Genomic DNA, 54,509 nt, shown 5'->3' with positions numbered 1-54,509 from the left:
GAATAGGCGAGCACGACTTTCTTGACGTCTTTGGCCTTGGACATTTCTGCTCCGTGGGATGGCGGACGCCCTGAGCGGGCATCACGGATGGTCGGAGCGCCTTTTAGCAGGAACGGCAAAGCGAGCAAGCAGGCGCGGCGCCAGACTGCCGATCCAGCGTATAGCTGGGTGCTGAACACCGGCCAGGAAAACAACTTGCTGCAATCGAAGGCTGCATTTAGCTGTCGTATTTAATCAAGTTTTCATGCCCCGTCGCTAAAAGACCCGACGGAGCTGCGCCGGCCCACAGGACCGTGCCGGGGCAGCCTCGCTCGCTTCGTCGCGGGTATCCTCGGGCTTGGGCCATCCTTGATGCGCGTTATATCCTGTATCGTCACGGAGCATAATCTGTGGCTCGTTCTCCTGGCGGCGCTGATGTGCGTCACCGGGTGCTGGGTGACGATCGGTCTGCTGGACCGCGCCAGGAAAACCGTTGGTGTGCAGATGCGGGGCTGGCTGTTCCTGACCGCGGTCGCGGCCGGCTCCTCGGTCTGGTGCACGCATTTCATCGCCATGCTGGCCTACCAGCCCGGTGCGCCGATCACCTTCGATCCGGCGCTCACCATGATATCCCTGGTCATCGCCATGGTCGGAACCGGAACGGGCTTCGGCCTTGCTCTGGACAAAGGCCGCGGTCTGGCGCCGGAATGGGGCGGATGCCTTGTCGGATTGGCGATCTCGGCCATGCATTATACCGGCATGATGGCCTATCACGTGGCCGGCATCGTCGAGTGGGACGCCCGCTATGTCGTCGCGTCGCTGCTGATCTCGATAGTGTTTTCCGCCGCCGCGATCGGCCAGGCGGTGCGCCGGCCGTACCGCTGGTCGCACTATCTCGGCATCGGGCTGCTGGTGCTCGCGATTGTCGGCCTGCATTTCACGGCAATGGCCGCGGTGGCGGTGACGCCGCTCTCCTTCATCACCACGGGCACCAATCCCGATATCCTGGAAGCGATGGCCGTCGCGGTCGCCGTTGTCGGCCTGATCGTCGCCGCCACCGGCTTCGCCAGCTATCTGATCGACGAGCGCGGCCGGCTCGAGAGCTTCGAGCGGCTCCAGCATCTCGCCCTCAACGACGCGCTTACCGGTCTTGCCAACCGCGTCTCCTTCAACGACCGCCTCGACCATGAGATCAAGCGGGCGCGCGAGGACCAGGATGCGATGACCGCCGTCATCGTCATCGATCTCGATCGTTTCAAGGAAATCAACGACCTCAGGGGACACGCCGCCGGCGACCAGGCGCTCAAGATCATCGCCCGCAGGCTGGCGAAACTCGCCGGCGACGGCGAGTTCGTCGCCCGGCTCGGCGGCGACGAATTTGCCGCCATCAAGCGCTTCAAGGACCAGAAGGATCTTATCGGCCTGGTCTCGCGGTTGGAAAAATCGTTGTTCGAGCCCCTGCGGCTCGACGATTTCGAGATCGTCACCGGCGCCAGCATCGGCGTTGCCGTCTATCCGCGTGACGGCGCCGACCGGGAGAGGCTGGTCAGCAATGCGGACTTGGCCATGTACCGGGCCAAGAACGACGTGACGCGAGCCGTCTGCTTCTATGAATCGGCCATGGACGAGACGGAGCGGGCACGCCGCGCGCTGGCAAACGACCTTCGCCAGGCGATCGAACGCGGCGAGCTGTCGCTGCACTATCAGGTGCAGACTTCGGTCGCGACCGGCGCCACCTGCGGCTACGAGGCGCTGCTGCGCTGGACCCACCCCGTGTACGGCCTGATCCCGCCGGTCGAATTCATCCCGATCGCCGAGGAGAATGGCTCGATCCTGGCGATCGGCGAATGGGTGCTGCGCACCGCATGCCGTCAGGCAGCCTCCTGGGGCAATGGCCACAAGATCGCGGTCAACCTGTCGCCGGTGCAGTTCGCCCATACCGATCTCGCCACGCTCATCCACCAGATCCTGGTCGAGACCGGGCTGTCGCCGAAGCGCCTGGAACTCGAACTGACGGAATCGACGATCGTCGCCGACAAGATTCGCACGCTGCACGTGTTGCGCCAGATCAAGGCGCTGGGCGTGACGATCGCGATCGACGATTTCGGCACGGGCTATTCCTCGCTCGACACGCTGCGCTCGTTCCCTTTCGACAAGATCAAGCTCGATCGTTCGTTCATGGCCGATGTCGAGCGCAGCCCGCAGGCCAAGGCGATCATCCGCGCCGTGCTGACACTGGGGCGCAGCCTCGACATTCCAGTGCTCGCCGAAGGCGTCGAAACCCATGTCCAGCTCAGCATCCTGCAAGTCGAGGGTTGCAACGAGGCGCAGGGCTATTTCCTCGGCCGGCCCAAACCAATCGACCAGATCGTGCTGACCGGTGCGGCGGTCCCCACGCTTGCCGAGATCCATCGGCCGGCTGCCGCTTAGCCTCCGGTCCGGCACGGCTTGGCATCCTGCGCGTGGCGCGACGCAGCTCGCCCTTCCGTGTCTGGCGCCATCGCCGCGCATCCTGTATAGGCACACGCATTCCCGGAGCGGTCCATCGTTCACGAACGGCGAGCCGCTCTGTCTCCCTCTCCTTGTCTGACGCAATTCCGCCCGGAAAGCTGTTCGCCGGAATTGTTCTGGGGCCTTGCATGTCCTTCATTCCCGACACCACCACGCTGATCCAGTTCGCCATCGCCACGGTCATCCTGGCGATCACGCCCGGGCCGGACATGACCTTGTTCGTGTCGCGCACGCTGAGCCAGGGGCGGGCCACCGGCTTCGCCTCGATGGCGGGCGCGCTGTGCGGCACGCTGATCCACACCACGCTGGTGGTGGTCGGCGTCTCGGCGCTGATCGTCGCCTCGCCGATGGCGTTCTTCGCGCTGAAGATATTCGGCGCTGGCTATCTCGTCTTCCTCGCCTGGCAGGCGATCGCCAAGGGCTCGGCCTTTTCGCCGGAAAAGAAGACGGGGCCGCAAATCTCGCTGCTGCGCAGTTGGGCGGCGGGGCTCGGCGTCAACCTGCTCAACCCGAAGATCATCCTGTTCTTCATGACCTTCCTGCCGCAGTTCGTCTCCGCACATGACCCGAACGCGCCGGGAAAGCTGTTCTTCCTCGGCACCATGTTCATCGTGCTGTCGATCCCGGTGACGGCGCCGATGGTGCTGGCGGCGGAAAGGTTCTCGGCGGCGATGAAGGCCAGCCCGCGCGTCACGCGCGTGGTCGACTATCTCTTCGCAGGCGTCTTCTCGGCCTTCGCGCTCAAGATACTCACGGCGCAGGCGAAATAGAGGCCCTCGATCTCCAGCGAAAACCTTTTCGCTGTCGCGGTGCTTCGGTTCGGGATCATGGTCTGGCCTCGTCCCCCTGCCACCAGCTTCCGGCCCAGCGCCCGGCGCTGAGCCAGTAGAAGATGCCGCCGACCATGCCGCCGCCGATCACCGCCATGATCGGGTTGGTGCCGGTGACCGCGAAGGTGGTGTCACCGGCGTGGTCGACGAGGCCGAGGAAGACGGCCGCGACCACGGCGCCGGCCAGCGCATAATACAGCCAGTCGCGCCGGCCGAGGATTTCGGCAACCAGGATGACGATCACCGCCGGCATGAAGGCAAAGTAGGCGACGAACAGGGCGACGAAGGGAATTGAGAAATACAGCGAAGCCGTCGCTGTCGGGTGCGTGTGGTCCGGCGTATAGCCGTGCGACGCCAGGAACAGGATGTTGAGGAAGGCGCTCGCCGCCAGCGAGGCGACGGCGTAGCCGAACAGGATGATGGCAAAGCGGACGAGATAGGCGACGAGACGGTTCATCGCGGACCCCGCGGCATGAGGTGACCGGACTTGCGTCCGGCCACAAGCCAATAGACCGAACCGGCGGCAGTGCCGGCCGTGGCCAGGAAGCCGAGAAAGCCCGGATTGAAGACAAACCCACCGGCCGAGCCCGGGATAAAAACGCCAAACGCGATGGACGTGATGGCACCCGTGACCGCGAAATAAAACCATCCTCGCAGGCAGAGCCGCTCGGCGAGGAAGATCGCGGGCCCAACGATCAGCAGCGCGCAGACCGCCACGGTCAACACGGCGAGCGGGAAGGAACCCAGCCAGTCGAATGCGAAGACCATGGACCAGTTGTCGTCTTCGATCCCTGCCAGAAGGGCGATAAGCAGCACGGGCACCAGGATCGAGGTCAGCACGGCGGCGACATAACCGACCGCTATCATGGCGATACGCTTGAGCCCGGCGACGAGACGGCTCACGCCTCGCCGTGCCCCGCGATCATCATGGCTTCCAGCGCCAGCCGGTCGACCCTGCGCATGCGCTCGGATTCCGACTTGAGCTGGCCGCAGGCGGCCAGGATGTCGCGGCCGCGCGGCGTGCGGATCGGCGAGGCGTAGCCGGCATTGTTGATGTAGTCGGCGAACTTCTCGATCGTTTCCCAGTCCGAGCACTGGTAGTTGGTGCCAGGCCACGGATTGAACGGGATTAGGTTGATCTTCGCCGGGACGCCCTTGAGCAGCTTGATCAGCGCCTTGGCATCCTCGAGCGAATCGTTGACGTCCTTCAGCATCACATATTCGAAGGTGATGCGTTTGGCGTTCGACAGGCCGGGATAGGCGCGGCAGGCGGCAATCAGTTCCTTCAGCGGATACTTCTTGTTGATCGGCACCAGAAGGTCGCGCAGGTCGTCATTGGTGGCGTGCAGCGAGATCGCCAGCATGACGCCGATCTCCTCGCCGGTGCGGAAGATTTCCGGCACGACGCCGGAGGTCGACAGCGTGATGCGTCTTTTTGACAAGGAAAGCCCGTCGCCGTCGGAGGCGATCAACAGCGCCTTCTTCACCGCCTCGAAATTATAGAGCGGCTCGCCCATGCCCATCATGACGATGTTGGACACTTTGCGGCCCTCGGCCGGCACGATGGCGCCATCGGGCGTGTCGCGGTCGGGAAAATCGCCGAGCCGGTCGCGCGCGGTGAGCAACTGGGCGAGGATTTCTTCCGCCGTCAGGTTGCGCACCAGCTTCTGCGTGCCGGTGTGGCAGAACGAGCAGGTCAGCGTGCAGCCAACCTGCGAGGAGATGCAAAGCGTGCCGCGGCCTTCCTCGGGAATGTAGACGGTTTCGATCTCGACCGGCCGGCCGGCGCCGCGCGGCGGAAAGCGGAACAGCCACTTTCGCGTGCCATCGGAAGAGATCTGTTCCTCGACGATCTCCGGCCGGGCTACGGTGAAATGCTTGTCCAGTTCGGCGCGCAAATCCTTGGAGATGTTGAACATTCCGGCGAAGTCGGAAACGCCGCGCACATACATCCAGTGCCAGAGCTGCTGGGCGCGCATTCTTGCCTGGCGTTCTGGTACGGCGCCGGACGCGACGAGAGCCTCCGCCAGCTCGGCGCGCGTCAGGCCGATCAGCGACGGCTTTTCGGAGGGCACGGCGCGGGCGCGCAACGCGTCACGGGCACCGTCGGCGGTGAGGTCAAGCGAAAGGGTCATGGTTGCACTGATATAAGCGGTTTGCGGCCGATTTCATCCATCGTGCCGGACATCAAGCGCGGCGCATAGCACAGGTTGAGCGCGGAGTCATGCGCGGGCGAAGCGACCGGCTCGTCATGGGGAACCGCCAAGGTCTTCTCCACCGCGTCGTTGCCAGCGCTCCGGTCACATGTTCGTGTTGAGGTAACAGCAGGCCCCGCGGCCGCGAAGGCTGAAAGGGGCAACTGTGCTCCGGAAAAATGGGAGTTCGTGGAATGCACTCGATCAAGCTTGTTTTTATTGCCGGCCTTGTCGGCCTGTCCGCCTCGCAGGCTTTTGCCGAAGACGCCATGGGCACGATGACGATGATGAAGGCCGGACAAGTGACGGCGATCATGCCGGACGGCCATATGGGCACCATGACGCCGGACGCAAAGATGAGCGGCGAAATGATGAAGATGGCGAAGCCTATCAAGCATTGCATGATGATGATGACCGACGCCAAAGGCAAAGCCTACATGATCGATACGTCGACCAAGAAGGCACAGGCCGAATGTGAGAAGATGGCCATGTAGTCGTAACCACCGCCCCGCCGGCGAGAGCTGGCGGGGTCCGACGCCAGCCTCTCGTGGCTTTGGCTCGAGCAAACACGCGACAACCGCTCAGACGCGCGGTCGCGACCTCACCTCACAGCTTGACGGTGTCTGTGCCAGGAGACCATGGCTTCTTAGCCGAGTTGAACCCAGTCCGTGGCCTCCAGAACATAGGGAGCGAACAGGAAATCCCGGATGCCGATGATCCTGTTTTCCGACCAGTCGACCAGAACAAAATGCGCGGGTCTGTCCATCGGGCCGGTGCTGTCGAAGACCAGCATGGCCGGTTGTCCTTCGACCGCGCCAAGGGCGAACCGCCATTTCGTCACTTCCGCATAGCGCGTGAAATAGGGCGTAATCCTGCCGCGCCCTTCCAGGTGCAGCCGGTTCACCAGTTCGAGCTTCACATCGTCGGCGAGCATGGCGCGGATGGCGTCGAAATCGCCGCCGCGAAACAGATCGACGAAGGCGGCGATCTTGCGCCGGTCCGTGTCCGACATCAGCGGCAACCTGGTGTCCTCCGGCGTCTCGGCAAGTTGGCGCAGCGCGACGCGGCCGCGCTGAAGCGCCGATTTGGCGGCGGCTGGAGAACACTCGGCAATGCCAGCGATCTCCTCGACCGAATGCCCCAGCACATCCCTTAGGATCACCGCGCAGCGCTGAAGTTCAGGCAGCCGCAGGAAGGTCTGAAAGCTGATCGCGACGATATCCGCCTCGGGCATGGGCGCGGCCTCGATGTTTTCGGTAAGCGGAACCACGGTGTTGCGCGACCTGCCGCGCAAAAAATCCAGGCTCGCATTGTGGGCGATGCGAAACAGCCAGCCCTCGAGATTGTCCACCTCGGCGCCCTGGGCTCGCGCGTGCAGGGCCTTGACGAGGGCATCCTGAAGGACATCCTCGCCACTGATCGCCGATCCCGTCATGCGCGCGCAATAGCGATGAAGGCGTGGCCGCAGCGCTTTCAGCCGATCTTCGAATTCTTCCGTATTCATCGATCGAGACCTTCGGTGCTTCCGCGCTTTGTTCCGTTACGGACTGGATGCCGGTGTCGAGAATTTTCGACAAGGGCCGCCGGTTGGGAGAGGAATGGCGAGTGGCTGCTTTCCAATGTGGGTAGTTGTCTTGCCGCCGATGGCGCCGTCAACCGTCGCGATGTAGCGGACAGAAGACGGGTCAAACTTCCCTGGTGTCGAAAACGAACATTTGAACGCCTGATTCATCAGGCGCATAAAGCCGCCGATCCGCCCCAGCCGCTTGCCCCTCCGGGCTTGCGAAGCCTTTTTTCATCGCGTCAAGATCGTCAAAATACACCGTCGCGATCAGGTGAACATCGGGCGGTCCGGCTATTACCGTGACAGGTCCGCTGCTGATCTCATATTTCCTGAGGCCCGGGATTTTCTTGGCCAGAGGTATGTGCGTCTCGAAATAGTGCCTTTCGAACGCATCGACGTGAGCCGGCTTCCTGTAGACGACGACCACCTTGGCCATTGCGGTTCTCCTTTCGCCGATTTCGTGATGGTTGCTTGCTCGCCAGTCCGGCCGTCACCGAGTCTCGTTCAACACCGTCGATCCCACGATCGAGTCCAGGCTCGCCAGCTCGATGATCTTCGGAAAATAGGCTTTCATGCGCGGGTCGCCGCGCATCGCCTCTATGGCCGCGGGTGTCTCCCATTCGGAGTAGATGACGACGCCGGCACCATCCGCGGCCGCGATCAGCCGGGTCGCCTTCCAGCCGGGGAGAGTGCGGATCACCGCGTCGGTGCTCTGTTTCAGGAGCGCGATCAGCGCATCCTGCTTGCCGGGTTTGACCTTCAGCAGATTGACCAGAATAACGGATTTGTCGGACATGGCATGTCTCCTTCTGTTTCGGACGCAGCAAGGACGATGCGCAGGATGGAAACGGATCGCGAAACAAAAGATTTTTAAAAGATCGTCCCGAAGCGGGCGCTTGCCTGGTCTTGCGACGCCAGCTGCGGCGACCTGACGCAGCGCTTGTGCGGTCCGTCACCGACGACTCATCGCGAGGCCCTTTCTCACTGCGAAAGAAGGAAGAATCGCTCCCTATGCAGGTCTGGCCCCGCAGGTCGCGGCTGTGTTAGGTCGGAACCACCCTTCCAGAGGACAGACATGGCCGGCACATCGCGAAAATATCCCATGCTGCGGCGGTCGCGGGCGATGTTGGGCTCGCGGCGCGTGTGGCAGCCGCGCCTGGTGTTCTGGGCCGGCGCGGTGTCGATCGGCGTCATCAGCGTGCTGTTCGCGGTGCTGGCCGACAAGGCGCAGGAACTTTTCCATGTCATGACTGGCGCCGATGGTGGCTGGCGTTTCTACCTGCCGCTCGTGATTACCCCGCTGGGCTTCGTGCTGAGCGCGTGGCTCGCCTACGCTTTCTTCCCCGGATCGCAAGGCAGCGGCATTCCGCAAGCGATCGCCGCGCGCCATTTGCGCGACGAGGAGGATCGAGAGCATCTCCTGTCGCTTCGGCTGGCAGCGGGAAAGATCGCACTCACCATCGTCGGCCTGTTCTGTGGTGCCTCGATCGGCCGCGAGGGCCCGACCGTGCAGGTCGGGGCGTCGCTGATGCTGCAGGCGGCGCGCTGGGGCGGCATGGCGCAGGCGCGCGGCCTGATCCTGGCCGGCTCGGCCGCCGGCATCGCCGCCGCCTTCAACACGCCGCTGGCCGGCATCGTCTTCGCCATCGAGGAAATGGGACGGACTTATGAATCGCGCACCAACGGGCTGGTGCTGACTGCGGTCATCCTGGCCGGCATCGCCTCGCTCGGCCTGCTTGGCAACTACACCTATTTCGGTGTGTCAAAGGACACGATCTCGTTCGCCGCCGACTGGCCGCTGGTGCTTGGCTGCGGCGTCATTGGCGGCGGTTTTGGCGCGCTGTTTTCCTTGCTGGCGCTTAAGACAACACGGCGGATCCGGCGCTGGCACACGCAGCAGCCCTTGCGGCGCGCGCTGCTGGTGGCCGCCGCCTGCGGACTTGCCGTGGCGGCAATCGGCATTGCGTCGGGCGGGCTCACCTTCGGCACCGGCTACGCACAGGCGCGCGGCGCCGTCGAGGGGACGCCGCTGCCATGGCTCTTCTTTGCCGAAAAATTCCTGGCCGGGCTGCTGTCGATGGTTTCGGGCATTCCCGGCGGCATCTTCGCGCCTTCACTGGCGGTCGGCGCCGGCATTGGCAGTTCGCTCGGCCTGTTGTTCGGCGCCAGCACGGGCGCGGCGGCGCTGCTCGGCATGGCAGGCTATTTCGCCGGCGTCGTGCAGGCACCGATGACGGCCTTCGTCATCATCCTGGAGATGACCGGCAATCACGACAATGTCATCGCGCTGATGCTGGCCTCGATGCTGGGCTACGGCATGGCGCGCATGATCTCGCACGAGCCGCTCTATCACGCGCTGTCGCGGGTGTTCATTGCCGAGGCGATCCGGCGGCGGCGGGCGGAAGCCGCGCCGGCTTCCGAGGGCTGAGAGACATACACAAAAGCAAAAGGCCGAGCTTGCGGCCCGGCCATCGGTTTCAAATGCGGCTTGTGCTTACTTGCACTTGTTACTTGCACTTGGCGATCGACGATAGCGCAGCCGAAATGCCCTTCAGCGAGAAGACATAGGAGGTGGGGTTGCCGCGGCCGGACTTCGCCGTCACCTTCATGTCGGTGCCGGTCTTCATGGCGGCGATCAGCACCGGTTCCTCGGCGGCGTTCTCGACCCAGGCCGACTTGCCGCGCGTGAACATCGAGAAGGACTTCTTGTCGATGGTGACGGTAGCCTTGGAGCCTTCCTGGAAATTGTAGCCGGCAATGAACTGCGGTTCGTAGGACACCTGCTGGCCGGGCCGCTGACTGACGAAGAAGAACATGTCGCCATGGTCGAGCGTCGGCGGCTGCTTGTCGGTCGGCACGGTGAGCACGTAGCAGACCTTGCCGCCCGATGCCTGGTAGCTGTAGGTGCCCCAGGCATTGTGCTGGCCGATCTTGGTCGCTTGCTGTGCCAGTGCCGGCGCTGCGAAGGCCACCAGGACCAGGCTCGAAACTATAGCTGTCAATCCGCGCATCGTCTTTCCCGTATTCCAAATGGTGCGGAGGCGGGCCGCCTTGCGTCCTGCCGTCGCTTCATTTTGATTTAATCTGGGTTACCAAACGGTGAACTTCCTTTGAGAAAAGGACCCACACCCCCAGGAAACCGCCGCCATCTCCGCGCCGCCGCCTTGTCAGCGGCCGGCACGGCGTCCCTTTGGCGACTTGGAGGCCACGAAAGCGGCAAGAGTTTGACTTTTCAAGCCAGGTCCGGCAGCCACCCTGACTTCCGGGACACGTGACGAATTTCCCTCCAGCCGCTAAGATGCCCGCTTTCGTTTCTGAGGCGCTCCGAGGCGCTCGGCCTGGGCGCCCTCATTGGTAGCGTATGGGAGATTTCAGTCATGGCCATATCCGGGACGGTCCTGATCCTGGTGGGTGGCACTGTTGTCCTGTTGGTCGTGTTCGGCATTCGTGTTGCCATCCGGGCGGTGGCCCCGCGGCGGCGCCGCGATCGGGTGATCGGGAGGCTGCAGGCGGATCGGGCGCGCCCGACGTGGCGGGGGTCATCACGCTGCCACCTTTGATCTTTCTCGGCTTCCTGGCGGCGGCAGCGGTCCTCGAGGCTGTCATTCCCCTCCCGGTCCTGGCCGCGCCGTCGCCCACCCGCTATCTAGGCGGGGCCGTGCTCGCGGCGTGCGGCTTCGTCATCATCTTCATGGCGGCGGGGCGCTTTCGCGCCGCTGGCACCAATATTCCGCCGACACTGCCGACGACGGCGCTGGTCATCGACGGGATCTACCGGCGGACCAGGAACCCATTTTATCTGGGAGCGACCCTCGTCTATTTGGGCCTGGGCGTCGCGGCGGGAAGTTTTTGGGTCATCGGGCTGATCGTCCCGTTGCTGTGGGTGATAAATACCGGCGTCATAGCGCGGGAAGAGCGCTATCTAGAGCGGAAATTCGGCGATGCGTATCGTGCCTACAAGGCGCGGGTGCGGCGGTGGGTTTGACCGGCCGCGGAGCAGAGCCTCGTCCACGCCTTACACCGCACCGGCTCAGCTCCTATCGGCGATGGCATCCTTGGCGGCCTGGCGATGCGCCGGCGTGATATGGGCGCTGACGGCGGTGATCGCGGCGGTCAGCACGGCGATGTCGTCGGTGAAGCCGAGCCCGACGATGAAGTCCGGGATCAGGTCCACCGGCAGGACGAAATAGCCGAGCGCCGCCACCAATATGCCCTTGGCACGCAGCGGCGTGTTCTTGTCCATGGCGCAGTAATAGGCCGCGACGACGTCCTCCATGAACGGGATCTGCCGTGCGGCTTTCTTGGCGGTGCGCCAGAACTTCTCGCGCACTTCGCCTTCGCCGCCGAGCTTGTCGCCAAAGCCGAAGAAATCAAAACCGGATTCTTGCGCCATCAACATCTCCTTGCGGGCCGATGCGCTTCCTGGCGCATGTCCGCGCGGGAAGATGTGGTGAAAGCCCAACCCCCCTGCAAGATGCCGGCGCCAATTTGGCTGTCTCACCGGATCGCGGACAGGAAGCGAAGCTGTTCAGCCGCCGGCGAAGCGGTTCATCTTCTTTGCCAGATCGATGTCCAGCGCGGTCACGCCGCCGGCATCATGGGTGTTCAAGGTCACGTCGACCGTCTTGTAGACATTCGACCAGTCCGGATGATGATCCATCTTCTCGGCCGCCAGCGCGACGCGGGTCATGAAGGCGAAGGCTTCGGAGAAATTGCCGAAGACGAAGCTGCGCTTGATAGAAGCGCCGTCCGGGGCCAGCGTCCAGCCGGCGAGCCCGGCCAAGGCTTCGGTGATGGCATCCTTGGATAGTTTTTCTCTGGTCATGTTCGGTTCCCATGCTATTTGCAAAAACGACCCTCACCATACTGCATGTCGCCCAAAAGTGCGTTGCAGTTTTGGGAAAACGACCTGGATAGAACAGCCTGGGATCGATGAGCGCAAAGCCCATAAAATCCATTCTCTTCGTCTGCCTCGGCAATATCTGCCGCTCACCGTTGGCCGAAGGCGTCTTTCAGGCCGTGTGGGCGGAGCGCCGCGGACTGGCGCGGGACATGCTGCTCGATTCGGCCGCGACCAGTGGCTGGGAGGTCGGCTCTGCGCCCGATCCGCGCGCGATGGCGATCGCGGCGCATCACGGCATCGACATTTCCGGGCAGCGGGCGCGCAAGATCATGCCGCAGGATTTTCATTGCTTCGACCTGATCCTCGGCATGGACCATTCGAATGTCGCCGACCTCAGGGCACTGGCGCCCGCCGCCATGCGCGACCGGGTGCATCTGTTCCTCGAGTTTGCACAAGGCAAGGCGCGCAACGTGCCGGATCCCTACTATGACGGGCAGGAGGCCTTTGCCGAGGTCTACCGCATGATCCGCGAGGCATCGGAGGCATTGGCGACGCGGCTGGCGGCGCGGGCATCGCCGCCCGACAATGGCCAGGCCTCCTCGACGATGTAGGGGCCGCCACCGACCGAATCGCGCGACGACATCAGGACGAAGCGGCTGATGCGGAACGGCAGCGTCGAGAAATTGCCGCGCGCCGAGAGATATTGGGCGACATCCAGCGGGCTTGAATTGCGCAAGCGCGCCAAAGTCACATGCGGCATGAACTTGCGTGGATCGGCGGGAATGCCGAGCCGCTGACAGATGCGCTCGATCTCGCCCTGGAGCGCGTTGAGATCCGGCGAGGGGACGGCGCCGGCCCACACGGCATGCGGCTTCTTCTGGCCGAAGGCACCGACGCCGGACAAGGTCAGCGAGAAGGAGGGGCGATGGACCCGGTCCAGCGCATTGGCGATCTCGTCGGCGACATGGCCCTGGACATCGCCAATGAAGCGCAGCGTCAAATGGTAGTTTTCGACATCGATCCAGCGGGCCCCGGGCAAGCCGCCCCGGAGCAGGGACAGCGAAAGGGCAGCATCACGCGGAATTTCGAGGGCGGTGAAAAGACGCGGCATGAAGAGCCTCCCTTCCTCGAATCGAACTGTCACCCATAGCGAATCATCGATAGTCAAACGGAGCAAGAGGTATATTGGTCACAGGCTTTGCTAAAAGTTTCCCTAAGGGAAGGCAGTTTTCTCGGTTTTCATGCACCTCCCGGCGCCGCCGTGATGGCCTTCTCGACCGTCGGCAGGATGCGCTCGACCATCAGGTCGACCCCCTTTGCGTTCGGATGCAGGCCGTCCTCGAGCTGCAAAGCGGGCTGGCCGGCGACACCGTCGAGGAAGAACGGGTAGAGCGGGACATCGTATTTCTTCGCCAGGTCCGGAAAGACGGCGTCGAAGGCGCTTTGGTAATCCGCGCCGAGATTGGGCGCGGCGCGCATGCCGGCGAGCAGCACGGCAATCTTGCGCTGTTTCAGCTTGCCCAGCATCTCGTCCAGGTTCTTCCTGGTGATGTCGGGCGAGATGCCGCGCAGCATGTCGTTGGCGCCGAGTTCGAGGACCACCAGTTGCGTGCCGTCCGGCACCGACCAGTCGAGCCGCGCCAGCCCGCCGCTCGACGTATCGCCGGAGACACCGGCATTGGCAACGGAGACGTCATGGCCCTTGGCGCGTAGCGCTGTCTGCAGCTTGTCGGTAAATCCATCGCCGGGTCCGAGGCCGAAACCCGCCATCAGGCTGTCACCGAAGCCGACGATCTTGAATGGCTCGGCCCGCGCCGACGAAATGGCGCCGCAAATGGCAAGGAAAAGGATCAGGCCTGCGGCAAATCGGCGTTTGAAAGACATGCGTCAGGCCCCATATGACCAAGAGACTCTTTCGGGCGACGGCTTCCGGTAAGCAAAGCCCTCATCCTCCATATAGGACGCTTTCATTTTGACAGAAGCGGTCATCGCGCTGAAAGACGTATCGCTGACGCTCGGCGAAGGCGCTTCGTCGGTCCATGTACTGAAAGGCGTCAGCCTCGAGGTGGCGCATGGCGAGGCGACCGGCATCGTTGGCCCTTCGGGCTCCGGCAAGTCGACTCTCCTGATGGTGATGGCGGGTCTGGAAAGGGTCGATTCGGGCACGGTACGAATCGCTGGCGAGCTCCTCAACGGCAGGAGCGAGGATCAGGTCGCTTCGTTTCGTGGCCGAAACATTGGCATTGTGTTCCAGTCCTTCCATCTTATCCCTAACATGACGGCGTTGGAAAACGTCGCCGTGCCACTGGAGCTGGCTGGCCATGCCGATCCGTTTTCGGTGGCGGAACGGGAACTGGCGGCGGTGGGCCTGAGCGACCGCATCAGCCATTACCCCGGCGAACTGTCGGGCGGCGAACAGCAACGCGTGGCGATCGCCCGGGCGCTGGCGCCTTCCCCACGCATCCTCATCGCCGACGAGCCGACCGGCAATCTCGACCAGGCGACGGGGCGGCAGGTCGCCGACCTTCTATTCGCCAAGGCGGCCGAACGTGGCATGACGCTGGTGTTGGTCACCCATGATCCGGCGCTGGCGGCGCGCTGCTCGCGCCAGGTTTCGATGCGCTCCGGGCGGATCGAGGCGTCGGCGCCGTTGAAGGTCACCGCCTGATGCCATTGGCGCGGACATTGAAGCTTGCCGTCCGCTTCTCGCTGCGCGAGATGCGCGGCGGCCTGTCCGGCTTCCTGATCTTCCTCGCCTGCATCGCACTCGGCGTCGCGGCGATCGGCGGCGTCAATTCGGTGGCCCGCTCGATCACCGTCGGCGTCGCCAACCAGGGGCAGACGCTGCTTGGTGGGGATCTCCGTTTCCAGATCAACCAACGCGACGCCAGCCGGGCGGAGCGCGGTTTCCTCGACGGGCTGGGTGTGGTCTCGCGCACCGCAAGCACGCGCTCGATGGCGCGGCTGGCCGACGGAACCGACCAGGCGCTGGTCGAGGCCAAGGCGGTCGACGATGCCTATCCGCTCTATGGCGCGCTGGAAACCGAACCGAAGCTGACGAAGCAGGAACTTTTCGGCGAAGAATTCGGCGTCTTTGGCGCAGTCGCACCCGATCTGCTGTTCGAACGGCTGCATCTCAAGCCTGGTGACCGGCTGAAGCTTGGCACCGCCACGTTCGAACTGCGCGCCAGGCTGGTGACCGAGCCGGACGCCGTGTCCGACGGTTTCGGCTTCGCACCAAGGCTGATGATCTCGACCGAGGCCCTGGCGGCCACCGGGCTGGTCCAGCCGGGCAGCCTGGTCGAAAATGCCTACAAGGTCCGGCTGCCCGCCGATTCCGACGAGGCGCGGCTCAAGGCCATCCAGGACCAGGCCGCCAAGGATTTCCCCGAGGCCGGCTGGTCGATCCGCACCCGCAGCAACGCGGCACCCGCGCTGTCGTCGAACATCGAACGCTTTTCGCAATTCCTGACGCTGGTCGGGCTGACGGCGCTTGTTGTCGGCGGTGTCGGCGTCGCCAATGCGGTGCGCGCCTATCTCGACGGCAAGCGCGGCGTCATCGCCACCTTCAAGAGCCTGGGCGCTGCCGGCGGCTTCGTCTTTGCCGTCTATCTCGTGCAGATCCTGATCATCGCGGCACTCGGCATCGCCGCCGGCCTGGTGCTCGGGGCGCTGATGCCGTTCGTGGCAAGTGCCGCGCTGCAGTCCGTCATTCCGGTGCCGGCGCAAGGCGGCTTCTACCCCGGCGCGCTCGCCATGGCGGCGCTGTTCGGGCTGCTGGTGACGCTGGCCTTCGCGCTTTTGCCGCTCGGGCGCGCCCGCGACGTGCCGGCGACCGCGCTGTTCCGGGAGATGGGCCTGGAAGGCCGCGGCTTTCCGCGCCCGATCTATGTCGCGTCGGCGATCGGCATCGCGCTGCTGCTGGCGGTGCTCGCCATCCTGTTCTCCGGCGACCGGCGCATCGCCTCGATCTTCGTCGGCGCCACCATCTTTGCGTTCCTGGTGCTGCGCCTGGTCGGCGGGCTGGTGCAATGGGCCGCAAGGAAAAGCCCGCGGGTGCGCTTCGTGGCGCTCCGGCTCGCCGTCGGCAACATCCACAGGCCAGGTGCGCTGACGCCGTCGGTGGTGCTGTCGCTGGGGCTTGGGCTGACGCTGCTGGTGACGCTGGCGCTGATCGACGGCAATCTGCGGCAGCAGATCTCCGGCAGCCTGCCGGAGCGGGCGCCGAACTTTTTCTTCGTCGACATCCAGGGCAGTGACGTCGACGCGTTCTCCATGCTGATCGGCAAGGAGGCGCCTCAGGGGACGCTGGTCAAGGTGCCGATGCTGCGCGGCCGGGTGATGGCGCTCAACGGCGTCGATGTCGACAAGGTCAAGGTCCCGGCTGAAGGCGCGTGGGTGCTCAAAGGCGATCGTGGCCTGACCTATGACGCCAGGCAGCCGGAAAACGCGACGCTGACCGAGGGCAATTGGTGGCCGGACGATTATGCCGGCGAGCCGCTGGTCTCGTTTTCGGCGCGGGAGGGCAAGGAGATCGGGCTGAAACTCGGCGATACCGTCACCGTCAATGTCCTCGGCCGCAACGTCACGGCCAGGATCGCCAATTTCCGCCAGGTCGAATGGGAGACGATGGGCATCAATTTCGTCATGGTGTTCTCACCCAACACCTTCGCCGGCGCGCCGCATGGCTGGATGGCGACGCTGACCGAAAAGAACGCCACCACGGCCGACGATGCCCGCATCCTCAATGCTGTCACCCGGGCCTTCCCGGCGGTGACGACGGTGCGCGTCAAGGACGCTCTCGAAGTCGTCAACCGGCTGGTCGGCCAGCTCGGCGCCGCGATCCGGGCGGCGGCCGGCGTGGCGCTGATCGCCTCGGTGCTGGTGCTGGCCGGCGCGCTCGCCGCCGGCAACCGGGCGCGCATCCACGATGCGGTAGTGCTGAAGACGCTGGGCGCCACCAGGAGAACGCTGATCACGGCATTCTCCCTGGAGTACATGCTAATCGGATTGGCCACGGCGGTATTCGCGCTGGCGGCCGGCGGCATCGCGGCCTGGTACATCGTCGCCCGCATCATGACATTGCCATCGCATTTCATGCCCGAGGTGGCGGTGGCGACCATCCTGTTTTCGCTCTTCATCACCGTCGGCATCGGCCTCGCCGGCACCTGGCGTGTGCTCGGCCACAAGGCGGCACCCGTGCTGCGTAATCTCTGATTCGCCGGTCGGAGCGCCCTGTCTCGGGTTAAATCTTGGTAAGAATGCCGCCTGAAGGCACTGATGGAGCTGGATTTCGTCCTCTCACGAACCGTTACACGCCGTTACGGTCTTGTTCTCGACGCGAATAACCATCATATTTCGCCACAGGCATGCTGGAGCCCCGCCAGCGGCGCCTGGGTTCGGCGGATGTATATCCGGCAGGGCCCGACACCGGACGGGGCAGAAGCAATAGAGGACTACAATGGCTGATCCCATTCGCAATTATCAGACGCGCGCCGTGCCCGGCGCCGCTGTCGATATCGACCAGGGCCTGCGCGCCTACATGATCAAGGTCTACAATTTGATGGGGTTTGGTCTCCTCATCACCGGCCTTGCCGCCGTCGGCACGATCATGCTGGCGACCACGACCGATCCGGCCTCGGCTGTCGCCACGCTGCCGAGCGGCGAGATGCTGACCTCGTTCGGCTTCGCGATCTTCGGTTCGCCGCTGCGCTGGGTGGTGATACTGGCGCCACTTGCCGCCGTGTTTTTCCTGTCGTTCCGCGTCCAGTCGATGAGCGTTTCGGCGGCGCAGACCACATTCTGGGTCTATGCCGGCCTGGTCGGCCTGTCGCTGTCTTCGATCTTCCTGGTCTACACCACGGCAAGCATCTCGCAGACCTTCTTTGCCACCGCCGCGGCCTTCGGCGCGCTGTCGCTGTACGGCTACACGACCAAGCGCGACCTGACGGCGATGGGCTCGTTCCTGATCATGGGCGTGTTCGGCATCATCATCGCGTCGGTGATCAATATCTTCCTGCAGTCGTCGGCGCTGTCCTTCGCCGTTTCGGCGATCGGCGTGCTGGTTTTCGCCGGCCTCACCGCCTATGACACGCAGAACATCAAGGAGATGTATTTCGAGGGTGACGCTTCCGATGTCGCCGGCCGCAAGGCGATCATGGGCGCGTTGAGGCTCTACCTCGACTTCATCAACCTGTTCATGTTCCTGCTGCAGTTCATGGGCGACCGCCGCTAAGGCTTCGTCTGCGGGTCTCGCTGGACCATCGACTGGCGGAAGGGCGGCCCAACGGCCGCCCTTTCCTTTTGTGTCGGCCTTTGCTGTTATTGAAGGCAGATGAAAGGCTTGCATAATAAATGAGCATTATCGTGATTCGGCCGGCGATCTCGGCCGACCTCGACGCCGTCACCGAAATCTATGCCGACGCAGTAACCAACGGCACGGCGAGTTACGAGTTGGAGCCACCCGGCCGCGCCGAGATGGGTGCGCGATTCGAAACGCTCGCGGCCGGCGGCTTCCCCTATCTGGTGGCGGAAAAGGCTGGCCTCGTGCTCGGCTATGCCTATGCCGGTCCCTTCCGGCCGCGCCCAGCCTATCGCTTCATCGTCGAGGATTCGATCTATATCGCGCCCGCCGCCAAGGGCCAGGGCATCGGCCTCAAGCTGATGCAAAGCCTGATCGCGGCGGTCGAGGCAGCGGGCTTCCGCCAGATCGTCGCGGTGATCGGCGACGGCCATGCCGACAGCGCCTCGGTCAAGCTGCACGAAAAGCTCGGCTTCCGCCATTCAGGCCGCCTCGAAGGCTCCGGCTACAAGCACGGGCGTTGGCTGGACACGGTGTTCATGCAGTTGCCACTAAATGGTGGAGCGTCACTGCCGCCTGATCCGGACTCACTGCCGGAGCGGAAATTCCGCGAGGCTTGAGAGGGAACTTGAAGAATGGAAGAGCTGGGGAATTGAAGAGTTAAAGAAAGCCCTTAGCGCCTGATTTAACCGCCGGCTTCCTCAATTCCTCAGTTCAGGCCTCGACCAGCCTCAGCTTGCCATCGAAGACGCCGAGCACGCGGCCAAGCTCCTGGCCGCGTTTGAGGATGCGCCCGCCCGCCGCGATGACGGCGAAGGCACCCTGCTTGCGCGCCAGTTTCGGATCCTTGACGATCTGGAAAAGCGGCACTTCGCTGGCGCGGCGAAAGACGGAAAACACGGCTCGGTCGGTCAAATGATCGATGGCGTAGTCGCGCCATTCATTGGCGGCGACCATGCGCCCGTAGAGCCTGAGGATCTGGTCCAGTTCCCGCCGGTCGAAGCGCACCGGCTGGTCGAGGCGGTCACGTCGCGCCTCGTGCAGCGGGATCAATATTGCGGATGCGTCACCATCCCCCGTCCCGCCGCCATCGTCCGTCATGCCTCGATCCTTCAAAATGAATCTTTGCCAACCAAAGTTGGCCCCTTCGCGTTACAATTGCAAGAGCCGGCGAGGAGAGGCGGGGGTGCGCCTTTTTGGACACGTCCAGTCACTTTTGTAATGCGTCCTGTTGGAATTGGTGATGCTTCGCCACATTTCTGCCTTTTTTTATCCGCGCTCATGCCCCAATGTCCGACGAATTTACCGGCGTTGCCTGAGACGGTTCGGTCCGGCACCGACTCGTAAACCCCAAGCCCCCCGCCCACGGGTCTGCGTCGGATCGAACCAACCTCGGTTTTTCTCTTGGAGAAATCGGGTGCGACGATCCCAAATACCTGAATGACCGGCGTCAGAAGCAAGCTGACGTCGGTTTTTTCATGCCTGCGGTTTGGCGTGCCAGCCGGTCTCCCGGACAACTCAGACATCCTGTTGCAGTCAGCAAAGCAATTCCAGGAAATGTGAAACGGTCTTCCGTCCAGAATAGCGTTTGAAGAAGCGATAGGTTCAGCGTTTTCGTGAACCGATGAACCGCTCGCTACGGCCGTCAGGGCTTGTGAATGAAGGCGGCACCCAGGATAGGCCCCGGCATGCCGTCCTTGCCGACGGACTGCAGCAGCACGGCGCAACCGCCCTTCTTGGAAACCTCGCTCAGCGGCAATTCATAGCGTTGCGCCTTGCCGTGCCACATGCCCGCCGTCTGGATGTCGGTGACTGCGTTCCAATAGGTCATCTTGCGACCGGTGTTCTCGCCCTGGGCGATCTTGATCGTCTGCGGCGGCTCGAAATAGACGATGACGACATGGGCATCGCTGGGGCCGGCGCCGGCGTCGCCGGCGTCGATGATCACACGGTCGCTGGTCCGACTGACCTTGACAGGGACCCGAATGCCCTCGCCACCCCTGGCCATGCGGGCGAGCGCGCCATTGACCTCGCTGCGGTTGGCGCCGTTGACATGGATGCGGCCGTTGATGACCGCCTGTGGCGTATAAACGGACCGGCTGCCGAAGGCGCGCATGTAGTCATTCTGCCGCTCGGTGTTTTCCTTTTGGCTCAGCGTGTCCTTCCAGCCGAGATAGTCCCAATAGTCGACGTGATAGGCGAGCGCGACAATGTCTTCCTTGTTGGCAAGTTCGGCGAAGAAGGCGTCGGCTGGCGGACAGGAACTGCAGCCTTGGCTGGTGAACAGTTCGACCACGCCAAGCGGCTTGTCGGGCTGGGATTTTTCGGCCTGGACCCTCTCGGACTCGCCCGCGTGGCCCGAACCGGCAAACGCCGAGAAGGCCAGCGCAAAGGCTGCCAGCCACAGTGATCTTCGCCTGGCCATGACCATTCCAATTCCCGCCGGTGATGCCGGCTTTGTTCTGATTTGCGGAAATATGTGGCAGAAGCGCAAGTCAACGGGAAGTCACGTTGCGGTGAAATTTTTTGCTTCGCAGCCGCAGTCAGGGCCGCAATAGGAGCGGCACTGCATTTCACGACGCGGTTCGATTTGGGGGTGGCATCACCACCATGTGGCAAACTCTCCTGATCCCCGACGATCTCTATTGCGGGCGAACTGGTCAGGAACTTGGGCCGAGCCGCTAATGCTTTGAGCGGCCTGGCTTTTATTGCCGGGCAGTAGGGCAGTAGGGCAGTAGGGCAGTAGGGCAGTAGGGCAGTAGGGCAGTAGGGCAGTAGGGCAGTAGGTGTTGCTTCCCTACGGCCCTACTGCCTCATTCCCTTGCTGCCTCAGGCAGCGAGATCGCGCAGCACGTATTGCAGGATGCCGCCGTTCTTGAAGTAGTCGAGCTCATCCAGCGTATCGATGCGGCAAACGATCGGCACGTTCTTCACCGTGCCGTCGCCATAGGTGACCTTGGCGTTCATCGTCTGGCGCGGCTTGATCGCATTCAGGCCGTCGATCTCGACGAGCTCGTCGCCCTTGAGGTTGAGCGACGCCCAGGAGGTGCCGTCCTCGAAGACGAAGGGGATGACGCCCATGCCGACCAGGTTCGAGCGATGGATGCGCTCGAAGGACTGGGCGATGACCGCGCGGACGCCAAGGAGATTCGTTCCCTTGGCCGCCCAGTCACGCGACGAGCCGTTGCCGTATTCGACGCCGGCGAAGATGACCAGCGGCACGCCTTCCTTCTTGTACTCCATCGCCGCGTCGTAGATCGATTCCTCTTCCTTCGACGGGTAGTGGATGGTGTAGCCGCCCTCGCGGCCGTTCTCGCCCAGCATGTGGTTGCGGATGCGGATGTTGGCGAAGGTGCCGCGCATCATCACCTCATGGTTGCCGCGTCGCGTGCCATACTGGTTGAAGTCGGCAACGCCGACGCCATGGTCGGTGAGGTATTTGCCGGCCGGCGACGCGGCCTTGATCGAACCCGCCGGCGAGATGTGGTCGGTGGTGATCTTGTCGCCGAACAGGCCGAGGATGCGAGCCCCCTTGATATCACCGATCTTGCCGAAGCCCGATGTCATGCCGGCGAAATAGGGCGGGTTCTGCACATAGGTCGAGTTGTCGTCCCAGGCATAGGTCTGGCCTTCCGGCGCCTTGACGTTCTGCCAGTATTCGTCGCCCTTGAAGACGTCGGCATATTTGCGGGCGAACAGCTCGCGGGTGACGTTCTTCTCGATGAACTCCTGGATCTCGGCCGAGCTTGGCCAGATGTCCTTGAGGTAGACCGGATTGCCGTTGCTGTCCTCGCCAAGCGGCTCTGACGTCAGGTCCTTGGTGACGGTTCCAGCCAAGGCGTGGGCAACGACCAGCGGCGGCGAGGCGAGGTAGTTGGCTTGCACGTCGGGCGAGACGCGGCCTTCGAAGTTGCGGTTGCCGGACAAGACCGCGGCAGCAATCAAACCTTTATCGTTGATGGTCCTGGAGATCGGCGCCGGCAGCGGGCCGGAATTGCCGATGCAGGTGGTGCAGCCGAAGCCGACCAGGTTGAAGCCGATCTGGTCGAGTTCCTTCTGCAGGCCGGATTTCTCCAGATATTCGGCGACCACCTGGCTGCCGGGCGCCAGCGAGGTCTTCACCCACGGCTTCTGCTTGAGGCCAAGGCGGTTGGCGTTGCGGGCGAGCAGCCCAGCGCCGATCAGCACGCTCGGGTTCGAGGTGTTGGTGCACGACGTGATGGCGGCGATGACGACGTCGCCATGGCCGAGATCATGATCGGTGCCTTCGACGGCGTAGCGCTTGGAAATTTCCGCCGCCTTCCTGTATTCGGTGTCCATCGCCTTGGCGAAGCCGGCCGGAATGCCTTCGAGCGCGACACGGCCTTCGGGGCGCTTGGGGCCGGCCATCGACGGCACGACATCGCCGAGATCAAGTTCGAGCAGGTCGGTGAAGACGGGGTCGGCGGAGCCTGCCTCGCGCCACATGCCTTGCGCCTTGGAATAGGCCTCGACCAGCGCGATGCGGCTTTCCTCGCGGCCGGACATTGTGAGGTAGCGGATTGTCTCGCTGTCGACCGGGAAGAAGCCGCAGGTGGCGCCGTATTCGGGCGCCATGTTGCCGATGGTGGCGCGGTCGGCCAGCGTCATGTTGGAGAGGCCGGGGCCGAAAAACTCGACGAACTTGCCGACGACGCCCTTCTTGCGCAGCATCTGGGTGACGGTGAGCACGAGGTCGGTGGCGGTGACGCCTTCCCTGAGCTTACCGGTGAGGCGGAAGCCGATCACTTCGGGCAACAGCATGGAAACGGGCTGGCCGAGCATGGCCGCCTCGGCCTCGATGCCGCCGACACCCCAGCCGAGCACGCCAAGGCCGTTGATCATGGTGGTGTGCGAATCGGTGCCGACGCAGGTGTCGGGATAGGCTGTGGTTTCGCCATCCTCGGTGTTGGTCCACACCACCTGGCCGAGATATTCGAGGTTGACCTGGTGGCAGATGCCGGTGCCGGGCGGCACGACGCGGAAATTGCGGAACGCCTGCTGGCCCCATTTCAGGAACTTGTAGCGTTCCTCGTTGCGCTCATATTCGAGCTCGACATTGCGGGCGAAGGCCATCGGCGTGCCGAACTCGTCGACGATGACGGAATGATCGATGACGAGGTCGACCGGCACCAGCGGATTGATCTTCTGCGGGTCGCCGCCGAGCGAGGCCATGGCGTCGCGCATGGCGGCAAGGTCGACCACGGCCGGAACGCCGGTAAAATCCTGCATCAGCACGCGGGCCGGGCGATAGGCGATCTCGACGCCGGCGGTGCCCTTGTCGGTCAGCCAGCCGGCGACCGCCTGGATGCTGTCCTTGGTTACGGAGCGGCCATCCTCGTTGCGCAAGAGGTTCTCCAGCAGCACCTTCATCGAATAAGGCAGCTGGGCGATGCCGGTGAGACCGTTCTTCTCGGCCTCGACGAGGTCGAAATAGGCATACTCCGCACCGCCCGCGGTCAGCGTGCGGCGGCAATTGAAACTATCCAGGGATTTTGACACGTGCGATCCGTCCTTGTCTGTTCAGCCTGAAAGGGAACGGACGCCGATGGCATGCAATCACGCGCAAAGGTGCGGGTACGGCCATTTCCGCTGTCCGTTCCCAAGCAACCCGAGCCGTTCAAGGCGGCGCGTGCGCTGGTTCGGCGCAAATTCTGTTCCCGCGCCGACCGCTGGCACGGATGCACCGCATATAGAGAATTTTCTGGAATAGTTCTAGACAGTTGCGGAGCAAATTTGTGCGACGCGGCAGTGGTCGCGAAACATTGTTTTGAGGGCAGGCGAGGGATGCGGCTTATCGCCGAAAATCTGGGCGGCGAACGCGGCGGCGAATCGGTTTTCTCCGGCATCGGCTTCGCGCTCGACCAGGGCCAGGCGCTGGTCGTCACGGGACCGAACGGCGCCGGCAAATCAACCCTGCTCCGGATCATCGCCGGGCTGCTGCCGAAGGCCGAGGGCGGTCTGCTGCTCGAGGGCGGCGGTGAGGCGTTTCCGTCGATCGCTTCGGCCTGCCATTATCTCGGTCATCAGAACGCGATGAAGACGGCGCTCAGCGTGGCCGAGAATTTGCGCTTCTGGCGGGAGTTCAATGGCAGCGGAGATGTCGGCGTCGAAGAGGCGCTGGAAACGGTCGGGCTGGGGGGCATCGGCAATCTGCCGTTCGGCTATCTCTCGACCGGGCAGCGTCGCCGCGCGGCGATCGCGAAGCTGCTGGTCAGCCATCGACCGTTATGGTTGCTCGATGAGCCGACGGCGGGGCTGGACAAGGCTTCGGAGGAGCGGTTCGCGGGGCTGATGCGCAAACATCTGGGAGACGGAGGGATTGTCGTGGCGGCAACGCATCTGCCGCTGGGGATCGAGGGGGCAAAGGCGCTGCGGATGGGGGAGGCCGGCTGATGTCTGCCCTCTACGGCGCCCCCCTCTGTACAGAGGGGGGCGCGAAGGAACTCCCACCTAAACAAAAGGCCGCAGTGTAAATGTGGTCCCTCTTCCTGCGCGACATCCGCCTCTCGATCCGCGCCGGCGGCGGCGCGCTGACCGGCGTCATCTTCTTCCTTGCCGTCATCGCCACCATTCCGTTCGGTGTCGGGCCGGACCTGAAGCTGCTTTCCCGCATCGGCCCGGCGATCCTTTGGATCGGGGCGCTGCTGTCCTGCCTGCTCGGGCTCGACCGGCTGTTCCAGGCCGACCGCGAGGACGGTTCGCTCGACCTGCTGGTGCTCGGCAACGACCGGCACATGCTGGCGCTCACCGTGCTGGTGAAGTGCCTGGCGCATTGGGCGGGAAGCGTGTTGCCGCTGGTCGTCGCAGCCCCCCTGCTCGGCCTGTTCATGAACATGGAGCCGCTCGCGATCGGCGCCACGGCGCTCACCCTGCTGGTCGGCACGCCGGCGATCACCTTCATCGGCGCCGCGGGGGCGGCCGTGGCGGTGGCGCTGCCACGTGGGGGGCTGCTGATCTCGGTGCTGGTGCTGCCGCTGACCATACCGGTGCTGATCTTCGGCGTTTCGGCGAGCTACGGCGCGACGGCCAGTCCCGACCCGTTCCTGCAACCCTTCCTCATTCTTGCCGCGCTGACGCTGTTTCTTGCCGTGCTGGGACCGGCCTCGGCGGCGCTGGCCTTGCGCCATGGTACGGATTGAGTGACCTCGGCCAGGGTTTACGCGACATCAGGGCGGCGGGGCGGCGACCATGCAGGTTTGGGACTGCGGCGCGGCAGCCGATTGCGAAGCCACGGGCAGGCCGTTAAGGGAAAAGCATGATCGAGCGAGGCGAAACGGTCCGGTCGGAAAAAAGGACGTCGATGGAGCGGCGGCCATGAGCGCGCATGCACTCTATGTCGCTGCGGCCTATGCGATCACCGCCGTGGTGCTGGCCGGCTTGATTGGCTGGATCCTGCTCGACCAGCGCGCGCGCAAGCGCGAGCTTGCCGAACTCGAAGCGGCCGGCGTGCGACGCCGTTCCGACAAGGCCGGGACACCGAAGTCATGAGCAGTGAAAGCGAAACACCGCCCCCCCGTCGGGGCCTGTTCGTATTTTTGCCGCTGCTGGTCTTCCTCGGCCTGGCGGGACTGTTCCTGTCGCAGCTGCTATCGGGACGCGATATTTCGGAAGTGCCCTCGGCGCTGATCGGGCTGCCGGCGCCGCAAACCAGCCTGCCGGCGCTGGCAGGGTCAAACCTGCCGGGGCTCGATTCGAAGGCCTTCGCCGGCAAGGTCACGCTGGTCAACGTGTTTGCCTCATGGTGCGCGCCGTGCCGGGAAGAGCATCCGGTGCTGCTGGCGCTGGCGCAGGACAAGCGCTTCACCATGGCGGCGCTGAATTACAAGGACCGGCCGGAAAACGCCCGCCGCTTCCTCGGCGACCTCGGCAATCCATTCCAGGCGATCGGCGTCGACGAGGCGGGCCGCACGGCGATCGACTGGGGGGTCTATGGCGTGCCGGAAACCTTTGTCATCGGCAAGGACGGCAAGATTGCCTACAAGCATGTCGGTCCGCTGACGGCGGAGTCGGCGAGGGATCTCCTGCTGCCGCAGATCGAAAAGGCACTGGCAACGCCGGGTTGAGGCGGCCCTTCGGTCGTCATTCTAGGGCGAAGCAAGAAGCGAAGCGACGCGGCGCAGACCCTAGAATCCATTCCGTGACATTCGTTAGAAGTGCGGCGGTCCGAAACGCGTACGAGCCCTGCACCGCGGTAACTCTCGAAAATCACGGCATGGATCCTTGGGTCTTCGCTCCGCTTCGCGTCGCTACGCCCAAGGATGACGAACGTGATTGGCCGACCGAATACTAGCCGTAGATCTGCTTGTGGATCTGGTACAGCATCTCGCTGCGGTCGGCGCGCATGTCGGCCAGGTCGCGGCTGGAGAAGCTGTCGATTTCGGCGACGAGGCGGTTGTACTGCTTGCGCTTGGCGATGCTGGTGCGAGCGCGGGTCACGAGATCGTTGAAGATCATGTCAAGGTTCCTTCTATGCCGCGTTTGTCGCGGCTGGTTCTTCCTCCCTTGATCGATACGCAGCATGACATAGGAATGGTGCGCTGCAAAAAGAAGATGTTGCAATGCACCATTGCGCGGAGCGCATAGCAGGTTAATGGCGTTCTAAAGCGTCCTTCCGCACATCGGACCGCCGGCGCGAAAGGCTGGCCCAATCCGTTTTGTCTTACAAATGCGAAATCCACGGCTTGCCATATCGATCGCGGGCTGGCTTGATCCGACGTCACGTGATGCCGGGAGGAAATGCATGGCGGCCTCAGACTATTATGAAGTTCTCGATCCGCGCTTCGCGCGCCTGTTCAATGGCAGCGCGCAGGTGGAGAAGCTGTTCACCGGATGCCGCTGGGCGGAAGGGCCGGCCTGGTTCGCCGCCGGCCGCTACGTCGTCTGGTCGGACATCCCGAACAACCGCATGCTGCGCTACGACGAGACGGATGGCAGCGTCAGCGTCTTCCGCCAGCCCTCCGGCAATTCCAACGGCAACACCGTCGACCGGCAAGGCCGGCTGGTCACCTGCGAGCATTCGGGCCGCCGTGTCAGCCGCACCGAGCATGACGGCTCGGTCACCACGATTGCCGCCAAATGGAAGGGCAAGCGGCTGAACTCGCCCAACGACGTGGTGGTGAAATCCGACGGCTCGATCTGGTTCACCGATCCGAGCTATGGCATCGACACCGACTATGAGGGCGACAAGGCCGAGAGCGAGATCGGCGCCTGCCATGTCTACCGGGTCGATCCCGAGACTGGCGAGGTGGAGGCCGCCATCACCGACATGGTCAAGCCGAATGGCCTCGCCTTCTCGCTCGACGAAAGCCTGCTCTATGTCGTCGATACCGGCCGCACGCATGGCGCTGAGAACCCGGCGCATATGCGCGTGTTCAACGTCGGCAAGCACGGCAAGAAGGTTTCGGGCGGCAAGGTGTTCGCCGACTGCACCGCCGGCCTGTTCGACGGCTTCCGGCTCGACGCGGACGGGCGCATCTGGACGAGCGCGGCTGACGGCATCCATTGCTACGATCCGGACGGGACGCTGATCGGCAAGGTCAAGGTGCCGGAGGTGACCGCCAATTGCGTGTTCGGCGGCGCCAAGCTGAATTGTCTCTACATCGCCGGCACCACCTCGCTCTATTCGGTGCGGCTGATGGTGAATGGGGCCAAGACCTATTGAGGCTACTGGAAACTTTTCTCTGGCGGCCTCTGCTGGCGTTTCTGCGCCTATCTGATGCGCTCGCCGCGCCACGGGTACTGCAACCCCCGCGCTGCGGTTTGCCGGAGCGAGCTTCGAAACACTTGCCGGGCGGCGACCGGCAGAATCCAAGGGGAGGACGTCATGCCATTCGTCAACATCCGCATCGTCAAGGAAGTGATCGCCGCCGATCCGGCCGGCAAGAAGGCTGAGATCGCCAGGAAGGTCACGGCCGCCATCATGGACGCCACCGGCCTCGGCAATGACGATGTCTGGGTGGTTTTTGAGGAGGTCAATGCCCGCGACTGGTATGTCGGCAAGACCGATGTCGAAACGCTGCGCAAGGGCTAACCCGACTAAGGCTGCTACGCGGACATTGTGAGGGGCCGGCGGGACAGCGCCCCCCTCTGTCCTGCCGGACATCTCCCCCACATGGGGGGAGATCTGATGCCGCTACCGCTTTCGCCAATAATCAACGTTACGAGAGGAAGCCGGCGGCGGAACTGCCAATCTCCCCCCAAGTGGGGGAGATGCCCGGTAGGGCAGAGGCGGGCGCAAAGGATCGCAAACGAAGGATAGTGGCCAACACGCTCAACGCGTCCCGATAAACTCCGCAAAAGCCGCAACCGCATCGTGCATGACCAGCCGGTTCGCCGGTTCCGTGAGAATATTCTCCACCTCCGGCGACTTCTTCCCCAGCAAGGCAATCTCAAGCCCGCCGTCGTAAAGCGCGAACGACATGGTGCGCATGATCTCGGCCAATGCGGCGCGCGCATAGAGCGAGCGCGGCGAGGCGTGCACCAGCATCGCCGGCTTGTCGATGGCGGCCTCGCCCGACACCAGCCAGTCGAGCGCGTTCTTCAGCCCGCCCGGAACGCCATGGGCATATTCCCGGGCACGAGATGATGACACCGTCCGCGCGGGTGATCATCTCGATCAAGCGTGCCGCTTCGGAAGGCGTGCGCTCGCCTTCGTCGTCGGGATTGAAGATCGGCAGCCGGCCGAGGCCGTCATAAAGCTGGACGCGGCAGTCCGCAGGCGCGTTGGCGGCCAAGGCCGCCACCAGGGCCGAATTGGTCGAGGCGGCGCGCAGGCTGCCGGAGATGGCGATGATGTTGAGCACGGTGAAGAAGGCCGGTTCGGACGAATCGTGTCCGTCCGAGCCTACCACATGGTCCGCCGGTAATCGTCGTCCAGCCAGCGGTCATTCGCCTCGGCGGAGTCGGCGAGCGCCAGCTGGTCACGCAGGATCTGGCCGAGCGTCGGCAGCATGGCGCGGTCGTACCAGCTCTCCGGCTTCCACAGATCGGAGCGCATGAAAGCCTTGGCGCAATGCATGTAGGTGGCCTTGACTGACACCACGATGACGCTTTGCGGTTCCTTTCCGTTAACGGCAAGGCGCTCGCGCAAGGTGGCATCCACGGTGATGCGGGCATCGCCATTGACGCGCAGCGTCTCGTTCATGCCGGGGATGAGGAAGAGCAGGCCGACCGAAGGATTGCGCAGGATGTTTTCCAGCGTGTCCAGCCGGTTGTTGCCGGGCCGGTCGGGGATGGCGATGGTGCGGTCGTCGAGAATGGCGGCGAAACCGGGCTTGTCGCCCTTCGGCGTCACGTCGGAATTGCCTTCGCCGTCGGAGGAGCCGATCAGCACGAAGGGGCTCTTGCCGATGAAGGAGCGGCAGTGGCCGTCGAGGGTCTTCAATTCCTTGCGGATGGAACCGTCGGTGGGGCGCGGCCTCTTGTAGATCGTCCGCAGCTCTTCGCGCGTGGTGACGAATTCCATGGCTTTACTCCCTATTTGCCGGCCTTCTCCTCGCCGCCTGCCTTGTCGTCCAGCGAATGGCGCAGGATCAGCGGCATCTGGCTGAAGGTGAACAGGAGCGTGATCGGCATGATCCCCCAGACCTTGAAGGTAACCCAGGCGTCGGTGGAAAAGTTGCGCCAGACAACTTCATTGACGATGGCCAGGAACAGGAAGAACAGGCCCCAGCGGAAGGTCAGTTTCCGCCAGCCTTCGGCATCGAGCCGGAACGCCGAATCGAAGACATAGCCGAGCAGCGACTTGCCGAAGAACAGGCCGCCGAGCAGCACGCCGCCGAACAGCGTGTTGACGATGGTCGGCTTCATCTTGATGAAGATGTCGTCCTGCAGGTAGAGCGTCAGCGCGCCGAAGATGAGGACGACGACGCCCGACACCATCGGCATGATTGGCAAGGTGCGGGTGAGCAGCCACGAGACGGCAAGGGCGATGACGGTTGCCGCCATGAACAAGCCGGTGGCGACAAAGATCGGCCCGCCGAATTCGGCCAGCACCGGAAATTTCTGCGTCAGCCATTCGCCACGCGCATTGGCGAAGAAGAAGACCATCAGCGGCCCGAGCTCAAGCACCAGCTTGAGCACGGGATTGACGCCTTCCTTCTTCTCTTTCTGCGGATCGGAGGGATCGCGCTCGAGGATAGGTGGGTTCATGGAATCTCTTTCTTATGCATGGTCTGGCCCAAAAAGCCTGCAACTTTTTGGGGCATGCTTGTTTAGGCCACTCCGGCGATCGCCCTGGCGAATTCGCTTGCCGAGAAAGGCTCGAGGTCCTCGACCTGTTCGCCGACGCCGATGAAATAGACCGGCAATTTGTGCTTTGCCGCGATCGCCACCAGAATACCGCCGCGCGCCGTGCCGTCCAGCTTGGTCATCACCAGGCCGTTGACGCCGGCGACATTGCGGAAGATCTCGACCTGGTTGAGCGCGTTCTGGCCGGTGGTGGCATCGACCGTCTGCAGCACCGTGTGTGGCGCCTCGGGGTCGAGCTTGCCCAGCACGCGCACGATCTTTTCCAGCTCGGCCATCAGTTCGGTTTTGTTCTGTAGGCGGCCGGCGGTGTCGATGATCAGCACGTCTGAACCCGCCTCCTTGGCCTTCTCGAAGGCGTCATAGGCGAGGCCGGCGGCGTCGGCGCCAAGTTTCGAGGCGATCACCGGCGATTTCGTCCGCTCGCCCCAGATCTTCAGCTGCTCGATGGCCGCGGCGCGGAACGTGTCGCCGGCGGCCAGCATCACCGACAGGCCGCCATCGGTCAGTTTCGCCGCCAGCTTGCCGATGGTGGTGGTCTTGCCGGTGCCGTTGACGCCGACCACCAGGACGACATGCGGCTTGTGCGAGAGATCGAGCTCCAGCGGCATGGCGACAGGTGTCAGCACCTTTTCGACCTCGGCCGCCATGATGGCGCGGACTTCGGTGTCGGAGACATCCTTGCCGTAACGGCTGGAAGCCAGCGCATCGGTGACGCGCAGCGCCGTTTCCATGCCGAGGTCGGCGCGGATCAGCACATCCTCCAAATCCTGCAGCGTGTCCTCGTCCAGCTTGCGCCGGGTGAAGACGCCAGCGATGTTGCCGGTGAGTTCACGCGACGAGCGGGCAAGCCCGTCCCGCATGCGCTGGAACCAGGACCGCTGCGGCGCCGCCTCGGGCGCTTTCGCCGGCTCGGCCTTCTGCTCGACCTTTTTGGAGACGGTTACCTTTCCCTGGGCGGGTTTCGGTTCCGGCAGGGGTTGTGGGACAGACTGAGGTTCCGGCGCGATCTCGGCAATGACCGGCTGTACTTCGACCGGGGATGGTTGCCGAAGGGGGGGCACGATTTCCGCTGGTGGCGCCGGAATCGTCGGCGAAGCTTCGGCGGTCGGTGCGGAATTTTCCGCAGGTTGGCGCTGCGCCTCACCCTTACCCTCTCCACGTGAAGTACGGGGAGAGGGGGGCGTCAGCGTCGAGGCTTCTTCTTCGGTATCAGCAAAAGGGGTTCCGGCGTCGCGATCAGCGCCCTTCCCCCCGTCCCTATACGGGGAGAAGGTGCCGGCAGGCGGATGAGGGGCGGCGCTGACTTCCGGGGCAAGCCTTGCGGACGGGATCGTCGACGGCGTCTCGATCGGTGCCGGCACTTCGGCGGGCGCTGGCTCCGGCAGTTCCTCCGGTTCCGGCGCGATCCCTGGCCGTTCAGGAATTTCCTGTGGCGCAGGTTCCGGAAGCCGTTCCGGCACCACCGGCACGTCGGGGGTTTCTTGCGGCGCTGGCTCTTCGGCGGGTATTTCGGGAGCCGGCGGCTTCGGGGCGGGCTCGACCGGCGCCGGTTCCTCTTCCGGCTCGGGTTCCGGCAGCGGCTCCGGTTCGGCGGGAACCGTCGGCTCCTGCGGTGACGGTATAGTCGGAATGGGCTCGGGTGCCGGCGCCTCGACAGGCGCCATCGGGGGCGCGTCCTTTACCTCCCCCTCGATGGGGGAGGTCCCGAGCGCAGCTCGGGGGTGGGGGTGATCGGCGCCGGCGCTATCACCCCACCCCGCCGCTTCGCGTCGACCCTCCCCATCGAGGGGAGGGTGGGGCGCTGCTTCCGGTTCTTCGCGCTTCAAAAATTCCGGCATGGCCTGCTCGGCCGCCGGCTTTAGCGCGTCCAGTGCTTCCCATTTGATCGGCGGCAGCGGGGCGGTCTCGTCGATCCGCTCCTCGACAACCTCTTTCTTGCCGAACGAAAATATCTTCTTGAAAAAACCAGCCATGCTTTGCGTTTCTCAGGCGGCGCGGGCCGCAAGGGGTGTCGCGATCAGCCGGATACCATCATGGCCCGATATGTCGGCCTCGACGATTTCGCCCGGCGCGCCCATGCCCAGCGCGGCAAGCGTGAACCCTTCGGTGCGGCCAAGGCCATCGCGTTCGATCAGGATCGACTGGCGCGTTCCGGCAAGCGAGGCCAGATGGCGCCGATAAGCCGCCTCGCCGGCGGCGCGCAGCCTTGCGGCGCGCTGCTTGACCACTTCGCGGCGCACCTGCGGCATGCGCGCGGCGGGCGTGCCTTCGCGCGGGCTGAACGGGAAGACGTGGAGATGGGTCAGGCCGCACTCCGCGACGATCTTCATCGAGTTCTCGAACATGTCGTCGGTCTCGGTCGGGAAACCGGCGATGATGTCGGCGCCGAAGACGATGTCCTTGCGCAGCCTGCGCACATCCTCGCAGAAGCGGATCGCCTGGTCTCTGCTGTGGCGACGCTTCATGCGTTTCAGGATCATGTCGTCACCCGACTGCAGCGACAGATGCAGATGCGGCATCAGCCGTGGTTCGGTGGCGATGGCGTCGAGCAATTCGTCGTCGGCCTCGATCGAATCGATCGAGGACAGCCGCAGGCGCTTCACGTCGGGCACCTGCTTCAGGATGGTTTTCACCAGTTTGCCGAGCTTCGGCGCGCCCGGCAGGTCGGCGCCAAAGGACGTCATGTCGACGCCGGTCAAAACGACCTCGGCATAGCCGTTGCCGGCAAGCCGCTTGACCTGCTCGACAACGGCGCCCATCGGCACTGAGCGCGAATTGCCGCGGCCGTAAGGGATGATGCAGAAGGTGCAGCGGTGGTCGCAGCCATTTTGCACCTGGACGAAGGCGCGTGCCCGGCCCTCGATGGCGTCGACCATATGGCCGGCGGTCTCGCGCACCGAAAAGATGTCGTTGACGCGGGCCTTCTCGGTGTCGTTGACGCCGAAATCCGGCAGCGCACGGTAGGAGTTCGCCTTCAGCTTCTCCTCATTGCCGAGAACGAGATCGACCTCGTCCATGGCCGTGAAATCCTGCGGCGTGGTCTGCGCGGCGCAGCCTGTGACGATGATGCGCGCGCGAGGGTTGTCGCGGCGGGCCTTGCGGATCGCCTGCTTGGCCTGGCGGACCGCCTCGCCGGTGACGGCGCAGGTATTGAAGATCACGGCGCCGCCGGCCAGCGCGCCGAGGCCGGCGCTTTCGGCCTCGCGGCGCATCACCTCGGATTCGTAGGTGTTCAGCCGGCAGCCGAAGGTCACCACGTCAATGCCATCGGAAGGGGGAGCCTCGGAGAGGGGGCCCTCGAAGACCGGGCTCTTGGACAGAGCCGACATCAGGCCGCGCTTTCGGTGTCGCGGGCCCAGGTGCCCGTGGACGGATCGAAGCTGCCGGAAAACTCCCATTCGGCCGCACCGGTCAGGATGACGTGGTCGTCGTCGCGCCATTCGACATGCAGCGTGCCGCCGCCGGGGGTCAGCAGGCTGACGCTGCGCCCGGTCCGCCTGGTGCGGGCCGCCGCCACCACGGCAGCGCAAGCCGCCGAGCCGCAGGCCTTGGTCAGGCCGGCGCCGCGCTCCCAGGTGCGGATGACCATGGTTTCGGGCGACGTCACCTGCGCGATGGTGATGTTGGCGCGCTCGGGGAAGATCGGGTGGTTTTCGAGCAGCGGGCCGAAGCGCTCGAGCTCATAGGACCAGACGTCGCGGTCGACCCAGAAGATGGCGTGCGGGTTGCCCATCGAGACGGCGGAGGGCGAATGCAGCACAGGCGCGTCGATCGGCCCGATCTGCAATTCGATCATGCGGGTGTCGCGGAATTCTTCGGCCAGCGGAATTTCCTGCCAGCCGAAACGCGGCATGCCCATATCGACCGAGATCAAGCCGTCGGCATGCTCTTCTGCATTGAGAATGCCGGCGCGGGTCTCAAAGGTGAACGTCTTCCGGCCGGTCTCGGCGGCAAGCGCCTGAACGACGCAACGCATGCCATTGCCGCAGGCCTGGGCGCCCGAGCCGTCGGAATTCAGGATGTCGACATAGTAGGCAGTGCCCGGCGTCTTCGCGTCATGGATCGCCATGATCTGGTCGAAGCGGGTCGCGGGATCGGCGTTGAGCGCGATCGCCGCCGCCGCCGTCACCCGGTCGGCACGGCCGCGCATATCGGCGACGATGATCTCGTTGCCGATGCCGTTCATCTTGGCGAAGGGGGCGATGCCTGCCATTTCTTGCGGTCATTCCATATCCGTTTGGCGCTATATGGCGGAAACGGGCGGGAATTACCAGTCTGCCGGCGTGTTCAGCCGCGCTGAAGGCGCCGGCCCTACGTCACCGCGAAGATGCCAAGCACCATCAGCAGGAAGATGATCAGAACGATGCCGATGAGGACGCGCGCGCCGGTGGCCGCGGCTCCAGCGAGCGCCGGCATGCCGAGCAGGCTCGCCGCGGCGGCGATGATGAGAAGAATGATGATCCATTTGATCATGGGGATGCCTCAGACGTCGGATTTTTGAAACCGTTTGAAAACGTCCTCATGGCATTTGGGTTCCAGGCTACGAAATTAGCCGGCGATCTCGATGTCGGTGCTGAACGGCGCCGTCTTGGTCGAATTCTCGTCATGCATGAGGAAGTCGCAGCGATATTTGCCGGGCGGCAGGCCATCAAGCGAGAGGTCCAGCTTGAAGAACAACTCGCGGTTGTGCGAGCGCGATGCGACTTGCACACGGCCAACCTTTTCCATCGTGCCCAGCGTTTGTCCCGCGGCGGAGACGACGGTGATGTCGACCGAAAGCGCAATGGAGCTGTTGCCGAGCCCGTCCGAGCCATAACCATAGCCGACGGGCTCCATGTAGAGCACGATCTTCTCGCCGGGCTTGTAGATGTGATTGGTGCGCTCGCTGTAGATGCCGAAGCCGGTGGCGCTGTCCACCTGCTTGACGTTCAGCACGCCAAGCGGCATCGCCTTCCAGAAGGCTTCCTCGGCGCTGTTGAATTTTTCCATCGCGCCGGGGCCATCCCCCGACTGGAGCAACTTCTCGGCCTCGGCGGCCCGGTCGCTGATTTCGCCCGCGAAAGCCGCCGGCGTGCAGATGGCGGTGGCGAGCAGGGCTGCCAGGACTGTTTTCACAAGACGCGTCTCCATTCCTTTGAGCCGGCATGGTGGGGTAAAACAGCCACGGCGTAAATGGCAATTGCCGATGCGCCTCAAGGCACATCCCAGACCTCGCCGGGCCGCAAGGCGCGAAAGCGCTCCCGCGAGATGCCTTGATCGTCCAGTGCTTCGGCCAGCTTGCGGACCGGCTCGTCGAACTGCTCGTCGGTGAGCTGAAAGGTGCCCCAGTGGCAACCCGCGGCCAAGGCGGCGTTGCACAAAAGCATGCCTTCCACCGCCTCCTCCGGGTTCTGGTGCTGCGGCGCCATGAACCAGCGCGGCTCATAGGCGCCGATCGGCAGGATGGCGAAGCGGAAGCCGCCATGCTTCCCGGCGATCAGCCGGTAGTTAATGCCTTCATGGAAGCCGGTGTCGCCGGCGAAATAGATCTTTCCGCCCGGTGTCTCGATAACGAAGCCGGCCCACAGCGCCATACGCCGGTCGCGGGCGCCGCGCGCCGACCAGTGATGCGCGGGTTCGACGTGAATGGCGGTGCCACCTTCAACGGCGATCCTGTCGCCCCAGTCATGCGCCGTCAGCCGCATGCCGGGCACGGCGGCGTTGATGATGGTGTCGTTGCCGAGCGGCGTCACCACCAGCGGGTCGTGCTTTTCCTTCAGCCGCTTCAGCGTGGCGAGGTCGAGATGGTCGTAATGGTTGTGGCTGACCAGCACGAGGTCGATCGGCGGCAGGTCGGCGAAAGCGATGCCCGGCGGACTGACGCGTTTGGGACCGGCGAAGGAAAACGGCGACGAGCGCTGCGACCAGACCGGATCGGTGAGGATGTTCAGGCCAACCGTTTGGATCAGCAATGTGGAATGGCCGACCATGGTGACCTTCAGATCGGAGCCTTCGACCCGTGCAGCCGGCCTTGCCCGCTGAAACGGGCTCGGCTGCGCCGCCGGCCATTTCGAGCGCCGGCCATTCAGCTTCCATCTCAGGAGATCGGCAAAGCGGCCAGGCGGCTTGCCATCGGGATTGAAGAAGAAAGTGCCGTCGAAATGGTCGCTGGCCGGGCCGCTGTAGTAGCGATTGGCGGCTCTCTTTCTCGCGATCAAATCTTTGCTCCGGGCGGGGTTCGTTTCCCTGACATAGGCCCTGCCTCGCCTGGCGCAAGCGTTTGCCGGCCGAATGCCATCGGTCAGGGCGGCACCTTGGCTACTTCGGGCTGCCAACTGGCCATACTCGCTTGGATCATTTGACGCATGCCGTAGTCCCAAAATCGCTGCGCATTTTTGGCGACACGCATTATGTGATAAATCTGCAACAAATCCTGCTGCAAACCCTATTTTAACCATATCGGGTTGAAATTTCGCCACCTTCTCCATTTTGGTGGAGGTGAGATTGCGCGGACGGCGTTCCCCCCAGCCGGATCCGACGGAGGTTGGTAATGAATTTTTCGAAAAGCGGCCTGGTGGCCGTATCCCTGGCTGCGCTTTTTGCAAGCGGCTGCACGACCTCGCGATTCTCGTCGATGGACGAACAGCAGCCGGCGCCGCTGCAGCCGGCGCCTTCCGGCCAGGTGACCTCCAACCAATTGCCGCCACCGGCTTCGCCCGGCACCACCGACCCGTCGCAGTTCCCGACCGCGCCGCAGAACACGCAGGTGGCTTCGCTGCCGCCGGACGGCTCCGCGCCGGCCGGTGCCGCGGACCTCAGCGCGGCAAGCGTCGCGGGCGTGTGGAATGCCAGCGTTTCCGGCCAGAGCTGCAAGATTGCGACGCCGCAGACCAAGTTCGGCGCCGGCTTCCGCGCCGGGCCGCTGCACTGTCCGGCGCCGATCGACGGCATCAAGTCGTGGAATGTCACCGGCAAGCAGCTGACGCTTTATGACGAGAATGGCGGCTCGCTGGCGCGGCTCTATTCTTCAGGCGGTTCGAAATTCGACGGCCAGACTTCCAATGGCCAACCGATTTCGCTTACAAGGTAGCTGGATGTGCCGATATTCAGGTGGTGCCGGCCTGCGAGCGGCGGCTTTCTGCGCTTCCGGAGCCCACGTACCCAAAAGTACGCTCCGCTCCGGTTCTCGAAAGCCGACATTCTCGGCTTGGCCTGACCTGAATCTCAACACACCTAGTCCTCCCCGGAGCATCCTGCTCTGAACAAATGACGTGACCGATGCATCTGCGTGACGGCCTCCAGACCCATGTGACCGTCAGGCAGCGCTACGACCATCTGGTGGAAACCGGCGTGATCGGGCGCGATGCGGCGCAAGAGAGAATCGCCGCCGCGCTCGACCGATTGATCGACGAGATCTCGGCCAAGCGGCTGGCGCAAAAATCCAGTGCGCTGGGCTGGCTGTTTGCCCGCAAGCGCGAGACGCATGCGGCCGTCAAGGGCCTCTACATCCATGGCGGTGTCGGCCGCGGCAAGACCATGCTGATGGACATGTTCTTCGAGCTGGTGCCGGTCAGGCGCAAGCGCCGCGTCCATTTCAACGACTTCATGGCCGAGGTGCAGGACCGCATCCAGAAGCACCGGCAGGCGCGCAAGAACGGCGACGTCAGGGAAGACGATCCGATCCCGCCCGTGGCCAAGGCGCTCGCCGAGCAGGCCTGGGTGCTGTGCTTCGACGAGTTCTCGGTCACCGACATCGCTGACGCGATGATCCTGTCCAGGCTCTTTTCGGCGCTGTTCACCAATGGCGTGGTGCTGGTCGCCACCTCGAACGTGGCGCCGGAAGACCTCTACAGCGACGGGCTCAACCGCCAGCTCTTCCTGCCCTTCATTGGCATTCTGGAACGGCACGCGCAGGTGCTGTCGCTCGACAGCGACAAGGACTATCGACTGGAAAAGCTTGCCCGCACGCCGGTCTATGTCACGCCAGCCAATGCCGCGGCCGACCGGGCGCTCGACGAGGCCTGGCGGACGATGACGCGCGGCGCGCCGACGGCGGCGACATCGCTTGCGCTGAAGGGTCGGCAGGTGCTGGTGCCGGCCGCCGCCGGCGACGCGGCGCGGTTTTCCTTCGCCGACCTCTGCGAAAAACCGCTCGGCGCGCGCGATTTCCTGGCCATTGCCGGGCGCTTCTCGACCGTCTTCATCGATCACGTGCCGGTGCTGGGGGAAGGCAAGCGCAACGAGGCCAAGCGCTTCATCCTCTTGATCGACACGCTCTACGACCACCGTGTCCGGCTGGTGGTGAGCGCCGAGGCGCCGCCGCAAGAGCTTTACGTGGCCAAGCGCGGCGTCGAGGTGTTCGAGTTCGAACGCACGGCGTCAAGGCTTATCGAGATGCAAAGCCGCGACTGGCTGGAGGATTGGGCGGAGCGGCGGAAGACGCGGACGATACCAGCGGAAGCGGGGCGGGCGCAGGCGTAGCCCCTCGTCATTCTAGGGCGCGCAGCGGCGCAAGCGCCGCGCAGACCCTGGGATCCATTCCGCGACCTGCGAGCGTCACGTCGAGGCGCAGCCTTACGAAGTTCGACGGTCGGCTTGTCCGGATGGCGGTGGATGACCGCCGCGCATTGGCCGACGACAACACCCTCGGCCAGGGCCATGATCATGAAATGGCCCGATGCGTGAGATAGCTGGCAAGGGGCCGCACCGGCTCATCGAACACGGCGCGGGCCACCCGCATCACAAGGGCGTCATCGCCGGGAAAGAGCCTTCTGATCTCGATCGTCATTGTGTAAATTCCCCAGGTGGCCTATAAAGTTTTGACGTTTACGTAAATCCCAATTGGTCTAACCGATTGAAAATGCTTGCTTCAAAATAATCGTTTGAATTTATCTTGCGCCGGGGCTATGGGTGCGGCGAAATCTCGCGGTTCTCGCATCCTTCCGGCCTCTTCCTCAATGTCGTCATCAAGTCGTCAAAGATTTGGGCGCAGTCACAGACAAAGGGAAAACATCCTCACATGGCACGCAACAAGATAGCGCTTATCGGCTCGGGCATGATCGGCGGCACGCTCGCCCATATGATCGGCCTCAAGGATCTCGGCGATGTGATCCTGTTCGATATCGCCGAGGGCATTCCGCAAGGCAAGGGGCTCGATATCGCGCAGTCGTCGCCGGTCGACGGCTTTGATTCCCGGCTGACCGGCGTCAACGACTATGCCGGCATCGAGGGTGCCGACGTCTGCATCGTCACCGCCGGCGTGCCGCGCAAGCCGGGTATGAGCCGCGACGACCTGCTCGGCATCAACCTCAAGGTCATGGAACAGGTTGGCGCCGGCCTCAAGAAATACGCGCCGAAGGCCTTCGTCATCTGCATCACCAACCCGCTCGACGCCATGGTGTGGGCGCTGCAGAAGTTTTCCGGCCTGCCCAAGACCCATGTGGTGGGCATGGCCGGCGTGCTCGACTCGTCGCGCTTCCGCTATTTCCTGGCCGAGGAATTCAAGGTCTCGGTCGAGGACGTCACCGCCTTCGTGCTGGGTGGCCATGGCGATTCCATGGTGCCGATGATCCGCTATTCGACGGTCGCCGGCATTCCGCTGCCCGACCTTGTCAAGATGGGCTGGACCTCGAAGGAGAGGCTCGACCAGATCGTGCAGCGCACCCGCGACGGCGGCGCCGAGATCGTCGGCCTGCTCAAGACCGGCTCGGCCTATTATGCGCCGGCGGCGTCGGCGATCTCGATGGCGGAAGCCTATCTCAAGGACAAGAAGCGCGTGCTGCCATGCGCGGCGCACCTTTCCGGCCAGTATGGCGTCAAGGGCACCTATGTCGGCGTTCCCGTGGTGATCGGCGCCGGCGGCGTCGAGCGCATCATCGAGATCGACCTGTCGAAGGCCGAGCAGAAGATGTTCGATAGCTCGGTGGCCGCGGTGCAGGGCCTGACCGAGGCCTGCGTCAAGATCGCGCCGCAACTCGCCTCGAAGTAAACCCCGCCAAAACGATCTGGAGACAGTTCCCCATGAACATCCATGAATATCAGGGCAAGGCGCTGCTGAAGAGCTTTGGCGCGCCGGTGGCCGAAGGCGTGCCGGTGTTCAAGGCGGGCGAGGCGGAAGCCGCGGCCAAGGCGCTGCCCGGTCCGCTCTATGTGGTGAAGAGCCAGATCCATGCCGGCGGCCGCGGCAAGGGCAAGTTCAAGGAACTCGGCCCCGACGCCAAGGGCGGCGTGCGGCTGGCGAAGTCGGTTGCCGAAGTCGTCGCCAACACCAACGAAATGCTCGGCCACACGTTGGTGACCAAGCAGACCGGCCCGGCCGGCAAGCAGGTCAACCGGCTCTATATCGAGGACGGCGCCGATATCGATCGCGAGCTGTACCTGTCGATCCTGGTCGACCGCTCGGTTGGTCGCATCGCCTTCGTCGTCTCGACCGAGGGCGGCATGGACATCGAGGCGGTGGCGCATGACACGCCGGAAAAGATCATCACCGTCGCCATCGACCCGGAAAAGGGCGTTACGGCGGACGACGTGGAGAAGCTCAATGCCGCGCTGAAGCTCGACGGCGACGCGGCCGAGGATGGCGCCACACTGTTCCCGATCCTCTACAAGGCCTTCGTCGAGAAGGACATGAGCCTGCTCGAGGTCAATCCGCTGATCGTCATGAAGAATGGGCATCTGCGTGTGCTCGACGCAAAAGTGTCGTTCGACAACAATGCGCTGTTCCGCCACCCCGAGCTGATGGAGCTGCGCGACACCACTGAAGAGGACGAGAAGGAGATCGAGGCGTCGAAATACGACCTCGCCTATGTCGCGCTCGACGGCAATATCGGCTGCATGGTCAACGGCGCCGGGCTTGCCATGGCGACGATGGACATCATCAAGCTCTACGGCGCTGAGCCGGCTAATTTCCTCGATGTCGGCGGCGGCGCATCGAAGGAGAAGGTGACCGCGGCGTTCAAGATCATCACCAAGGATCCGGCCGTCGAGGGCATCCTGATCAACATCTTCGGCGGCATCATGAAGTGCGACATCATCGCCGAGGGCGTCATCGCCGCGGTCAAGGAAGTCGGGCTGAAAGTGCCGCTGGTGGTGCGCCTGGAAGGCACCAATGCCGAGCTCGGCAAGAAGATCATCAATGACAGCGGCCTCAACGTCGTCTCCGCCGATGATCTCGACGACGCGGCCAAGAAGATCGTCAAGGCGGTGAAGGGCTGAGCGGATGCCCCCGCGCAAGATAAACCTGGTCGAGGCGGCGGACCGGAAGATCAGCAAGGTCTTCGATCCGCATATTGCCGGCGACGTGAACGACAGCCAGGCCAAGGTCGCCAAGTTCGGCGCGGTTTTCGACTGGCATGCGCATGACCATGAGGACGAAGCCTTCCTCGTGCTGCGCGGCCGCATTGCCATCGATTTCCGCGATGGCCCGGTCGAACTCGGCGAGGGCGACTTCATCGTCGTGCCGCGCGGCGTCGAGCATCGGCCGCGTTCGCTGACCCCAGAGCCGGTGGTGCTGATGTTCGAGCCGGCGACGACGCTCAACACCGGCAATGCCAAGAGCGATCTCACCGTCACCGATCTGAAGCGGCTGTGAGGAACTTGCGATGGCCACACAGTTACACATATACTGTGGAGCATTTGCGGGAGAAACGAAATGAAGAATATCACCCTGGCAGTCGAGGACGAGATTCTGGAGCAGGTCAAGCTGACGGCCGCCGAACAGCGAACGACCGTCAACGGCATGGTGCGGGAGTTTTTCGCGACAGTGGCGGCGAAGCGGCGCGCCAAGGACGAGGCACGGCAAGCCCTTCTGCGGCTCGCTCGCGAGGCGGCTGGAGATGCAGCGGGAGATATGGGCAGCAAAAAGTGGAACCGGGAAGATCTCTATGACCGCTGAGTGCTTCCTGGACACAAACGTTCTCGTCTATGCCGCCATCGGACACAAATCCGAGCGTGCGAAGTATGAACGCGCCGTGGAATTGATTGCCAAAGAAGACTATTCGACCTCCGCGCAGGTGCTGCAGGAGTTCTACATGAATGTGACCAAACGAGCGGAGGTCGTGCTCGCGCCAGCGAAGGCGGCCGAGTGGGTCGCTGCGATTTCGATGAAGCCCTGCCAGGATCTGGACAGCGCCGTTGTAATGCGAGGCATCGAGAATTCGCAACGGTACCAGATTTCCTATTGGGACGGCGCAATCATCGCCGCGGCCCAACGCCTCGGCGTCAAGGTACTTTACACCGAAGATCTCAATCACGGGCAGACTTACGGTTCCGTGGTCGCCATCAACCCCTTCCGTACTCACTGATCAGGTCGCAAAAATGTCCATTCTCGTCGACAAGAACACTAAGGTTCTGGTGCAAGGCCTGACCGGCAAGACCGGCACGTTCCACACCGAACAGGCGCTGGCCTATCACGGCACCAAAATGGTCGGCGGCATCCACCCGAAGAAGGGTGGCGAGACCTGGACCGGATCGAAGGGCGAGAGCCTGCCGATCTTCGCCACGGTTGCCGAAGGCAAGGAAAGGACCGGCGCCAATGCGTCCGTCGTTTATGTGCCGCCGGCGGGTGCTGCCGAAGCCATCATCGAAGCCATCGAGGCCGAGATCCCGCTCATCGTCTGCATCACCGAAGGCATTCCGGTGATGGACATGATCAAGGTCAAGGCGCGGCTCGACCGCTCGGCCTCACGGCTGATCGGCCCGAACTGCCCGGGCGTGCTCACCCCCGAGGAATGCAAGATCGGCATCATGCCCGGAAACATCTTCCGCAAGGGTTCGGTCGGCGTTGTTTCGCGCTCGGGAACGCTTACCTATGAAGCTGTGTTCCAGACCACCAATGTCGGCCTCGGCCAGACCACCGCCGTCGGTATTGGCGGCGACCCCGTCAAGGGCACCGAGTTCATCGACGTGCTCGAGATGTTCCTCGCCGACGACGAGACCAAGTCGATCATCATGATCGGTGAGATCGGCGGCTCGGCCGAGGAAGACGCCGCGCAGTTCCTCAAGGATGAGGCCAAGCGTGGCCGCGGCAAACCGATGGCCGGCTTCATCGCCGGGCGCACGGCGCCGGCCGGCCGCACCATGGGCCATGCGGGCGCGGTCATCTCCGGCGGCAAGGGCGGCGCGGAAGACAAGATCGCGGCGATGGAATCGGCCGGCATAAAAGTTTCGCCGTCGCCGGCACGGCTCGGCACGACGCTGGTGGAAGCCATCAAGGGTTAAGACCGTGGGCAGTTGAGCTTTCGAGTGCCGGTGAGCAGGACATGGAAGACGAGAAGCGCATCATCGTTTGCATACCTGGCCCGTGGGAAGGCAAGTCGGCCTTCGTGCGTGCTGTTGCGAAGGCGTCGATGCATTCAGAGGATTATGCCGCCGCCGGGATGGTCATGATGCATGGCCCGAGCAAAGCTGCGTTCGAGTTTGATTTCTGCGATCGCGACGAGGACATGACGAGAGCCTTCGCAAGCGCAGGGCTCGCCAATGGGCTCGGTAAGGATGTCATCGAAAAGATCGACTCGCATAAGAGCGTCGTCTACCTGCTTTCCACCGCCCCTCAAACGAAGGAAACATCGATTTCCATCGCGAAGGCGGCAGCTCATCTGGTCAAGGCCGGCGGTCTTGGTGTGAAAATCGAAACGGCTGGCAAGGCGTTCTCAGCGGATCAATGGCTTGAACGGACAAGCGGTGGTTTTGTTGAGATATATGAGTTGATGGTTCTGGATTCCGTCACGGACGGTACCACGACCTACAGCTGCGGCATGCGTAATCTGGGGCTTTGGGACGCTATCGTTTCAGGTGACGAGTTTCAGTCTGCCGTGAAGTTGCTTCGCGGCTTCAACATGTATCAACTTTACGAAAGCCCCGAGCTTTTGGCTGGTCAGACGTTTGGGCTGGAAGCAGGAGCGCCGCGATATCGTTTGAGTGTGGAAACGCAGCAGCCCGACGCGGAACACAATCTACATACAAACCCTTTTGGCATGTGGCGGTTTAGCCGTGTTTTGGCGCATTAGGGATAGGGAGAACGGAGCAGAGCTCCGCTAGGCAAAATGGCACGACAAGATCAAACCAACGACCAATTTTCGCTCACCTCTTTCCTCTATGGCGGCAACGCCGACTATATCGACGCGCTCTACGCGGCGTATGAGGACGATCCCGCCTCGGTCAATCCCGAATGGCAGGAGTTCTTCGCCGGGCTGAAGGACGATGCCGGCGACGTGCGCAAGAACGCCAAGGGCGCGTCCTGGGCAAAGCCTTCCTGGCCGCTGCAGGCCAATGGCGAACTGGTGTCGGCGCTCGATGGCAATTGGGGCATCGTCGAAAAGCACCTGGAAAAGAAGGTCAAGGACAAGGCGGTCACCAATGGCGTCGTGCTGTCCGACGCCGACGTGCACCAGGCAACGCGCGATTCGGTGCGCGCCATCATGATGATCCGCGCCTTCCGCATGCGCGGCCATCTGCACGCCAATCTCGACCCGCTCGGCATCGCCAAGCCGCTCGAGGATTATAACGAGCTGTCGCCGGAGAATTACGGCTTCACCGCAGCCGATTACGATCGGCCGATCTTCCTCGACAATGTGCTCGGGCTCGAATTCGGCACCATCCGGCAGATGCTGGAAATCCTGACTCGCACCTATTGCTCGACGCTGGGCGTCGAGTTCATGCACATCTCCGATCCCGAGGAGAAGGCCTGGATCCAGGCGCGCATCGAGGGCGCCGACAAGGAAATCTCGTTCACCGCCGCCGGCAAGAAGGCGATCCTGTCGAAGCTGGTCGAGGCGGAAGGCTTTGAACAATTCATCGACGTCAAGTACAAGGGCACCAAGCGCTTCGGCCTCGACGGCGGTGAATCGCTGATCCCGGCGCTGGAGCAGATCGTCAAGCGCGGTGGCCAGCTCGGCTTGAAGGAAATCGTGCTCGGCATGGCCCATCGTGGCCGCCTCAACGTGCTCTCCCAGGTTATGGCAAAGCCGCACCGCGCCATCTTCCACGAGTTCAAGGGCGGTTCGGCCGCCCCCGACGAGGTCGAGGGCTCGGGCGACGTCAAGTACCATCTCGGCGCCTCCTCGGACCGCGAGTTCGACGGCAACAAGGTGCATCTGTCACTGACCGCCAACCCGTCGCACCTGGAAATCGTCGACCCGGTGGTGATGGGCAAGGCGCGCGCCAAGCAGGACTATTTGTTCGCCCGTGGCCGCGAGGAGATCGTGCCGCTGGAGGAACGGGCCAAGGTGCTGCCGCTCCTGCTGCATGGCGACGCCGCCTTCGCAGGCCAGGGCGTGATCGCCGAAATCCTCGGCCTGTCCGGCCTGCGCGGTCACCGCGTCGCAGGCACGCTGCATTTCATCATCAACAACCAGATCGGCTTCACCACCAATCCGCGCTTCTCGCGCTCGTCGCCCTATCCGTCAGACGTGGCCAAGATGATCGAGGCACCGATCTTCCACGTCAATGGCGACGACCCGGAAGCCGTGGTCCATGCCACCAAGGTGGCGATCGAATTCCGCATGAAGTTCCATAAGCCGGTGGTCGTGGACATGTTCTGCTACCGCCGCTTCGGCCATAATGAGGGTGACGAACCGGCCTTCACGCAGCCGATCATGTACCGCAACATCCGCACCCACAAGACGACGGTGCAGATCTACGCCGACCGCCTGATCGCCGAAGGCCACATCACCCAGGCCGAATTCGACAAGATGAAAGCCGACTGGCGCGCGCATCTGGAATCCGAATGGGAAGTCGGCCAGCACTACAAGCCCAACAAGGCCGACTGGCTGGACGGCGCCTGGTCGGGCCTGCGCACGGCCGACAACCAGGATGAGCAAAGGCGCGGCAAGACCGCCGTGCCGGTCAAGACGCTGAAGGAAATCGGCAAGAAGCTGACCGAGGTGCCGAAGGGTTTCGAGGCGCACAAGACGATCATCCGCTTCCTCGAGAATCGCCGCGAGGCGATCGAGTCCGGCGAAGGCATCGACTGGTCGACGGCCGAGGCGCTGGCTTTCGGCGCCATCCTGCTGGACGGCAATCCGATCCGCCTGTCGGGGCAGGATTCTGAACGCGGCACCTTCTCGCAGCGCCATTCCGTGCTCTACGACCAGCGCGACGAGACCCGCTATATCCCGCTGAACAATCTGTCGGCGGCGCAAGCCGGCTATGAAGTCATCAATTCGATGCTGTCGGAAGAGGCGGTGCTGGGCTTCGAATATGGCTATAGCCTGGCCGAGCCGAAGGCGCTGACCCTGTGGGAAGCGCAGTTCGGCGACTTCGCCAATGGCGCCCAGGTGGTGTTCGACCAGTTCATCTCGTCGGGCGAGCGCAAGTGGCTCAGAATGTCGGGCCTCGTCTGCCTGCTGCCGCATGGGTATGAAGGCCAGGGCCCGGAACATTCCTCGGCCAGGCTGGAGCGCTTCCTGCAGCTTTGCGCCGAAGACAACATGCAGGTGGCGAATTGTACGACGCCGGCTAACTACTTCCACATATTGCGCCGGCAGCTGAAGCGCGACTTCCGCAAGCCGCTGATCCTGATGACGCCGAAGTCGCTGCTGCGCCACAAGCGGGCAGTGTCGACGCTTCCGGAAATGTCGGGCGAAAGCTCGTTCCACCGGCTGTTGTGGGATGACGCCCAGCTGTTGCCCAACCAGGCGATCAAGCTGGTCAAGGACAGCAAGATCCGCCGCGTCGTGCTGTGTTCGGGCAAGGTCTATTACGACCTCTACGAGGAGCGCGAGAAGCGCGGCATCAACGACATCTACCTGCTGCGCGTCGAACAGCTCTATCCGTTCCCGGCCAAGGCGCTGATCACCGAATTGTCGCGCTTCCGCAATGCCGAGATGGTGTGGTGCCAGGAGGAGCCCAAGAACATGGGCGCCTGGTCGTTCATCGACCCGTATCTGGAATGGGTGCTGGCGCATATCGACGCCAAGCACCAGCGGGTGCGCTACACCGGCCGCCCGGCGGCCGCGTCGCCGGCGACCGGATTGATGTCGAAGCACCTTGCCCAGCTCGCCGCCTTGCTCGAAGACGCGCTTGGCGAATAGAACTCAGGAACAACGGACAGGCACAATGGCTACCGAAATCCGCGTCCCCACACTCGGCGAATCCGTCACCGAGGCGACCATCGGCAAATGGTTCAAGAAGGTCGGCGATGCCATTGCCGTCGACGAGCCGCTGGTCGAACTCGAAACCGACAAGGTGACGGTCGAGGTTCCGGCCGCTGCCGCCGGCACGCTGGGCGAAATCACCGTCAAGGAAGGCGAGACGGTCGGCGTCGGCGCATTGCTGGGCTCGATTTCGGCTGGAGGCGCGGCCGCGCCGGCGGCCAAGCCGCAGGCGGTGGCGCAGGCGTCGAGCCCCGACGCGGCGCAGACCACCAAGCAGGCCGCCGCCGAGACCGCCAAGATCGCCGGCGATGCCGGCCCGGTCGAGCCTCGCACCATGCCGCCGGCGCCGGCGGCTGCGAAATTGATCGCCGAGAACAATCTGTCGGTCGACCAGCTTTCCGGCTCGGGCAAGCGCGGCCAGGTGCTGAAGGGCGATGTTCTCGACGCCATCTCCAAGGGTGCGCCATCGCAGCCGGCCGAGACGCCGAAGGCGGTGCCTGCTCCGGTGGCTCCGGCCGCTGCCCGCGCCCCATCCTCGGGTGACGACGCGTCACGCGAGGAGCGCGTGCGCATGACCAAGCTGCGCCAGACCATCGCGCGCCGGCTCAAGGAAGCGCAGTCGACCGCCGCCATGCTCACCACCTTCAACGAGGTCGACATGAGCGCGGTGATGGCGCTCAGGACCAAGTACAAGGACGTGTTCGAGAAGAAGCACGGTGTGAAACTCGGCTTCATGGGCTTCTTCACCAAGGCCGTCACCCACGCGCTGAAGGAAATCCCGGCGGTCAACGCCGAGATCGACGGCACCGACATCATCTACAAGAATTTTGCGCATGTCGGCGTCGCCGTCGGCACCGAAAAGGGCCTCGTGGTTCCGGTCGTGCGCGATGCCGACCAGATGTCCATCGCCGAGATCGAGAAGGAGATCGGCCGGCTGGGTATCGCCGCGCGCGACGGCAAGCTGTCGGTCGCGGATATGCAGGGCGGTACGTTCACGATCTCCAACGGTGGCGTTTACGGGTCGCTGATGTCGACGCCGATCCTCAATGCGCCGCAATCCGGCATCCTCGGCATGCACAAGATCCAGGACCGGCCGGTCGTGGTCGGCGGCCAGATCGTGATCCGGCCGATGATGTACCTGGCGCTCAGCTATGATCACCGCATCGTCGACGGCAAGGAAGCGGTGACCTTCCTGGTGCGGGTCAAGGAAAGCCTGGAGGATCCGGAACGGCTGGTGCTCGATCTGTGATCGGAGCTGATCCGCAATGGGCAGCTGGGTAGAGGAGTTAGGGTTCAGGCTAGGCCGTGCGCTGCGGATGTTGCGGCGTGAGCCCTGGACTTCCATGACCATGCCGACCGCGCCGGCCGAATGGAATCCGGCGCAAGCGAGCAGCAATCTCGGCCTCTTCGACCTGAGCGAAGCGCAAATGGCGGAGCGAGAGATAACCGTCACTGCGATCGGGGAGCTGGATTTGCCGACAGGCGAAATCATTGCCTGCGATCCGCTGACTACCGGAATCGACTGGCCAGCATTGAGCCGTAAGATCAAACCGGGGCGCTACCCGGTCTCGCTGCTTGAGGCACAAGGCCGTGTTGCTGTGGCAGTCCTGCGTTTCCGGCCCGGCAAGCCAATTCGCTGGGAACTGGCAACCTTGCCCGGCCAGGATGCATCGACCTTGAAGGGCGACGAGGTATTTGGCTATCCCGTCGATGCCGGCCTTGGTTCGTTCATGGACAAGATGGCGATGGCGTTGATGTCGGATCAGCAAGACAAGCTTGAGGCCGACCAGAATTACTATGACGACGTGCTGGCGACCGAGTTCGCGCCCAACCAGGACCGGTTCGTCATGCACTATCCCGTTCCTGGTAACCCGATCAATGTTGCGATGTTCTGGAGTGGTTGGGGTGATGGGATTTATCCGTCTTTCTGGGGATTGAATGCGGCCGGCGAGCCGTTGCTTTTGATGACGGATTTCGGCGTGCTGGAAAACGCCGACGGCCGCGAAAGCCAGTAGGCCGCCTAATGCTGCGCGACGCCTTGGCATCCGTCATGATCAAATGTGCCGCCGGGGCGCCGGTGATCCTGTTCATCGGCTCTACAGCCTTCGCCGCCTGTCCGATCGAGCTTGCCGTCTATGGTGATGCCCAACGCGGTGCTGAGACGAGCGGCGCCGAGATCGATTTTACGCTGACAGGCACCTCGGCAACCGTCACCAACACGTTCCGGCTCATCCTCGACAACAATGTCGTGCTGAACGGCATCGCCATGTGGAATGAGGGCGTGGCGCGGCCGAACGGCGCGCTGATGTACAAATGCCCGGAAGGCGACAGCACCGGCGCCGAACTTGCCGCCTGCACGCTGTGGAATGGCGTCATCTACACGTCTGACGACAACGGCAATATCGGGCTTTTGCCGGCCGAAGGCATCGAGGCGCCGAAAATCCTTATCCTGCCTGACCTCGGGCCGGTGCTGCGGCAATCCAACGCCTTTGGCGGCAGCGGCTTTTCGAAAGTGCCGTCGGATGTGTTTGCCCTGAAGGGATGCCAGGAATGAGCGGGAAGGTTCTGCTGGTCACCGGAGGCAGTCGCGGCATTGGCGCGGCGATCTGCCGGCTCGCGTCGAAGGCCGGCTATCGCGTCGCGGTGAACTACGCCTCGAACAAGGCTGCCGCCGCCGCGCTGGTCGCCGAAATCGAAGCCGCCGGTGGCGAGGCCTTCGCGGTAAAGGGCGATGTCGGCAATGAATCCGATATCATGGCCATGTTCGAAGCGGTGGATCGCGCCTTCGGCCGGCTCGACGCCTTTGTCAACAATGCCGGCATCGTCGACGTCAAGGCGCGCGTCGACGAGATGGATGTGGCGCGGCTCGAACGCATGATGCGCATCAACGTCGTCGGTTCGTTTCTCTGTGCCCGCGAGGCGGTGAAGCGCATGTCGACACGCCACGGCGGCAAGGGCGGGGCCATCGTCAACATCTCGTCCGCCGCCGCCAGGCTCGGTTCGCCCGGCGAATATGTCGACTACGCTGCCTCCAAGGGCGCGATCGACACCATGACAGTCGGCCTGGCGCGCGAGGTGGCGCTGGAGGGCATCCGCGTCAATGCGGTCACCCCGGCATCACCGACACCGAAATCCATGCCTCCGGCGGCCAGCCCGATCGCGTGGAGCGGATGCAGGACATGCTGCCGATGAAGCGGGCGGGCACTGCCGACGAAGTCGCAGGTGCGGTCCTCTATCTTCTATCCGACGCCGCGTCCTATACGACGGGCGCGATCCTGAATGTCAGCGGCGGCCGCTGAGCCCCAACCGAGAGAAGGACACCATTATGGCTTATGACGTCGTTATCATCGGATCGGGACCGGGCGGCTATGTCTGCGCCATCAAGGCGGCACAGCTCGGGCTTAAGGTCGCCGTGGTCGAGAAGAACGCGACCTTCGGCGGCACCTGCCTCAACATCGGCTGCATCCCGTCCAAGGCGCTGCTTCATGCCTCCGAAATGTTCGCCGAGGCTGGCCACTCCTTCGATACGCTGGGCGTCGAGATACCGGCACCGAAGCTCAATCTGAAGAAGATGATGACGCACAAGGACACGACGGTGGCGTCGAACGTCAACGGCGTCGCCTTCCTGTTCAAAAAGAACAAGATCGACTCCTTTCGCGGCACCGGCAAGGTGGTCGCGGCCGGCAAGGTCTCGGTGACCGGCGAGGACGGCAAGGTCGAGGAGATCGAGACCAAGAACATCGTCATCGCCACCGGCTCCGACGTCGCCGGCATTCCGGGCGTCAAGGTCGATTTCGACGAGAAGGTGATCGTGTCGTCGACCGGCGCGCTATCGCTGGAAAAGGTTCCCGGCCATCTCGTGGTGGTCGGCGGCGGCGTCATCGGGCTCGAGCTCGGCTCGGTCTGGGCGCGGCTTGGCGCCAAGGTCACCGTGGTCGAGTTCCTCGACACGATCCTCGGCGGCATGGATGGCGAGGTTTCCAAGCAGTTCCAGCGGATGCTCTCCAAGCAGGGTTTCGAGTTCAAGCTCGGCGCCAAGGTCACCGGCGTCACCAAGGCCAAGAAGGGCGCCAGCGTGACCTTCGAGCCGGTGAAGGGGGGGGCGGCCGAGACGATCGATGCCGATGTCGTGCTGATCGCCACCGGCCGCCGCGCCTATGCCGACAGTCTTGGTCTCAAGGAGGCCGGAGTGGAGGTCGACGAGCGCGGCCGGGTCAAGACCGACGGTCATCTCAGGACCAATTTGCCCGGCATCTATGCCATCGGCGACGTCATCGCCGGCCCGATGCTGGCGCACAAGGCCGAGGACGAGGGCGTGGCGGTGGCCGAAACCATCGCCGGCCAGGCTGGCCATGTGAACTACGACGTCATCCCGAGCGTCGTCTACACCAGCCCGGAAATCGCCTCGGTCGGCAAGACCGAGGAAGAGCTGAAGAAGGCCGGCATCGACTACAAGGTGGGCAAGTTTCCGTTCAGCGCCAATGGCCGGGCGCGCGCCATGCTGCATACCGACGGCTTCGTCAAGATCCTGGCCGACAAGGCCAGCGACCGCGTGCTCGGCGTGCATATCGTCGGCTTCGGCGCCGGCGAGATGATCCACGAGGCGGCGGTGCTGATGGAGTTCGGCGGATCGTCGGAGGACCTCGCCCGCACCTGCCACGCGCATCCGACGATGTCGGAAGCGGTGAAGGAAGCGGCGCTGGCGACCTTCTTCAAGCCGATCCATATCTAGGGGGTAACGGTTCGCCGGGCCACGCTTCGCCTGCCCTGCTCCGCGGCGCTCGCAAGAGTCTGTGAGCGTCGCGCTGCCCCTCATCTGGCTGCCGCCATCTTCTCCCCGTAAACGGGGCGAAGGACGCTGTCGCCGGCGGTTTCGCCAATTGCCGGCGTTGCAAGAGAAGCGCCGGCGCTGGCCAACCTTTTTCTGCCCGTTACGGGGAGAAATGCCCGGCAGGGCAATGGGGGGCGGCACTGCCATTGACACCATCCCGCAGAGGCAGTTCCCGTCCGGATTGCCGCATGCTTCAAGACAAAACGGCCCGCTTCTCAGCGGGCCGTCTCGAATTTGGCACTGAGCCGCTTACTGGGCGGGCGCCGGAGCTGGCGCGGGTGCCGGAGCCGGAGCCGGAGCCGGGGCTGGCGCAGGAGCGGGTGCTGGCGCTGGAGCCGGCGCCGGGGCGGGAGCAGGTTCGGCTGGCTTGGCCGGTTCAGCAGGCTTCATCGGTTCCGCCGGTGCGGGCGCCGGGGCCGGTGTGCTGGCGGCCGGTGGCTCGGCAGGTGCCGGATGTTCACCGCTTCTTCCGAAAACGTAATACGCTACAACCGCCAGGATGACCACGACCAGCGCGATCAGCCAAGTGCTGCCGCCGCCGCTCGGCCGTGGAGCATTGGTGGTCGAATTGTACGGGTCGTTTGGATTGGGTGCGTTCGCCATAAATCTGTCCTCCGAGAAAATGAAAATGATCAATCAACATCCATCAACGCGCAACCGTTGAATGGGTTTCACGCTAGGGGAGGAAAACGCCGGAAACGCGGCGCTTGGGCCCCCTCCACTGCCGTCCGACTCAATTGACGGCGGTGACAGTATAACCGGCTTTGCGGAAATCTTCGACCAGCCCTTCTGGACCGGGAAGGTGCAGGGCGCCGACCGCCATGAAGGCATTGCCCTTGGCCAGGATCGGCCCGGCATGATCAACCATCACCTTGTTGCGGCTGGTGATCATTGTTTCCTCGAAGGCCGCATAGCCGGCTGGGTCGTCCTGCTCTTCCGGCATGGCGGCGCGGAACAGCGGCCAGAACATGCCTGTATCGCCGCGCTGGTAGAGCAGAATCATGGTCTCGTTGATATCATTGACCTTGTCGCCCAGCTTCAGCGTGTCGACCAGCCCCTTCATGTGAAAGGCGAGCGGCAGCGAGGCCATGGCGCGCAACTGGCTTTCGGCCGTTTCCAATCCTTCCACCGGCTTGCCGGCCGCCTTGGCGCTCTCCGCCAGCTTGACGTCGAGCACCGGCGCTCCGCCGGACTGGCGGGCGAGTTCGCAAGCCGGAAGCGCCATCATGGCCGACAGCATCCATGGCTTCATCTTGGCGACGGTTGCCGGCGGGATGCCACGCGCGTCCAGTGCCGCATTCATCGCCATCGCATCGTCGGGTGACAGCAGTGACGACAGCGTGGTGGAGTCCGTGAACATCATCAGGTCCGGCTGCTTGAGCATCGCCGTCATCATCTTCTGCTTGTCGAGCACGTCGGTGGTCTCGATGATGAGGGTGCCGGCTGCATCAAAGGCCTTTTGTGCGTCCTCCGGCAGCGTGGTGACGCGCGGGTCGGTCATGTGCATGGTGCCGAACAGATAGGACGGCTGTTCGCCTGATTTCTCCAGTTTCCACAACAGCCCCTTGCCATTGAGCGTGGCGGCGGCGTCCGCTTCGATCTTGCTGTAGGTGGCAGGGCTGCTCTTCTGCAGGGCCGACAACATGTCGGCGCCGGTGCAGGTCGGGATTTCCGCATGCGCCCTTCCGGCCGCGAACAAAAGGACGGCAAGGAAGGAAAGGAAAAACAGGGCGTTGAGCGCGACAAGCAGCTTCAGCGACACTGAAGCCGCGCGGTCGGCGATAGCGATGACACGTTTCATGGTTTTTTCCTAAGACCAAAAAACGGCGAAACGGTTAATTGGCGTTACGAAATTGTCCTAACCGGCTATCAGCCCTGTGCTGACGTTGATTGGCGCATGCCCAGCGATTGGCGGAACCGGCCATTCTTCGTCATCCACGGGCGGAGCAAGGAGCGTAGCGACGCGGCGCAGGCCCGAGGATCCATGCCGCGACACACGAGCGCCGCTGCGGTGCAGAATTCTGCTCCGCTGCGCTCCTAGAGCATCGGGCGATTAACATGCAACGTAGCCTGCCTGTTTGAGATAGTTCCAGCATTCGGTTGGATCGAACAT

58 protein-coding genes and 2 pseudogenes (1 of these 60 running past the window's edge) are annotated in these 54,509 nt (G+C 63.6%); 32 read left to right on the top strand and 28 right to left on the bottom strand.

What is annotated here, in order from left to right:
- Positions 1–44 carry the start of an argininosuccinate synthase gene (locus FJ548_RS13115; RefSeq protein ID WP_140778044.1) on the bottom strand. 1,180 nt of this gene lie to the left of the window's left edge, so the window shows 44 of its 1,224 coding nt (coding positions 1–44); it begins with the start codon at positions 42–44; the stop codon falls past the left edge of the window.
- A 307-nt stretch (positions 45–351) separates the two neighbouring features.
- Here FJ548_RS13115 and FJ548_RS13110 point away from each other — a divergent pair, with 307 nt between their 5' ends.
- Both FJ548_RS13110 and FJ548_RS13105 read left to right on the top strand, forming a co-directional pair.
- On the top strand, positions 352–2,409 hold the full coding sequence (locus FJ548_RS13110; protein ID WP_140778043.1) for a bifunctional diguanylate cyclase/phosphodiesterase: 2,058 nt from the start codon (positions 352–354) through the stop codon (positions 2,407–2,409).
- Between the two features lie 209 nt (positions 2,410–2,618).
- Positions 2,619–3,260: a LysE family translocator gene (locus FJ548_RS13105; RefSeq protein WP_140610216.1), complete on the top strand. Its 642-nt coding sequence runs from the start codon at positions 2,619–2,621 to the stop codon at positions 3,258–3,260.
- 55 nt (positions 3,261–3,315) lie between these two features.
- Here FJ548_RS13105 and FJ548_RS13100 read toward each other — a convergent pair whose 3' ends face one another.
- From FJ548_RS13100 to rlmN, 3 genes are read right to left on the bottom strand one after another with little or no spacing between them, the layout of a single operon-like run.
- Positions 3,316–3,777 (bottom strand): hypothetical protein, encoded by a 462-nt coding sequence (locus FJ548_RS13100; RefSeq protein ID WP_140778042.1) that lies wholly within the window; start codon positions 3,775–3,777, stop codon positions 3,316–3,318.
- A complete protein-coding gene (locus FJ548_RS13095) occupies positions 3,774–4,223 on the bottom strand; it encodes a hypothetical protein (RefSeq protein WP_140610212.1) in 450 nt (149 codons plus the stop codon). The genes FJ548_RS13100 and FJ548_RS13095 overlap by 4 nt, the downstream gene beginning before the upstream one ends.
- Complete coding sequence (gene rlmN / locus FJ548_RS13090; RefSeq protein ID WP_140695967.1) at positions 4,220–5,455, bottom strand: 23S rRNA (adenine(2503)-C(2))-methyltransferase RlmN; 1,236 nt, start codon at positions 5,453–5,455, stop codon at positions 4,220–4,222. The genes FJ548_RS13095 and rlmN overlap by 4 nt, the downstream gene beginning before the upstream one ends.
- 254 nt (positions 5,456–5,709) lie before the next feature.
- On the opposite strand from rlmN, the gene FJ548_RS13085 reads away from it, so the two are divergent.
- The gene (locus FJ548_RS13085) at positions 5,710–6,009 is read left to right on the top strand and encodes a hypothetical protein (RefSeq protein WP_140610210.1); all 300 of its coding nucleotides are present in this window, start codon (positions 5,710–5,712) and stop codon (positions 6,007–6,009) included.
- A gap of 152 nt (positions 6,010–6,161) precedes the next feature.
- Here FJ548_RS13085 and FJ548_RS13080 read toward each other — a convergent pair whose 3' ends face one another.
- From FJ548_RS13080 to FJ548_RS13070, 3 genes are all read right to left on the bottom strand, one after another.
- A complete protein-coding gene (locus FJ548_RS13080) occupies positions 6,162–7,019 on the bottom strand; it encodes a sigma-70 family RNA polymerase sigma factor (protein WP_140610209.1) in 858 nt (285 codons plus the stop codon).
- 181 nt (positions 7,020–7,200) lie between these two features.
- A complete protein-coding gene (locus FJ548_RS13075) occupies positions 7,201–7,515 on the bottom strand; it encodes an EthD family reductase (protein WP_140778041.1) in 315 nt (104 codons plus the stop codon).
- A 54-nt stretch (positions 7,516–7,569) separates the two neighbouring features.
- Positions 7,570–7,875: an antibiotic biosynthesis monooxygenase family protein gene (locus FJ548_RS13070; RefSeq protein ID WP_140778040.1), complete on the bottom strand. Its 306-nt coding sequence runs from the start codon at positions 7,873–7,875 to the stop codon at positions 7,570–7,572.
- A 279-nt stretch (positions 7,876–8,154) separates the two neighbouring features.
- Here FJ548_RS13070 and FJ548_RS13065 point away from each other — a divergent pair, with 279 nt between their 5' ends.
- Entirely contained in the window at positions 8,155–9,507 is a 1,353-nt protein-coding gene (locus FJ548_RS13065; protein WP_140778039.1) for a chloride channel protein, read from the top strand.
- Between the two features lie 79 nt (positions 9,508–9,586).
- On the opposite strand, the gene FJ548_RS13060 is transcribed toward FJ548_RS13065, so the two are convergent.
- A complete protein-coding gene (locus FJ548_RS13060; protein WP_140610205.1) occupies positions 9,587–10,090 on the bottom strand; it encodes an invasion associated locus B family protein in 504 nt (167 codons plus the stop codon).
- 518 nt (positions 10,091–10,608) lie between these two features.
- On the opposite strand from FJ548_RS13060, the gene FJ548_RS13055 reads away from it, so the two are divergent.
- On the top strand, positions 10,609–11,064 hold the full coding sequence (locus FJ548_RS13055) for an isoprenylcysteine carboxylmethyltransferase family protein (protein WP_181168786.1): 456 nt from the start codon (positions 10,609–10,611) through the stop codon (positions 11,062–11,064).
- A gap of 45 nt (positions 11,065–11,109) precedes the next feature.
- Here the strand turns inward: FJ548_RS13055 and FJ548_RS13050 are convergent, their stop codons facing one another.
- Together FJ548_RS13050 and FJ548_RS13045 are read right to left on the bottom strand one after the other, a co-directional pair.
- A complete protein-coding gene (locus FJ548_RS13050; RefSeq protein WP_140610203.1) occupies positions 11,110–11,472 on the bottom strand; it encodes a YkvA family protein in 363 nt (120 codons plus the stop codon).
- A 135-nt stretch (positions 11,473–11,607) separates the two neighbouring features.
- Positions 11,608–11,904 carry a 4a-hydroxytetrahydrobiopterin dehydratase gene (locus FJ548_RS13045; RefSeq protein WP_140778037.1) on the bottom strand — a complete coding sequence of 99 codons (297 nt, stop codon included), beginning with the start codon at positions 11,902–11,904 and terminating at the stop codon, positions 11,608–11,610.
- 107 nt (positions 11,905–12,011) lie between these two features.
- On the opposite strand from FJ548_RS13045, the gene FJ548_RS13040 reads away from it, so the two are divergent.
- Complete coding sequence (locus FJ548_RS13040; RefSeq protein WP_140778036.1) at positions 12,012–12,533, top strand: low molecular weight protein-tyrosine-phosphatase; 522 nt, start codon at positions 12,012–12,014, stop codon at positions 12,531–12,533.
- Here FJ548_RS13040 and thpR read toward each other — a convergent pair.
- A complete protein-coding gene (gene thpR, locus FJ548_RS13035; RefSeq protein WP_140766059.1) occupies positions 12,437–13,033 on the bottom strand; it encodes an RNA 2',3'-cyclic phosphodiesterase in 597 nt (198 codons plus the stop codon). The two genes, FJ548_RS13040 and thpR, sit on opposite strands and share 97 nt — an antisense overlap.
- A gap of 128 nt (positions 13,034–13,161) precedes the next feature.
- Positions 13,162–13,806 (bottom strand): arylesterase, encoded by a 645-nt coding sequence (locus FJ548_RS13030; protein ID WP_140610199.1) that lies wholly within the window; start codon positions 13,804–13,806, stop codon positions 13,162–13,164.
- An 88-nt stretch (positions 13,807–13,894) separates the two neighbouring features.
- Between FJ548_RS13030 and FJ548_RS13025 the strand changes: the two genes are divergently transcribed.
- From FJ548_RS13025 to FJ548_RS13010, 4 genes are all read left to right on the top strand, one after another.
- Complete coding sequence (locus FJ548_RS13025; protein ID WP_140778035.1) at positions 13,895–14,590, top strand: ABC transporter ATP-binding protein; 696 nt, start codon at positions 13,895–13,897, stop codon at positions 14,588–14,590.
- A complete protein-coding gene (locus tag FJ548_RS13020; protein ID WP_140778034.1) occupies positions 14,590–17,139 on the top strand; it encodes an ABC transporter permease in 2,550 nt (849 codons plus the stop codon). The genes FJ548_RS13025 and FJ548_RS13020 overlap by 1 nt, the downstream gene beginning before the upstream one ends.
- Before the next feature lie 244 nt (positions 17,140–17,383).
- Positions 17,384–18,157: a Bax inhibitor-1/YccA family protein gene (locus FJ548_RS13015; RefSeq protein WP_140778033.1), complete on the top strand. Its 774-nt coding sequence runs from the start codon at positions 17,384–17,386 to the stop codon at positions 18,155–18,157.
- Between the two features lie 119 nt (positions 18,158–18,276).
- Positions 18,277–18,843 carry a GNAT family N-acetyltransferase gene (locus tag FJ548_RS13010; RefSeq protein ID WP_140778032.1) on the top strand — a complete coding sequence of 189 codons (567 nt, stop codon included), beginning with the start codon at positions 18,277–18,279 and terminating at the stop codon, positions 18,841–18,843.
- Between the two features lie 94 nt (positions 18,844–18,937).
- On the opposite strand, the gene FJ548_RS13005 is transcribed toward FJ548_RS13010, so the two are convergent.
- The 3 genes from FJ548_RS13005 to acnA all read right to left on the bottom strand — a co-directional run bounded on the left by FJ548_RS13005 (position 18,938) and on the right by acnA (position 23,743).
- Positions 18,938–19,324, bottom strand: a complete 387-nt coding sequence (locus tag FJ548_RS13005; RefSeq protein WP_140778031.1) for a DUF2794 domain-containing protein — start codon at positions 19,322–19,324, stop codon at positions 18,938–18,940.
- A 544-nt stretch (positions 19,325–19,868) separates the two neighbouring features.
- A complete protein-coding gene (locus FJ548_RS13000; RefSeq protein WP_140696008.1) occupies positions 19,869–20,654 on the bottom strand; it encodes a thioredoxin family protein in 786 nt (261 codons plus the stop codon).
- A 398-nt stretch (positions 20,655–21,052) separates the two neighbouring features.
- On the bottom strand, positions 21,053–23,743 hold the full coding sequence (gene acnA / locus FJ548_RS12995) for an aconitate hydratase AcnA (RefSeq protein ID WP_140766054.1): 2,691 nt from the start codon (positions 23,741–23,743) through the stop codon (positions 21,053–21,055).
- 285 nt (positions 23,744–24,028) lie between these two features.
- On the opposite strand from acnA, the gene ccmA reads away from it, so the two are divergent.
- The 4 genes from ccmA to FJ548_RS12975 all read left to right on the top strand — a co-directional run bounded on the left by ccmA (position 24,029) and on the right by FJ548_RS12975 (position 26,307).
- The gene (ccmA, locus tag FJ548_RS12990) at positions 24,029–24,637 is read left to right on the top strand and encodes a heme ABC exporter ATP-binding protein CcmA (protein WP_140778030.1); all 609 of its coding nucleotides are present in this window, start codon (positions 24,029–24,031) and stop codon (positions 24,635–24,637) included.
- Between the two features lie 80 nt (positions 24,638–24,717).
- Positions 24,718–25,383: a heme exporter protein CcmB gene (gene ccmB / locus FJ548_RS12985; RefSeq protein WP_140778029.1), complete on the top strand. Its 666-nt coding sequence runs from the start codon at positions 24,718–24,720 to the stop codon at positions 25,381–25,383.
- Between the two features lie 175 nt (positions 25,384–25,558).
- Positions 25,559–25,732, top strand: a complete 174-nt coding sequence (gene ccmD / locus FJ548_RS12980; protein ID WP_140778028.1) for a heme exporter protein CcmD — start codon at positions 25,559–25,561, stop codon at positions 25,730–25,732.
- Entirely contained in the window at positions 25,729–26,307 is a 579-nt protein-coding gene (locus FJ548_RS12975; RefSeq protein WP_140778027.1) for a DsbE family thiol:disulfide interchange protein, read from the top strand. The genes ccmD and FJ548_RS12975 overlap by 4 nt, the downstream gene beginning before the upstream one ends.
- Positions 26,308–26,530: 223 nt before the next feature.
- On the opposite strand, the gene FJ548_RS12970 is transcribed toward FJ548_RS12975, so the two are convergent.
- Positions 26,531–26,698 carry a hypothetical protein gene (locus FJ548_RS12970; protein ID WP_140696020.1) on the bottom strand — a complete coding sequence of 56 codons (168 nt, stop codon included), beginning with the start codon at positions 26,696–26,698 and terminating at the stop codon, positions 26,531–26,533.
- Positions 26,699–26,984: 286 nt separating this feature from the next.
- Between FJ548_RS12970 and FJ548_RS12965 the strand changes: the two genes are divergently transcribed.
- Both FJ548_RS12965 and FJ548_RS12960 read left to right on the top strand, forming a co-directional pair.
- Positions 26,985–27,905 carry an SMP-30/gluconolactonase/LRE family protein gene (locus FJ548_RS12965; protein WP_140696023.1) on the top strand — a complete coding sequence of 307 codons (921 nt, stop codon included), beginning with the start codon at positions 26,985–26,987 and terminating at the stop codon, positions 27,903–27,905.
- 162 nt (positions 27,906–28,067) lie between these two features.
- Positions 28,068–28,274: a 4-oxalocrotonate tautomerase family protein gene (locus FJ548_RS12960; protein WP_140610186.1), complete on the top strand. Its 207-nt coding sequence runs from the start codon at positions 28,068–28,070 to the stop codon at positions 28,272–28,274.
- Between the two features lie 240 nt (positions 28,275–28,514).
- Here the strand turns inward: FJ548_RS12960 and FJ548_RS12950 are convergent, their stop codons facing one another.
- The 10 genes and pseudogenes from FJ548_RS12950 to FJ548_RS12910 all read right to left on the bottom strand — a co-directional run bounded on the left by FJ548_RS12950 (position 28,515) and on the right by FJ548_RS12910 (position 36,690).
- On the bottom strand, positions 28,515–28,835 hold the full coding sequence (locus FJ548_RS12950) for an NAD(P)H-dependent oxidoreductase (protein ID WP_281407070.1): 321 nt from the start codon (positions 28,833–28,835) through the stop codon (positions 28,515–28,517).
- A 40-nt stretch (positions 28,836–28,875) separates the two neighbouring features.
- Positions 28,876–28,986 (bottom strand): annotated as a pseudogene (locus FJ548_RS30750) (NAD(P)H-dependent oxidoreductase); the annotation flags it as partial.
- A gap of 101 nt (positions 28,987–29,087) precedes the next feature.
- Positions 29,088–29,708 (bottom strand): pyridoxamine 5'-phosphate oxidase family protein, encoded by a 621-nt coding sequence (locus tag FJ548_RS12945; RefSeq protein WP_140778026.1) that lies wholly within the window; start codon positions 29,706–29,708, stop codon positions 29,088–29,090.
- A gap of 11 nt (positions 29,709–29,719) precedes the next feature.
- Positions 29,720–30,394, bottom strand: a complete 675-nt coding sequence (locus FJ548_RS12940; protein WP_140610184.1) for a septation protein A — start codon at positions 30,392–30,394, stop codon at positions 29,720–29,722.
- A 62-nt stretch (positions 30,395–30,456) separates the two neighbouring features.
- Complete coding sequence (gene ftsY / locus FJ548_RS12935) at positions 30,457–32,466, bottom strand: signal recognition particle-docking protein FtsY (protein WP_140778025.1); 2,010 nt, start codon at positions 32,464–32,466, stop codon at positions 30,457–30,459.
- A gap of 12 nt (positions 32,467–32,478) precedes the next feature.
- Positions 32,479–33,825, bottom strand: a complete 1,347-nt coding sequence (gene mtaB / locus FJ548_RS12930; RefSeq protein ID WP_181165746.1) for a tRNA (N(6)-L-threonylcarbamoyladenosine(37)-C(2))-methylthiotransferase MtaB — start codon at positions 33,823–33,825, stop codon at positions 32,479–32,481.
- Positions 33,822–34,706, bottom strand: coding sequence for a diaminopimelate epimerase (gene dapF / locus FJ548_RS12925; RefSeq protein ID WP_140612912.1), 885 nt, complete (start codon positions 34,704–34,706; stop codon positions 33,822–33,824). The genes mtaB and dapF overlap by 4 nt, the downstream gene beginning before the upstream one ends.
- A gap of 98 nt (positions 34,707–34,804) precedes the next feature.
- Positions 34,805–34,966, bottom strand: coding sequence for a DUF1328 family protein (locus tag FJ548_RS12920; protein WP_140612911.1), 162 nt, complete (start codon positions 34,964–34,966; stop codon positions 34,805–34,807).
- Positions 34,967–35,041: 75 nt separating this feature from the next.
- A complete protein-coding gene (locus tag FJ548_RS12915) occupies positions 35,042–35,608 on the bottom strand; it encodes a hypothetical protein (protein WP_140778024.1) in 567 nt (188 codons plus the stop codon).
- Positions 35,609–35,685: 77 nt separating this feature from the next.
- Positions 35,686–36,690, bottom strand: coding sequence for an MBL fold metallo-hydrolase (locus FJ548_RS12910; protein WP_140612909.1), 1,005 nt, complete (start codon positions 36,688–36,690; stop codon positions 35,686–35,688).
- 332 nt (positions 36,691–37,022) lie between these two features.
- Here FJ548_RS12910 and FJ548_RS12905 point away from each other — a divergent pair, with 332 nt between their 5' ends.
- Both FJ548_RS12905 and zapE read left to right on the top strand, forming a co-directional pair.
- Positions 37,023–37,562 (top strand): protease inhibitor Inh/omp19 family protein, encoded by a 540-nt coding sequence (locus FJ548_RS12905; protein ID WP_140612908.1) that lies wholly within the window; start codon positions 37,023–37,025, stop codon positions 37,560–37,562.
- Between the two features lie 188 nt (positions 37,563–37,750).
- Entirely contained in the window at positions 37,751–38,953 is a 1,203-nt protein-coding gene (gene zapE / locus FJ548_RS12900) for a cell division protein ZapE (protein WP_140778023.1), read from the top strand.
- A 181-nt stretch (positions 38,954–39,134) separates the two neighbouring features.
- Here zapE and FJ548_RS30745 read toward each other — a convergent pair whose 3' ends face one another.
- Positions 39,135–39,260, bottom strand: a complete 126-nt coding sequence (locus FJ548_RS30745; protein WP_281407069.1) for a hypothetical protein — start codon at positions 39,258–39,260, stop codon at positions 39,135–39,137.
- A 231-nt stretch (positions 39,261–39,491) separates the two neighbouring features.
- On the opposite strand from FJ548_RS30745, the gene mdh reads away from it, so the two are divergent.
- From mdh to FJ548_RS29835, 14 genes and pseudogenes are all read left to right on the top strand, one after another.
- Positions 39,492–40,460: a malate dehydrogenase gene (gene mdh, locus FJ548_RS12890; protein ID WP_140766043.1), complete on the top strand. Its 969-nt coding sequence runs from the start codon at positions 39,492–39,494 to the stop codon at positions 40,458–40,460.
- Between the two features lie 32 nt (positions 40,461–40,492).
- Positions 40,493–41,686: an ADP-forming succinate--CoA ligase subunit beta gene (gene sucC / locus FJ548_RS12885; protein ID WP_140778022.1), complete on the top strand. Its 1,194-nt coding sequence runs from the start codon at positions 40,493–40,495 to the stop codon at positions 41,684–41,686.
- A gap of 4 nt (positions 41,687–41,690) precedes the next feature.
- Positions 41,691–42,062, top strand: coding sequence for a cupin domain-containing protein (locus tag FJ548_RS12880; RefSeq protein ID WP_140778021.1), 372 nt, complete (start codon positions 41,691–41,693; stop codon positions 42,060–42,062).
- A gap of 60 nt (positions 42,063–42,122) precedes the next feature.
- Positions 42,123–42,365 carry a hypothetical protein gene (locus tag FJ548_RS12875; protein WP_140696045.1) on the top strand — a complete coding sequence of 81 codons (243 nt, stop codon included), beginning with the start codon at positions 42,123–42,125 and terminating at the stop codon, positions 42,363–42,365.
- A complete protein-coding gene (locus tag FJ548_RS12870; RefSeq protein WP_140778020.1) occupies positions 42,355–42,774 on the top strand; it encodes a PIN domain-containing protein in 420 nt (139 codons plus the stop codon). The genes FJ548_RS12875 and FJ548_RS12870 overlap by 11 nt, the downstream gene beginning before the upstream one ends.
- A 13-nt stretch (positions 42,775–42,787) precedes the next feature.
- A complete protein-coding gene (sucD, locus tag FJ548_RS12865) occupies positions 42,788–43,690 on the top strand; it encodes a succinate--CoA ligase subunit alpha (protein WP_140778019.1) in 903 nt (300 codons plus the stop codon).
- 41 nt (positions 43,691–43,731) lie between these two features.
- The gene (locus FJ548_RS12860) at positions 43,732–44,478 is read left to right on the top strand and encodes a hypothetical protein (protein ID WP_140778018.1); all 747 of its coding nucleotides are present in this window, start codon (positions 43,732–43,734) and stop codon (positions 44,476–44,478) included.
- 36 nt (positions 44,479–44,514) lie between these two features.
- A complete protein-coding gene (locus FJ548_RS12855) occupies positions 44,515–47,502 on the top strand; it encodes a 2-oxoglutarate dehydrogenase E1 component (RefSeq protein ID WP_140612899.1) in 2,988 nt (995 codons plus the stop codon).
- A 25-nt stretch (positions 47,503–47,527) separates the two neighbouring features.
- Positions 47,528–48,814, top strand: a complete 1,287-nt coding sequence (gene odhB, locus FJ548_RS12850) for a 2-oxoglutarate dehydrogenase complex dihydrolipoyllysine-residue succinyltransferase (protein ID WP_140778017.1) — start codon at positions 47,528–47,530, stop codon at positions 48,812–48,814.
- Between the two features lie 94 nt (positions 48,815–48,908).
- The gene (locus FJ548_RS12845; RefSeq protein WP_226890443.1) at positions 48,909–49,580 is read left to right on the top strand and encodes a DUF4241 domain-containing protein; all 672 of its coding nucleotides are present in this window, start codon (positions 48,909–48,911) and stop codon (positions 49,578–49,580) included.
- Positions 49,581–49,615: 35 nt separating this feature from the next.
- A complete protein-coding gene (locus FJ548_RS12840; RefSeq protein ID WP_140766037.1) occupies positions 49,616–50,119 on the top strand; it encodes a hypothetical protein in 504 nt (167 codons plus the stop codon).
- A pseudogene (locus FJ548_RS12835) lies at positions 50,116–50,864 on the top strand (SDR family oxidoreductase). Before FJ548_RS12840 ends, FJ548_RS12835 begins: the two are co-directional and overlap by 4 nt.
- Before the next feature lie 26 nt (positions 50,865–50,890).
- Positions 50,891–52,297, top strand: coding sequence for a dihydrolipoyl dehydrogenase (lpdA, locus tag FJ548_RS12830; protein WP_140778016.1), 1,407 nt, complete (start codon positions 50,891–50,893; stop codon positions 52,295–52,297).
- Positions 52,298–52,895: 598 nt separating this feature from the next.
- On the top strand, positions 52,896–53,060 hold the full coding sequence (locus tag FJ548_RS29835) for a hypothetical protein (protein ID WP_181165744.1): 165 nt from the start codon (positions 52,896–52,898) through the stop codon (positions 53,058–53,060).
- A 69-nt stretch (positions 53,061–53,129) separates the two neighbouring features.
- Here FJ548_RS29835 and FJ548_RS12815 read toward each other — a convergent pair whose 3' ends face one another.
- Positions 53,130–54,197 carry a TraB/GumN family protein gene (locus FJ548_RS12815; protein ID WP_140766034.1) on the bottom strand — a complete coding sequence of 356 codons (1,068 nt, stop codon included), beginning with the start codon at positions 54,195–54,197 and terminating at the stop codon, positions 53,130–53,132.
- Positions 54,198–54,509 lie beyond the last annotated feature (312 nt).

The organism is Mesorhizobium sp. B2-4-17 (assembly GCF_006441275.1).
GTDB lineage: Bacteria > Pseudomonadota > Alphaproteobacteria > Rhizobiales > Rhizobiaceae > Mesorhizobium.
Note: the sequence above shows the minus strand (reverse complement) of the source record. Positions and strands in the feature narration are given on the sequence as shown.

What these genes read in the sequence shown, in the direction of transcription:
- FJ548_RS13110 (WP_140778043.1), top strand. Translation starts at nt 352, where the DNA reads ATGCGCGTTATATCCTGTATCGTCACGGAGCATAATCTGTGGCTCGTT.
- FJ548_RS13105 (WP_140610216.1), top strand. Translation starts at nt 2,619, where the DNA reads ATGTCCTTCATTCCCGACACCACCACGCTGATCCAGTTCGCCATCGCC.
- FJ548_RS13100 (WP_140778042.1), bottom strand. Translation starts at nt 3,777, where the DNA reads ATGAACCGTCTCGTCGCCTATCTCGTCCGCTTTGCCATCATCCTGTTC.
- rlmN (WP_140695967.1), bottom strand. Translation starts at nt 5,455, where the DNA reads ATGACCCTTTCGCTTGACCTCACCGCCGACGGTGCCCGTGACGCGTTG.
- FJ548_RS13085 (WP_140610210.1), top strand. Translation starts at nt 5,710, where the DNA reads ATGCACTCGATCAAGCTTGTTTTTATTGCCGGCCTTGTCGGCCTGTCC.
- FJ548_RS13080 (WP_140610209.1), bottom strand. Translation starts at nt 7,019, where the DNA reads ATGAATACGGAAGAATTCGAAGATCGGCTGAAAGCGCTGCGGCCACGC.
- FJ548_RS13075 (WP_140778041.1), bottom strand. Translation starts at nt 7,515, where the DNA reads ATGGCCAAGGTGGTCGTCGTCTACAGGAAGCCGGCTCACGTCGATGCG.
- FJ548_RS13070 (WP_140778040.1), bottom strand. Translation starts at nt 7,875, where the DNA reads ATGTCCGACAAATCCGTTATTCTGGTCAATCTGCTGAAGGTCAAACCC.
- FJ548_RS13065 (WP_140778039.1), top strand. Translation starts at nt 8,155, where the DNA reads ATGGCCGGCACATCGCGAAAATATCCCATGCTGCGGCGGTCGCGGGCG.
- FJ548_RS13060 (WP_140610205.1), bottom strand. Translation starts at nt 10,090, where the DNA reads ATGCGCGGATTGACAGCTATAGTTTCGAGCCTGGTCCTGGTGGCCTTC.
- FJ548_RS13050 (WP_140610203.1), bottom strand. Translation starts at nt 11,472, where the DNA reads ATGGCGCAAGAATCCGGTTTTGATTTCTTCGGCTTTGGCGACAAGCTC.
- FJ548_RS13045 (WP_140778037.1), bottom strand. Translation starts at nt 11,904, where the DNA reads ATGACCAGAGAAAAACTATCCAAGGATGCCATCACCGAAGCCTTGGCC.
- FJ548_RS13040 (WP_140778036.1), top strand. Translation starts at nt 12,012, where the DNA reads ATGAGCGCAAAGCCCATAAAATCCATTCTCTTCGTCTGCCTCGGCAAT.
- thpR (WP_140766059.1), bottom strand. Translation starts at nt 13,033, where the DNA reads ATGCCGCGTCTTTTCACCGCCCTCGAAATTCCGCGTGATGCTGCCCTT.
- FJ548_RS13030 (WP_140610199.1), bottom strand. Translation starts at nt 13,806, where the DNA reads ATGTCTTTCAAACGCCGATTTGCCGCAGGCCTGATCCTTTTCCTTGCC.
- FJ548_RS13020 (WP_140778034.1), top strand. Translation starts at nt 14,590, where the DNA reads ATGCCATTGGCGCGGACATTGAAGCTTGCCGTCCGCTTCTCGCTGCGC.
- FJ548_RS13015 (WP_140778033.1), top strand. Translation starts at nt 17,384, where the DNA reads ATGGCTGATCCCATTCGCAATTATCAGACGCGCGCCGTGCCCGGCGCC.
- FJ548_RS13010 (WP_140778032.1), top strand. Translation starts at nt 18,277, where the DNA reads ATGAGCATTATCGTGATTCGGCCGGCGATCTCGGCCGACCTCGACGCC.
- FJ548_RS13005 (WP_140778031.1), bottom strand. Translation starts at nt 19,324, where the DNA reads ATGACGGACGATGGCGGCGGGACGGGGGATGGTGACGCATCCGCAATA.
- FJ548_RS13000 (WP_140696008.1), bottom strand. Translation starts at nt 20,654, where the DNA reads ATGGTCATGGCCAGGCGAAGATCACTGTGGCTGGCAGCCTTTGCGCTG.
- ccmA (WP_140778030.1), top strand. Translation starts at nt 24,029, where the DNA reads ATGCGGCTTATCGCCGAAAATCTGGGCGGCGAACGCGGCGGCGAATCG.
- ccmB (WP_140778029.1), top strand. Translation starts at nt 24,718, where the DNA reads ATGTGGTCCCTCTTCCTGCGCGACATCCGCCTCTCGATCCGCGCCGGC.
- ccmD (WP_140778028.1), top strand. Translation starts at nt 25,559, where the DNA reads ATGAGCGCGCATGCACTCTATGTCGCTGCGGCCTATGCGATCACCGCC.
- FJ548_RS12975 (WP_140778027.1), top strand. Translation starts at nt 25,729, where the DNA reads ATGAGCAGTGAAAGCGAAACACCGCCCCCCCGTCGGGGCCTGTTCGTA.
- FJ548_RS12970 (WP_140696020.1), bottom strand. Translation starts at nt 26,698, where the DNA reads ATGATCTTCAACGATCTCGTGACCCGCGCTCGCACCAGCATCGCCAAG.
- FJ548_RS12965 (WP_140696023.1), top strand. Translation starts at nt 26,985, where the DNA reads ATGGCGGCCTCAGACTATTATGAAGTTCTCGATCCGCGCTTCGCGCGC.
- FJ548_RS12960 (WP_140610186.1), top strand. Translation starts at nt 28,068, where the DNA reads ATGCCATTCGTCAACATCCGCATCGTCAAGGAAGTGATCGCCGCCGAT.
- FJ548_RS12945 (WP_140778026.1), bottom strand. Translation starts at nt 29,708, where the DNA reads ATGGAATTCGTCACCACGCGCGAAGAGCTGCGGACGATCTACAAGAGG.
- FJ548_RS12940 (WP_140610184.1), bottom strand. Translation starts at nt 30,394, where the DNA reads ATGAACCCACCTATCCTCGAGCGCGATCCCTCCGATCCGCAGAAAGAG.
- ftsY (WP_140778025.1), bottom strand. Translation starts at nt 32,466, where the DNA reads ATGGCTGGTTTTTTCAAGAAGATATTTTCGTTCGGCAAGAAAGAGGTT.
- dapF (WP_140612912.1), bottom strand. Translation starts at nt 34,706, where the DNA reads ATGGCAGGCATCGCCCCCTTCGCCAAGATGAACGGCATCGGCAACGAG.
- FJ548_RS12920 (WP_140612911.1), bottom strand. Translation starts at nt 34,966, where the DNA reads ATGATCAAATGGATCATCATTCTTCTCATCATCGCCGCCGCGGCGAGC.
- FJ548_RS12905 (WP_140612908.1), top strand. Translation starts at nt 37,023, where the DNA reads ATGAATTTTTCGAAAAGCGGCCTGGTGGCCGTATCCCTGGCTGCGCTT.
- zapE (WP_140778023.1), top strand. Translation starts at nt 37,751, where the DNA reads ATGCATCTGCGTGACGGCCTCCAGACCCATGTGACCGTCAGGCAGCGC.
- FJ548_RS30745 (WP_281407069.1), bottom strand. Translation starts at nt 39,260, where the DNA reads ATGACGATCGAGATCAGAAGGCTCTTTCCCGGCGATGACGCCCTTGTG.
- mdh (WP_140766043.1), top strand. Translation starts at nt 39,492, where the DNA reads ATGGCACGCAACAAGATAGCGCTTATCGGCTCGGGCATGATCGGCGGC.
- sucC (WP_140778022.1), top strand. Translation starts at nt 40,493, where the DNA reads ATGAACATCCATGAATATCAGGGCAAGGCGCTGCTGAAGAGCTTTGGC.
- FJ548_RS12880 (WP_140778021.1), top strand. Translation starts at nt 41,691, where the DNA reads ATGCCCCCGCGCAAGATAAACCTGGTCGAGGCGGCGGACCGGAAGATC.
- FJ548_RS12875 (WP_140696045.1), top strand. Translation starts at nt 42,123, where the DNA reads ATGAAGAATATCACCCTGGCAGTCGAGGACGAGATTCTGGAGCAGGTC.
- FJ548_RS12870 (WP_140778020.1), top strand. Translation starts at nt 42,355, where the DNA reads ATGACCGCTGAGTGCTTCCTGGACACAAACGTTCTCGTCTATGCCGCC.
- sucD (WP_140778019.1), top strand. Translation starts at nt 42,788, where the DNA reads ATGTCCATTCTCGTCGACAAGAACACTAAGGTTCTGGTGCAAGGCCTG.
- FJ548_RS12860 (WP_140778018.1), top strand. Translation starts at nt 43,732, where the DNA reads ATGGAAGACGAGAAGCGCATCATCGTTTGCATACCTGGCCCGTGGGAA.
- FJ548_RS12855 (WP_140612899.1), top strand. Translation starts at nt 44,515, where the DNA reads ATGGCACGACAAGATCAAACCAACGACCAATTTTCGCTCACCTCTTTC.
- odhB (WP_140778017.1), top strand. Translation starts at nt 47,528, where the DNA reads ATGGCTACCGAAATCCGCGTCCCCACACTCGGCGAATCCGTCACCGAG.
- FJ548_RS12845 (WP_226890443.1), top strand. Translation starts at nt 48,909, where the DNA reads ATGACCATGCCGACCGCGCCGGCCGAATGGAATCCGGCGCAAGCGAGC.
- FJ548_RS12840 (WP_140766037.1), top strand. Translation starts at nt 49,616, where the DNA reads ATGATCAAATGTGCCGCCGGGGCGCCGGTGATCCTGTTCATCGGCTCT.
- lpdA (WP_140778016.1), top strand. Translation starts at nt 50,891, where the DNA reads ATGGCTTATGACGTCGTTATCATCGGATCGGGACCGGGCGGCTATGTC.
- FJ548_RS29835 (WP_181165744.1), top strand. Translation starts at nt 52,896, where the DNA reads ATGACCACGACCAGCGCGATCAGCCAAGTGCTGCCGCCGCCGCTCGGC.
- FJ548_RS12815 (WP_140766034.1), bottom strand. Translation starts at nt 54,197, where the DNA reads ATGAAACGTGTCATCGCTATCGCCGACCGCGCGGCTTCAGTGTCGCTG.